Genomic DNA, 56,595 nt, shown 5'->3' with positions numbered 1-56,595 from the left:
GTGGGCTTCATTACGGTCTGGCCGCTATCCTGCTCGCAATCACGGTGGAAAAGGCCTTGCGCGTGCCGCCCGGGGCATCGAATTCGTCATGGCGGGAAAGGCATATGTCCCATCCGGAAAACCACTGCGCAAGTTCGTCCCGTCCGAACAGCGTGTAGCGATCCTCGCTGAACATCTCGAGATAGGTGGTGCCTTCGGTCAATACATTCACGACCGCGCAGCCTTCCGCATTGACGCAGGATTGGACCCTCTCCAGCAGGGACAGGGCCTTGTCGCGAGGGAAGAACATCAGGAGCCCAATGGAAACTACGCTGTCGTAGCACCCCTGTATCTCGTAATCCGCAATATCGCAGGCTACGGCTTGCACCTTGAGCTTTCCGGCTGCGGCATCACGGTTGATGCGCGCAACTGCGGTGGGGCTGGCATCCACGGCGAGGACATCGCAGCCACGCCGGCCCGCCTCAAGCGCGAGATTGCCCAGGCCGCACCCCAGATCAAGCACCCGCCCCTTCAGGTACGGCAAAGCGGCCTGCTCGAAGGGATTGAGGATGAACTCCTCCGATTCGACTTGGCGCCTGAATTGGCAATCGAAAAAGTCTACCGGGTCGGCCATGCGCAACTCAATTAACCGTCAATGCATAGAGGCCGCCGTTACGCGTCTGCATGAGGAAACCCCGCTCGATCCGTTGCGGCTCGGCCGCAATGCCGCTGCTGTCCGTATTGTGACGGGCGGCAAAGGCGCCATTCTCCCGGCGCAGGAGGTGCACCACGCCCTGAAAATCGCCCACGGCGACATGGCTGCCCAGAGCTATGGGGCGACTCACCTGCCGCATGAAAAGCTTGTCCTGCTTCCACACCGTCGCGCCGTTGGCGCGATCCAGCGCATGCACTGCGCCCTTGTCGTCCGTCACGTAGATGTTCCGGGCATCCACGTCGATGCCCGCCGCCGATGACATGTCGCGCGACCAGAGATGGTTTCCGGAAGCCAGATCGAAGCAGGCGACGCGCCCCTGGTAGGCAGCGGCACAGACCTCGCGCCCGGCAACCACGGGGGCACTGGTGACGTCGGAAACTCGTTCCAGTTCGGTGGCCCCCTTCGGCAAGGCTACCGTCGCCTCCCACATCGCGGCACCGTTGTTCAGCGCAATCGCCACCAGCTTGCCTCCCGGGAAGCCGGCCAGCGCCACCTTGCCGGCCACGGTCACGCCGACATTGCTGCGCAGGGAAAGCGCCGGCGTGCTGCGCTGGTACACCCACTTGCGCTTGCCGTCCGCAGCGTCAAGGCCGAAGATGCGGTTGTCGCCACTGCGCACCAGGACCAGGCCTTCCGCGACCTGCGGCGCCGCCAGAACTTCGGAGGTCACGCGCGCCTTCCATAAAACCTTGCCCGTGTTGTCAAAAGCCAGCACCTCACCCTTCGCCGTGGCAACCACCACCAGACGACCATCTGCACCAACGCCACCGGATACCGTTTGTCCCGCATTGATGCGCCAGACCTGGCTTCCGCTGTCGTAGCGGGCAACTGTCCCGTCCTGCGCGGCTGCATAGACGCTCGAGCCGACCACGGCAGGTGTCAGCACGTAGCCGCCGGCGCTGCCCACTCCCGACTGCCAGAGGACCGCCAGCGTAGCGCTCGGGCTGATCGGCTCCAACTCGGCGGGCCTCACCTTCGGCGCACTGGAAAACCAGTTCACCGGATTGATTTTCTCCATGGTCGAGCATGCGGACAACACGACGGCAAGCGGCAACGCGAGAATAAGGCGCATCATTATTCCCCAAGCGAATCGAGCTTCATCTGCAACAGGCCGCGATACTGGGTTTCCCGCCCGCTCTGGCTGCCCGCGGCTTTGTCGATGGCATCCTGCTTCGTCAGGGCGGCCTGATAGGCGGACTTGGCCTCTGCCTTCTTGTTTTGCGCCACCAGGATGTCCCCCTTCAACTCGTCGTAACGCGCCGCAAAGGCCGGCACCGGCTCCCCGGCCAGCAGTTTGAGCGCCTCGTCCAACGCCTTGTCGTCAAACAGGACATGCGCCAGTCGCAGCCGGCCAAGATCTCGCAAATCCTTGTCGCGTGCCTTCTCGGCGACCCACTGCAGTTGTGCCCGGGCTGTCTTCAGATCGCCGGCATCGAATTGCATCCGCGCAGAAGTCAGCGCCGCCATCGCGGCGTAGGCTGTACCGGGATACTTCTCGGTAAGCTCCCCGGCAGCTTCGCGCACCCGCTTGGCATCCCTTTCCATGGCGCCTTTCTGGACGGCGGCATAGATCACCGAGGCCTCAGCCGTCTGTTTGCCCTGGTACCAGTTCCAAGCCTGCCAGCCAACCACCGCCGCGGAAACCGCCAACAGCGCGGCCGTGACCAGGTTGCCATACATTCTCCACCAGGTTTTCAGCTCGGATATCTGCTCCTGCTCTTCCAGGTCATAGACTGCCATCGTTGTCATCCCCAAAAAGATAATTGCCGATCTCGTCGGCGAGTTGGTCCAGCGGGATGCGCCTTTGCGGCACATCCTCGCGCAAGGGTTTCAGGCTGGCGCTGCCTTCGCGCGCCTCATCATCGCCAATGATTACGGCCAATTGCGCGCCGGAGGCATCGGCCCGCTTCATCTGCGACTTGAAGCTGCCGCCACCGCAATGGAACAGCACATCGTAGCCTGCCGCGCGCAGGGCCTCGGCAGCGCGGAAAGCCGGGCGCTGGGCAACTTCCCCCTGGTGCACGACATAGACGTCTGGCGTTGTGCGCGCCGCCTGTTCCGCTTCCGCGCCATGCTCTTCTTTCAACAAGGCGACGATGCGTTCGACACCCATTGCGAAACCGCAGGCCGGCGCCGGCTTGCCGCCGAGTTGCTCAATTAGTCCGTCATAGCGGCCGCCGGCACAGACGGTGCCCTGGGCGCCCAGCTTGTCGGTGATCCACTCGAAAACGGTCAGATTGTAGTAATCCAGTCCGCGAACCAGTCGCGGATTGATGCGATAGGGAATGCCGGCCTCCTTGAGCAGTGCCTGCACGCCGCCGAAATGCTCAAGGGAGGCCTCGCCGAGAAAGTCCATCAGCTTCGGCGCGCCCAGGATGATTTCCTGCATGTGCGGATTCTTGCTGTCGAGGATGCGCAGCGGGTTCGAATGCAGCCGGCGCTGGGCATCGGCATCGAGGGCATCGCGATGGCGTTCCAGGTAGGCGATCAGCTCTGCGCGATGCCGGCTCCGCTCCTCTGCGCTGCCGAGCGAGTTGATCTCCAGACGAATGCCGGTTAGGGCCAGTTCGTCCCACAGCCTCGCACACATGACGACCTGCTCGGCATCGATGTCCGGCCCGGAGTAGCCGAAGGCTTCAATGCCGAACTGGTGGAACTGGCGGTAGCGTCCCTTCTGCGGCCTTTCGTGGCGGAACATCGGGCCGGCATACCACAGGCGCTGCGGCCCGGCATGGAGCAGGCTGTGCTGCAGCACCGCGCGCACGCACGAGGCAGTGCCTTCGGGACGCAGTGTGAGGGCCTCGCCGTTGAGGGAGTCGACGAAGGAGTACATTTCCTTCTCGACGATGTCCGTCACCTCGCCGATGGCACGAGAGAAAAGCGGCGTCGGCTCTACCACCGGCATGCGGATCGGCCGGTATCCGTAGGCACGCAACCAACCGCGCACCGCGTCATCGAAGCGCTCCCACAACTCCGCTTCATCGGGCAGGATGTCGTTCATCCCGCGGATCGCTTGAATCGTCTGGTTCATTGCAAAATCAGCTTGTCGCCCTGCGCGGATACTTTCGCGCAACATAATCGTCGACAATCGCCTTGAACTCCTCGGCGATGCCGTCCCCTTTCAACGTGACGGTCTTCTCGCCGTCGACGTACACCGGCGCCACTGGCGTTTCGCCGGTGCCCGGCAGGCTGATGCCGATGTTGGCATGCTTGCTCTCGCCGGGACCGTTCACCACGCAGCCCATCACGGCCAGGGTCATGTTCTCGACCCCCTCGAACTGCAGCCTCCATTCCGGCATGCGCGCCCGCACATGCGACTGGATTTCCTGCGCCAGCTCCTGGAACACCGTGCTGGTGGTGCGGCCGCAGCCGGGGCAGGCCGCCACCAGCGGCGTAAAGGCGCGCAACCCCATGGTCTGCAGGATTTCCTGGGCAACGACGACTTCCTGCGTGCGGTCGCCGTTGGGTTCCGGCGTCAGCGACACGCGGATGGTGTCGCCGATGCCCTCCTGCAACAGGACAGACAGGGCGGCCGTCGAGGCGACGATGCCCTTCGACCCCATGCCGGCTTCGGTCAGGCCGAGGTGCAGCGGATAGTCGCAGCGGGCGGCGAGATCGCGATAGATGGCAATCAGGTCCTGCACCCCGCTCACCTTGCAGGAGAGCACGATGGCATCGCCGGGCAGGCCGAGTTCCTCCGCCTTGGCGGCGCTCTCCAGCGCCGAGGCGACCATCGCCTCGCGCATGATCTGCGTCGCATCCTTCGGCTGGGGTCGCCGCGCGTTCTCGTCCATGATGCGCGCCAGCAGCGCCTGGTCGAGGCTGCCCCAGTTGACCCCGATGCGCACCGGTTTCCCGTAGCGGCAGGCCAGCTCGATCAACTGCGCGAATTGGTCGTCGCGCTTGGCGCCGCGGCCGACGTTGCCGGGATTGATGCGCAGCTTGTCGAGCACCTCGGCGCAGGCCGGATTCTCGGCCAGCAGCTTGTGGCCATTGAAATGGAAGTCGCCGACCAGCGGCACGTCGAGATTCATGGCGAGCAAGCGCTCGCGGATCCCCGGGACGGCGCGCGCAGCTTCCTGCGTGTTCACCGTGATGCGCACGATCTCCGATCCCGCACGCGCGAGCTGCGCCACCTGGATGGCAGTGGCCACCTCATCCGCGGTGTCGGTATTGGTCATCGACTGCACGACGACAGGAAAAGTGCCGCCGATTGCCACGCCGCCGATCCTGACGATGCGCGTCTGGCGGCGGGCAAGCGGTCCGCCTGTCTGTTCCACGGCCATGTCCATCCGGTTCAGTCGAGTGTGAGCCGCGCCACTTCGACGCGCGTGTGCGGCCTGAGGTCAACCGGCTGGTCCTTGTAATGCAGCCGGACATGGGAGGCATTGCCCACCACCAGCTGGAATGGCGGGCGCCCCTCGACCACTTGCGTCGTACCTTTTGCGTTCATTTGGGAAAAGACCGTGTGACCACCCGCGTCCTTCACCTCGACCCAGGAACTGCCGTCGAAGCTGAAAATCAGCTGTTGCACTCCCGGTGTCAGGGCCGGCTGCACGGGGGCATCGTCAGGCTGCGTGACGGCGACAGTGCCCTCCGTCTGTGCCGTTGGCTGGCCGGCAGCGGCCGGTTGGGGCAGCGGCTGGACAATCTGCGGCGCCCCCCCCGCCATGGAGGTTGCCGGACCAGCCTTGGGTCCCAGGAAATAATCGATGTCGATGGCGTCAAAATAGAGCGCGAGGGCGATACCGAGCACTCCCAGTGCCAGCACGGTGGACCCAACCAGTCCTTTGCCTTGCCGGCTGCCGGACATCGGCATTTTCACTCCTGCATCCGCTGGCGCATTCAATTCTGCCTGAGGCAGTGCCGCCTGCTCCGCAAGCGCAGCCAGCACCGGCGCAGCATCGATCTTGAGCAATCGGGCGTAATTGCGGACAAAGCCTCGGATAAACGTTGCACCGGACAATCGCGAGAAGTCCTCATTCTCGATCGCTTCAATTTGCCGGGGGCTCATCTTGAGTGCGGCCGCCACCTCAGCGACCGACGTATCGCGTGCCTCTCGCGCCATGCGCAGCATGGCGCCCGGTCCGGGGACCGCCTGCGTTTCCATCACCGGGACATCCGTATCGCTCACTCGTAATTGCCCTGCAGGAGCGCCTGGTGTTCAGGCGTGCCGGCGAACTTGCGCCGCAACTGGGAAGAGTAGCTCGCCTCGGCCTGACGGTCGCCAATCTTTCGCTCGATACGGACCCCCAACCACAACGATTCGGCATTCGGCTCCATCAGGCGGTGCAGTTCGCCAAGGAGTTTCTTGGCATTGAAATAATCCCCACGCTTGTAGGCGAGATTGGAAAGATGATAAATCGCCTGCGCGTTCGATCCATCGGCCATCGCGGCACGCTGGAAATTCGCCTCGGCAGACTTCTCATCCTTGACCCTCAGGTAACACAATCCGGCGTTTGTATAGGGGCGGGTCGGCGTCTTGTACAGGGGATTTCTCGCCGCCGCCTCAAAATACTTGAACGCCTCCTGCTCCCGCCCGCTCAGGCAAAGAAACCAGCCATAATCATTGGCGATCTGCGGGTCGCCGGGAGCCAACTGCGAGGCGCGCTCGAAGGCCGTTCCGGCCTGGGGCATTTCGTTCAACGCCAGATGCACCAGCCCCATCAGGTCGAACGCCGGAGCATAACCAGGGTCGATTGCGGCAGCGAGACGCGCTTCCTCGAGCGCAACGGCCAGATTTCCTGCCTGCAAGTACAAGGTGCCAAGTTCGGTATGCGTCTTGGCGCTTCTTTCGGCCTGCCCGGCAGGGGCCTGTTCCGAGACCGGCGCGGCGGAAGGGCCAGGACCGGTATTGGTGCCGGCACAACCAGCGAAGAGTGCTGCAGAGAGAATCAGTATGGCTCGTTTCACGGTGCGGCCTCCGCAATGGTGGTAATGCGTTTCTCCCGGCGCTGGGTTCGATCGCGGACCTGTCCGGCCAACTGGCCGCAGGCGGCGTCGATGTCTTCTCCACGGGTCTTGCGCGTCGTCGTGATGATGTGAGCCTGCATCAGAATCTCGGCGAAGCGGCGCACCCGCTGGGCGGGAGAACGCTTGAACCCGGAAGCCGGAAAGGGGTTGAAGGGAATCAGGTTGAGCTTGCACGGCACGTCCTGCACGAGCCGGATCAGCTCGCGGGCCTGCTCTTCTGAATCGTTTACGCCCTCCAGCATGACGTATTCGAACGTAATGAAATCGCGCGGTGATCTTTCCAGATAGCGCCGGCAGGCCGCCATCAGTTCGGCCAGGGGATATTTCCTGTTGATCGGCACCAGCCGGTCGCGCAGCGCGTCGTTCGGTGCATGCAGCGACACCGCCAGCGCCACCGGACATTCATCACGCAGCCGGTCCATGGCCGGCAGGATGCCGGAAGTCGATACCGTCACCCGCCGTCGCGACAGGCCGTAGGCATTGTCGTCCAGCATCAGATGCAGCGCGGCGACGACATTCTCAAAATTGGCCAGCGGCTCGCCCATGCCCATCAGCACGACGTTGCTGATGATGCGATCGGCAGAAAAGTCAGTCCCTGCGGTACGGCAGTTTGTGTCGCTGCTTCCGTGGGCACGAAAATCGCACAGTGCCTTTTTCGCCCACCAGAGCTGGCCGATGATCTCGCCCGTCGTCAGGTTGCGGTTGAAGCCCTGCTTGCCCGTCGAGCAGAAGGCGCAGTCGAGGGCGCAGCCCGCCTGGGTGGAGATGCACAGCGTGCCGCGGTTCTCCTCCGGGATAAAGACGCACTCGACGGCATTGCCGTTGCCGACATCCAGCAGCCATTTGCGCGTGCCGTCCGCTGCGGTCGAGTCGCGCAGCACCTGTGGCAGGCGTACCTCGGCGTGTTCGGCCAAGCGGGTGCGCAGGCTCTTGGCAACGTCCGTCATGCGCTCGAAATCTTCCACCCCAAACTGATGCAGCCAGCGCAGCACCTGCTTGGCACGAAAGGGCTTCTCGCCCATTCCGGCGAACCAGGCCGTCAGGCCGGCGGCATCGAATTCGAGCAGGTTCTGCTTCATTTAGCGCGGATAGACGTCCATCGTCGGGAAGAAGTAGGCGATCTCAACGGCTGCCGTTTCCGGTGCATCCGAGCCATGCACCGCATTGGCATCGATGCTTTGGGCGAAATCGGCACGGATGGTTCCCGCTGCAGCCTTTTTCGGATCGGTGGCACCCATCAGATCGCGATTCTTGGCGATGGCGCCCTCGCCCTGCAGCACTTGGATCATCACCGGGCCGGAGATCATGAATTCGACCAGATCCTTGAAGAAGGGCCGCTCGCGATGCACGGCATAGAATCCTTCCGCTTCCTGACGTGAAAGATGCTTCATCTTGGCCGCCACGATGGTCAGACCGTTGGTTTCGAAGCGGGAGTAGATCTTGCCGATCACGTTCTTGGCCACGGCATCGGGTTTGATGATCGACAGGGTGCGTTCAACAGCCATCTAAGTACTCCAAAATCAAAGAGTTGAAAAAAGGTACAGTCAATCGCATTTAACGTATTATTTTAACAGCAAAAAACAGCATTGTCCTGCGGATGCAGGACGTGATGTAAGCTCAAGGACGGATCATATCCCGCGGGGACGTGGCTTCGAAAAGGCTCAGGGATCCGGTAACAGGGAGCAGAAGGGTCTGAAATAACCTCTTAAGTATCATCCCCCGAGGGTGCAGAGCCGGAATTATTTGACAAGCGTAACCGGGACACCCGCGGAACGGGACACATCGCTGGCTACCGAGCCGAGCAGCAGATGCGTCAGCGCCGAGCGGCCGTGCGTACCCATGACGATACGGTCGATTGCATGCTCGCGCGCAAATTGAACGATGGTATCGGCGATATGGCCGACCGCAACATGCCAGTTGTACTTGACGCCCGCGGCATCAAGCTTTTCCCGTGCCGATTTCAGGGCCTGAAGCCCCTCTTCACGGTGGTAGGCCTCGACGTCCTCGGTTGAGACGAACATGCGTGCGTGCCCAGAATCGACCGGGATCTGCACATTGAGCAAATGCAGTTCCATTGGCCCTTGCGTCACCAACTGCTGCAGCAACTGGTCGATGACCCGATCCGTGTAGGCCGAACCGTCGACCGGCACCAGTACTTTCGGCATGACTGACTTCCTGTCGTTACCTGACATCGCCCCTCTCCTCTCCTGGCCCGCTCGACGCCACTTCGACGACTGCCTTCGGCCGCTCTGCCCGCTTCGCCAGCCAGGTACCGACCGCCACCACCAGCAAGGCGCCCGCCGTGGAGGCCAGGTACTTCAGCCAGCCCGGCTGGCCTTCAAGGTACGGCTTCACCGCGGCATCGCCCAGCAGCATGTCGCCGGCGATCCAGCCGAGCAGCGCCCCGCCGAAGGTAATCACGACTGGCAGGCGGTCCATCAGCTTGAGCACGAACCTGCTGCCCCAGACGACGATGGGAATGCTGACGAGAATGCCGAAAATCACCAGTGACAGATCGCCCTTTGCGGCTGCCGCAACGGCAATCACGTTGTCCAGGCTCATGACCGCATCGGCAATGATGATGGTGCGGATCGCGCCCCAGAGATGGGTGCTGCCCTCTATCTTGCCGTGCTCACCGTCGTCCTCGGGCTGCAGGAGCTTGATGCCGATCCACAAGAGCAATGCGCCGCCGACAATTTTCAGGAATGGAATGGCTAGCAGCTGCAAGGCAAAGAAGATCAGGATGACGCGCAGGCCGATGGCCCCGACCACGCCCCAGAAGATGCCCTGTTTCCGCTGCTCCTCGGGCAGGCGCCGGCAGGCCAGCGCAATCACGATGGCATTATCCCCGCCGAGCAGGATGTCGATGGCAATGATTTGCAGGACGGATATCCAGAACCCGGCGGTCAGTGCGGCTTCAAACATGTATTTGCTACGGCAATGTTGGGGGCGCCGAGATTATCCCAGCAAACCTGGGGAGCAGCAAAAAGCCCGGCCTGGGCCGGGCTGTTGCGTAAGTCACGAATTCAACCACCGGCAATCATGCCGAGCTGGCGCGGCAGCCACAGCGAGAGCGGCGGCCAATAGGTCACCAGCGCAAGGAATGTCAGCATGGTCAGCAGCCACGGCCACACCGCCACGGTCATCTCGGTAAGCCCCAATTTGCTGATGCCGCTGGCGACGTACAGGTTCAAGCCGACCGGCGGCGTGATCATGCCGATTTCCATGTTCACCGTAATCATGACGCCGAAATGCACCGGGTCGATGCCCAGCTTCATGGCGATCGGGAACAGGATCGGGGCCGTGATCAGAATGATCGACGAGGGCTCCATGAAATTGCCCATCAGTAGCAGCAGGATATTCACCGCCAGCAGGAAGCCGATCACGCCCAGGCCGCTGGCGAGCAGCCAGTCGGAAATGGCCTGCGGAATGTTCTCGTGCGTCAGCAGGAAGGAGAACAGCACCGCGTTGGTGATGATGTAGAGCAGCATCGCGCTCATGTTTGCAGAAGCCAGCAGCGTCTTCGGCACATCCTTCAGGGACATGTCCTTGTAGACGAAGACGGCGACGAAGAAGGCGTAGACCGCGCTCATGGCCGCCGCTTCCGTCGGCGTGAACATGCCGGAATAGATGCCGCCCATCACCACCAGAATCAGCATCAGCCCCCAGACCGAGTCGCGGAAGGCTTTGAGGCGCTCGCCCCAGCTGGCCCGCCGTTCCTTCGGGTAGTTGTGACGCCATGCGCGATACCAGGTGGTAAGAAGCAACATGCCAGCCAGCACCAGCCCCGGCATGACCCCGGCCATGAACAATGCGCCAATGGAACTGTTGGTGGACACCGCGTACATGACCATGACGATCGACGGCGGAATCAGGATGCCCAATCCGCCTGCCGAGGCAACCACGCCGGCGCCGAATCTGACCGGATAGCCGGCCTTGACCATTGCCGGGATCAGGATCGAACCGATGGCCACCACTGTCGCCGGGCTGGAGCCGGACACTGCAGCGAACAGGGCGCAGGCCACCACCGCACCGAGACCCAGCCCGCCGGGCCAATGCCCGACCAGCGAGGTGGCGAAATGGATCATCCGGCGCGCCACGCCGCCATGGGTGAGGAAATTGCCGGCGAGAATGAAGAATGGGATCGCCATGATCTCGAACTTCTCGATGCCGGTGAAAAGCTTCAGTGCCACGGACTCGACCGGCACCTGGGTCATGAAGAACAGGAAGGAGAGCACCGTCAGGCCGAGCGATATCGAGATCGGCATGCCGGTCAGCATCAATGCGGCCAGAAGGCCGAAGATGATCGCGATGTTCATTTGCGCTCCCCCTCGGATTGGCCGCCGTTGCCCCGCGACTGACTTTTGTCGATCAGGTCCCGGGCGTGCAACTCATCCTCCATGCGAAATACCTTGTCTTCCTCGCCCGGGGCGGGCAGCGGTTCCTCCTCGACGCCTTCCACATGGCCATGGTCGTGATGCGGCAGCGACCCCGTACGCACGAAGCTGACCATCACTTGCAGGAATCTGAAGCACATCAGGTAGGACCCGAATGGCACTGCGGAATAGACGATCCAGGTCGGCCATTCCAGATCCGGCGTGGTCGGCCCCTCCGGCACATCACCGGTGGCGAGTCCGAAAAACTTGAAGATGGCGTAATGCGCGCCGTTCTCCCAGACAAAGGCTGCGCCAAGCGTGCCGACGATGCCGGTGAAGGTGGCTCCCGCCAGCAGCCCGAAAACGATGAACTTCCCGCGCATGCCTTCCTGCAGGCGGTTGATCAGCACGTCCACGCCGACGTGGATACCTGTGCGCACGCCGTAGGCCGCCCCGAACTTGGCCATCCAGACGAACATGATGATGCACAGCTCCTGGGCCCAGCCGAGGTTGAGTCCCAGCAGCCAGTCCTGCACGCCAGGTATCGCAAAGCCGGTGGCGTAACGATGCATGACAGCCACGAAAATGATCACCGTCGCCGTTCCCATGAGGAACGTAATCAGCCATTCCTCAAGGTGGTCGAGGACTCTCATCATGCCGGCCATTCTCCAAAAAACTAGCGGCGCCGATGCGCCGCTAGCGTGTCGTCGTTACAGCTTGGATGGATCGAAGCCGGTTTCCTTGTAAACCGACTCGATGATCTCTTTGCCGATGCGCGACTCCATTTCCTTGTGGGTCTTCATCATGGCCTTCTTGATGGCCATGCGCTCGGCTGCCGTCGGCGTGTAGATCTGGGTCTTGCCGGAGGCCTTCACTTTTTCCAGCGCCTGATCGTTTTCCTCCTTGGCAATCTTGTTGGCGTAGTCGGTCGACTCCTTCATCGCCTGCTCGAGCTGACCGCGCACATCGGCGGGCAGCCCTTCCCAGAACTTCTTGTTGGTGATCACGGCGTAACCGAGATAGCCGTGCTCGGTCAGGGTCATGTGCTTCTGCACCTCATGCATTTTCTGCGTGTAGAGGTTCGAATGCGGGTTCTCTGTGCCGTCCACCACGCCGGTCTGCAGCGCCTGGTAGACCTCCGAGAAGGCCATCACCTGCGGCAGCGCCCCGACCGAGCGCATCTGCGACTCCAGCACCTTGGAAGACTGGATGCGCATCTTCAGGCCCTTGAAGTCGTCGGGCGCCTTGAGTTGCTTGTTGGCGGACATCGACTTGAAGCCGTTATCCCAATAGGCGAGCCCCTTGATGCCTTTCGGCTCCAGCTTGGCCATCAGCTGCTTGCCGACCGGGCCCTGGGTAATCTTGTGCAGTTCGGCGTAGTTGTCGAAGATGAACGGCAGATCGAAAACCTCGAACTCCTTCACCCCGAGCGGACCGAACTTCGCCAGGGAAGGTGCCAGCATCTGTACGGCGCCAAGCTGCAACGCCTCCATCTCTTCCTTGTCCTTGTAGAGGGTGCTGTTGGCATACACCTCGACCTTCACCTTGCCCTTGGTCAGTTCCTCCGCACGCTTGGCAAAGAAATCCGACGCCTTCCCCTTCGGGGTTTCCTTGGCAACGACGTGGCTGAACTTGATCACAATCGGCTGTTGCGCCGCAACAGCCGCGGAAAATGCCAAGACGGTCATGCCCATCAAAAGATTACGCAGTTTCATCGTCTCCTCCAGGAAATGTTGCCCTTTGCGTGGGGCGGTTTTGAATTGATAGCGTGGCGCATTTTCAAGGGAAGCGCAACCGGCAGCCATTGTGGATATCCGCAACCCGGCAGAAGCAACGGCTTGGTGTACCATGTTTTTGGAGAATTCTCGTACCAATGAGCCCGCCGCTCCCCACCAGCCAGCGTCCGCAGCACCTTCGTCCCTGGGACTGGACCGTACCCCGTGTCGCGGTCTTCCTGTTCCTGTTCGCCCTGGGCACCCTGCTCTGGTTGCTGCATCGGCAGGAAATCGAGGAGCAGAAGGCGACATTGATCAACGACATGCTCTGGGTCGAACAGAACCTCGACTTTCAGCTGTCCCGCCACCAGGAGCAATTGCAGCAACTTGCCCAGGATTACTTTGCGGGCGAACTGGCTGGGCCCCGATTCGACCCGCATGCCCGCAGCCTGATGCTGAACAGCCCGGGCATGGTCAAGCTGCTCATTCTGGACGAAGGCGGCGCACTGCTGCGGGGAGCCCCCGGCACGGTCGCGGACGACATCGGCGGTATCGCACTCAGACCGGAGCCCTCAAGACAGGCATACATCCTGTCGAACTCGACCGGCAAGGCCGCGTTCAGCCCGCCGTACCCGGACGAAGGGGAGTTTTTTTTCGACTTGGTCGTTCCCTATTTTCGTGACAGCCAGCTCCTTGGCACGATCATGGCCACCTTCTCGATTCGGAAACTGATCGCCGAGCAGGTGCCCTGGTGGTTTGCCGAGCGCTACCGCTTGAGCGTGACGGATGCGGAAGGGGCAGTCCTCGGCTCGAAATCCAATCTCAAGGCAGGCAAGGAAACCCTCGACTACCAGATCTCTTTCGAGCCGCCGGGACATGGGCTGTTGCTCGTGGCCAATGCCTATCGCACGGAAACCGGCCTGTGGCGCAACGCTCTGGCAGTCATCATTGTCGGCCTGGCCATTGCTGTGCTCGGCAGCCTCTGGTCCCTCCGCAGGCACGTGCAAAGACGACTGGAGGCGGAACAAGCCTTGTCGCGCGAGCATGCCTTCCGCAAGGCGATGGAAGATTCCCTGTTCACCGGACTGCGCGCCCGCGACCTGGATGGGCGCATCATCTATGTCAACCCGGCCTTCTGCCGCATGACAGGTTTCTCCGCCAGCGAACTTGTTGGGCTCAGCCCCCCCATGCCCTACTGGGTTCCCGAGGAATACGATGCAACGCTCACCGCACACCAGAAGGTACTGGCCGGACTGGCACCCAGCGAAGGCGTGGAATTGCCTCTTCAGCGCAAGAACGGTGAGCGCTTCGACGCGCTTATATACGAAGCACCACTCATCGACGCCGAAGGGCGTCATACAGGCTGGATGGGGTCGGTACTGGATGTAACAGAGCGCAAGCGGGCCGAAGAGCTCGCGCGGCAGCAGCAGGAGAAGCTTCAGCTCACTGCTCGCCTTGTGACTATGGGCGAGATGGCGTCGACCCTCGCCCATGAACTGAACCAGCCGTTGTCTGCCATCTCCAGCTATACGACCGGCTGCATCAATCGCCTCGACGCAGGCGACCTGCCGCGAAGCGAGCTGCGTGAAGCGCTCGGCAAACTGGCTGCCCAAGCCCAACGCGCTGGACGCGTAATCCGACGCATCTACGATTTCGTTCGTCGCAGCGAGCCGCAGCGCGCACCCTGCAATGTCAACGAAATTATCGAGGACGCAACCGGGCTTATCGAAGCAGATGCCCGGAAAGGTGGCGTGAGGATCGTTCAAGACCTATTCAGCCCTCTGCCGGAAATCCTGGCTGACCGCGTCATGATCGAGCAGGTGCTTCTCAATCTGATGCGTAATGGCATGGATGCCATGCAAGCCACGCCATCCGATCGGAAGCAGCTCATCGTAAGTACGGTCCTGGACGAAAAGGGCATTCTGGTCAGTGTTGCAGATCATGGCAGCGGGATCGCACAAGAGGCTGCGGCGCATCTTTTTGAACCGTTCTTCTCGACGAAGCCGGAAGGCATGGGTATGGGCCTGAACATCTGCCGCTCCATCATAGAATTCCACAAGGGTCGCATGTGGGTTGACGCCAACCCGGAGGGGGGGACCGTTTTCCGCTTCACCCTGCCGCGGGAGGAGGCATGATTGGAACCGCCTATATCGTTGACGACGACGAGGCCATCCGCGATGCGCTGACCTGGTTGTTCAAGTCTCGCATGGTGGCAAGCCGTGCCTGGCATTCGGCAGAAGCTTTCCTTGCCGACTGGCGGCACGACCTGCGGGGCTGCCTGGTGTTGGACGTGCGCATGGAAGGCATGAGCGGGCTGGAATTGTTTGACCTGCTATCCGAACGAGGATCCCACATGCCCGTGATCTTCCTCAGTGGGCATGGCGATATTCCACTCGCCGTCGCCGCAGTCAAAAAGGGTGCCTTCGATTTCGTCGAAAAACCGTTCAACGACAACGAACTGGTGGATCGCGTGATTCAGGCCTTGGCGTTCGATGCATCGCGGCAGGAGCGGCGTGCGGGACAGGCGTCGCTTGATGCACGCATAGGACAGCTCACGCCTCGAGAGCGGGAGGTCATGGTGCGCATTCTTGACGGGAAATACAACAAGGTGATTGCCGACGAATTGAACATCGCCATGCGAACGGTAGAGGTGCACCGGGCCCGCATCTTCGAGAAAATGGGGGTCAAGTCGGCCGTGGAACTAGCCCAATTGCTTTCCGGCCGGAGGTAGGCCCTCGAGCTCCGGCATGATCCCGGGCTCTCCCGGAGCACATTGCCAAGCGCAATCGATGCCAATGCCGGGAACCCAGACAAGATTGTCGCCACACCACAACAATGGCATTTTGCTTCTTTCCCACGGCGGCACGGCATGTTCCTGCAGCAGCTTCTTCAATTCCCTGCGAGGTCTTCGGCCATCCGCCTGAAAGCGCTCCCCTCCCCGCCGGAGGGAAATCCTCACACAATTACTGACAAGCTTTTCACGGCTGATTCCCTCACCCGCCAAGGTTTTGAAGTGCAGCACCGCTGCACCCCATTTCAACCTGGCCTCCCCCCGCCACATCGTGTCAGATCCCGTCTCGGCATGCGGAATCAACCAGACCTCGTCCCGATATCGATACAGCACCCTCTCCCCCAAATCGAAGGACAAATGGCGATCAGGAGCGGCACTGCACACCTGACGCACAATTTCATGCAGCCGTACGCTATCCGGTTGGAGGATACCTTCGCTGCGCAGAACGTACCGCAGCAGATTTCGTGCGCGCGCTCCATCGAGTCTTGCTAGACGCGATGCAATGATCCGGCCTTCGTGCATGACCATTGCGGCATCGTTTCTGGCAAGCTCTTCCAGCAGGTGCTCACACTCGGAAAAATGCGCTGCCGCCCTTGCCATCACGGCATCGCAGCCAGGGAACCGTTCTCTCAGCAATGGGAAAATTCGATGCCGGAGGAAGTTGCGGGCATACCGGGGATCGACATTGCTTTCGTCCTCGACCCACACCAAATCCTCAGCGCGGGCAAAATCCACGATCTCCTCGCGCGAGGTATTAAGGAGCGGGCGCAGAATACCCGTTCCATGGCGGCTGGCAAATGGTCGCACCACCGGCATGGCAGCGGCACCACCGACGCCGGTTCCCCGCAGAAGATTGAAGAGAAGGGTCTCGGCCTGGTCGTCGCGATGGTGCGCCAGAACCAGCCATTCGGCATCCATTTCTGCAAAAGCCTTGTAACGGGCTCGGCGCGCAGCCCCCTCAAGCCCCTCGTCGCCGTCGCGCTCCACGGCTACCTTTTTCACGTCAAGCCGAATTCCCCATGCCTTGCACAACTGCTCGCAGAACGCCTGCCATCGATCCGAATTCGGGCTGATACCGTGGTTGACATGCAGTGCGGACAGATGGAATCCATGCCTTCCGGACAGTCTTAGCAGTACATGCAGAAGAAAGACGGAATCCACCCCTCCGGAGAGTGCTACAACAAGCCGATCGCTCCCCCGGACAAACTGCCTCAGGCAGTCGAATATCCGGGCGGTCAGATCAACGGGCGGCCTGCTGTTCCTTGTACTTGCCATAACCGAGCACACGCTCAAAACGCTGCTCGACAAGCTCGGCGGGAGAAAGATCGGAAACCTGACGCAAGGCATCCTGCAGTGCCTTCTTGAGTGCCTGCGCCATGATTCGGTGATCGCGGTGGGCGCCGCCAAGAGGTTCGTTCACGACGCGATCCACCAGGCCGAGGGTTTTCAGACGCGAGGCGGTAATACCCATCGTTTCTGCCGCCTCGGGCGCTTTCTCAGCACTCTTCCAGAGAATGGAAGCGCAGCCTTCCGGCGAGATAACCGAATAAGTGGCGTATTGCAGCATCATGACGACATCACCAACAGCAATGGCTAGCGCCCCTCCCGATCCACCCTCGCCGATCACCGTACAGATGAGCGGCACTTTCAACTCGGCCATTACATACAAGTTGCGACCAATGGCCTCGGACTGGCCACGCTCTTCCGCATCGATTCCCGGATAGGCGCCCGGCGTATCGACGAAGGTGATCACCGGAATGCCGAATTTTTCGGCTAGCCGCATCAGTCGTAGTGCCTTGCGATACCCCTCTGGGCGGGGCATTCCAAAATTGCGATGGATTTTTTCCTTGGTATCGCGTCCCTTTTGGTGGCCGATCACCATGACCGACAGTCCGTTGAAGCGCGCAAGCCCCCCGACGATGGCGTGATCGTCCGCAAAGGCACGATCACCGTGCAGTTCCTCAAAATCCGTAAAAATATGCTGTATATAGTCGAGCGTATACGGCCGCTGAGGATGTCGTGCCACTTGGGCTATCTGCCAGGGCGTAAGCTTGGCGTAGATATCCTTGGTCAGCGATTGGCTCTTGGTTTCCAGGCGGCTAATCTCCTCGGAAATGTCGACGGCCGAATCATCTTGCACATAACGCAGTTCTTCGATCTTCGCTTCCAATTCGGCGATTGGTTGCTCGAAATCCAGGAAAGTGGTCTTCATCCGTCTAAAAGTGGCTGCTGAAGTTCCGCATTTTACCGGATTGGCTCCCACCCGGCCTTCCATGTTTCCAATGGAAGAATGAATGGCGGCTCCCCATTATCCAGAAACCAGGAGTCGATTGCCCAGAGGCGGCCGCGCCTCTTCTCCCGAAGCGCAGCGGTCTCGCTGATCACCGCAGTCGTATGTGGCCAGCCCCCAAGAAACCAGCCGCGTGTGGCCCGGTCCTCCACCCGATGTTGCCGCATCAGCCCGTATTTCTGTAGCATCGTCAGGTATAAGGTGGTATTGATTGACTCATCGATGCAGTCCATCTGCCCTTCACCACCATTGAAAGTCCCCCCCTTATCCCTGGAGGTGCCGGTGGCTGCGCCGACGAACTTCTCCATCAGGGCAAGCGCACGGCGCAATCTTTCGCGCTCTTCCTCTGGACTGCGTGCCAGCGGATGAAATAAACCGCGAAGTTCCTGCCATTGTTCAAGCGTCAAGCTGACATATTCAAGTCTATTGCAACCATTCTCATGGCAGACGCTCAACTGGTTTGGAGCAGGGTCAGCCATGATATCGTCACGTACAAACACATCCGCCCACGACGAAGTGCACAGCCAAAGCAAGCCCAGCGACAATAGTTTCTTCATGTCAGGCCCCGGGCGCAGAGCTAGCTTGCGCATCGATACTCCCGTGTTCCATGTGCAGACGATGCATGTGGGGGAGTTCGATGATTTCACGATCATGGCAAGCGAGTACTACCGTACTGTTTGCGGCGCACAGATCCCGTATCAATCTCATGGTTTGCTGACGCGCCTCAGTATCCAGATTAGCAGTGGGCTCATCGAGCAGGAAAAGACGCGGTTGAAGTACGCGCGCACGAGCCAGAGCCACCCGTTGCTTTTCACCGCCTGACAGCCTTTGCGGCGGCACCTCGAGCAGATCGGCCACACCAGCCCAGTCAATGGCATCCTTTACCATCTGATCACGTGCGGACCCTGCTATGCCGCGCGCTTTCAGTCCGTAAGCGATGTTGTCAGCGATGCTGCCACGAAACAGATAAGGGTGCTGATGAACATATATAACATCACGTCGCAGCGATTCCGGATAGGCCTGTAGATTTACTAGCTTGCCATCGAACCGGCAGAAACCAGCCTCAGCCGTCTCCAAGCCCGCCATGATCCTCAGGAAGGTCGTCTTGCCGGAACCGTTCTCCCCTGTCAGCACATAACTCTCGCCGGCAGCCAGCTCCAGCTTTCCTACATTTATGATGCGCCGTTCCCCAAACGATTTGCGCACCCCCTCAAGTACGAGAATCGGAGCGCTCACTTCATACCCCCTTCGCCTTGCGCAAAGGCCAGGGCAAAGTTGACGCTGAGCGCAACCAGGAGAAGAACAAAACCTAGGGCAATACCCTGTGCGAACTCCCCTTTACTAGTTTCAAGTGCGATTGCTGTGGGGATGTTGCGGGTTACGCCGGCAATATTGCCGCCGACCATGAGCGAGCAGCCGATTTCGGAGACAATTCTGCCAAATGCATTGAAGACTGCCGCCATGACGCCAAAACGAACCTCCAGCAAGGTAGTCCACGCAGAGCGAAGTCGCGAGGCTCCCAAACTTATTGCGGTTTCCCGGACCCGTGGGTCAGCCCCCTGAACGGCAGATATGGTAAATGCCACCAGCACCGGCAGAGCAATCAGTACTTGTCCGATGATCATTGCTTCTTGGGTGAAGAGCAGCTTGAGCGATCCGAATACCCCCTGGCGTGACAGCAGAAGATAGAGGATCAAGCCGACAACCACAGTTGGAGATGCAAGCAAGCCCTGGGTGATGACAATCAACGTCCGACGGCCTGGAAAGGAAGCTGTAGCCAGGAAATAGCCAAAGGCAATAGCCGGCGGAGCCGCTATCAGCATTGCCAGTATCGAAACTCTAAGTGAAATGAAAATGACCTGCCAGAGTTCAGCATCACCGGTGAATAGCAAGGCAAATGCTTCTCGGGTTGTTGCCAACCAATCCATAACAGCCCTATTCGGTGGGGTTGCGCGATGATACCCGAAGGTTTGCAGTCAATAAAAAGGCCCTGGAGATCATCTCTCCAGGGCCTTTCTCTGTAATTAGTCTGACGATGACCTACTTTCTCACGCGTGGTGCGCAATATCATCGGCGCGGAGTCGTTTCACGGCCCTGTTCGGGATGGGAAGGGGTGGGACCGACTTGCTATGGTCGTCAGACTTGACGGGGTGCTCCGCCGTCGGTGACGTCGGAGCGTATTTGGAAGAAGTCAGGGATTGGGATTGTATTTGTGCGCGGTGTTGTCCTGGACCTTGCTTAAGGTTATAGGATCAAGCCGCACGGGCAATTAGTACCGGTTAGCTTAACGCATTACTGCGCTTCCACACCCGGCCTATCAACGTGGTGGTCTTCCACGACCCTTCAGGGAGGTCAAGCCTCCGGGAGATCTCATCTTCAGGCRAGTTTCCCGCTTAGATGCTTTCAGCGGTTATCTCTTCCGCACATAGCTACCCGGCGATGCGACTGGCGTCACAACCGGTACACCAGAGGTGCGTCCACTCCGGTCCTCTCGTACTAGGAGCAGSYCCYSTCAAAYHTCCARCGCCCACKGCAGATAGGGACCAAACTGTCTCACGACGTTTTAAACCCAGCTCACGTACCACTTTAAATGGCGAACAGCCATACCCTTGGGACCGGCTACAGCCCCAGGATGTGATGAGCCGACATCGAGGTGCCAAACKMCBCCGTCGATRTGAACTCTTGGGMGKMATCAGCCTGTTATCCCCAGMGTACCTTTTATCCGTTGAGCGATGGCCCTTCCATACAGAACCACCGGATCACTTTGTCCTGCTTTCGCACCTGCTCGACATGTACGTCTCGCAGTCAAGCTCGCTTTTGCCAATGCACTATCAGTACGATGTCCGACCGTACCTAGCGAACCTTCGAACTCCTCCGTTACCCTTTGGGAGGAGACCGCCCCAGTCAAACTGCCTGCCATGCACGGTCCCCGATCCAGATCATGGATCCAGGTTAGAACCTCAATGACACCAGGGTGGTATTTCAAGGACGGCTCCACCGGAACTAGCATCCCGGTTTCAAAGCCTCCCACCTATCCTACACAAGTCTCATCAAAGTCCAATGCAAAGCTACAGTAAAGGTGCATGGGGTCTTTCCGTCTAGCAGCGGGGAGATTGCATCTTCACAAACACTTCAACTTCGCTGAGTCTCAGGAGGAGACAGTGTGGCCATCGTTACGCCATTCGTGCAGGTCGGAACTTACCCGACAAGGAATTTCGCTACCTTAGGACCGTTATAGTTACGGCCGCCGTTTACCGGGGCTTCGATCAAGAGCTTGCACCCCATCACTTAACCTTCCGGCACCGGGCAGGCGTCACACCCTATACGTCGGCTTTCGCCTTTGCAGAGTGCTGTGTTTTTATTAAACAGTCGCAGCCACCTATTCACTGCAACCCCATCGGCCTTCGAGAGTGAATCTCTACAACCTACCGGGGCGCACCTTCTCCCGAAGTTACGGTGCTAATTTGCCGAGTTCCTTCTCCTGAGTTCTCTCAAGCGCCTTAGAATCTTCATCCTGCCCACCTGTGTCGGTTTGCGGTACGGTCTTCATGCAACTGAAGCTTAGAGGCTTTTCCTGGAAGCGGGGTCTCAGCAGCTTGGGGTCCCGAAGGACCTTGCGTCATCACGCCTCGRCTAAGCCCAGCGGATTTGCCTACCGGGCACGCCTACACGCTTGAACCGGGACATCCAACACCCGGCCTACCTAACCTTCTCCGTCCCCCCATCGCATTGCATAAAGGTACAGGACTATTAACCTGTTTCCCATCGACTACGCCTTTCGGCCTCGCCTTAGGGGCCGACTCACCCTGCGCCGATGAACGTTGCGCAGGAAACCTTGGGCTTTCGGCGAGCGGGCCTTTCACCCGCTTTATCGCTACTCATGTCAGCATTCGCACTTCCGATACCTCCAGCAGGGTTCACACCCCACCTTCAACGGCCTACGGAACGCTCTCCTACCATATGTGCGTTCCCTTTAATTCACTCCACCCCCGACTCGACTTTGGGGGACGCTTTGTCAGCGCTGCGCGCTGACAGCTTCTCGCTAGGAATGAACTAAAGTGGAACGCACATATCCGCGATTTCGGTGCACAGTTTGAGCCCCGTTACATTTTCCGCGCAGGACGACTCGACCAGTGAGCTATTACGCTTTCTTTAAAGGRTGGCTGCTTCTAAGCCAACCTCCTGGCTGTCTAAGCCTTCCCACCTCGTTTCCCACTTAACTGTGTCTTCGGGACCTTAATCGGCGGTCTGGGTTGTTTCCCTCTCGACAATGGACGTTAGCACCCACTGTCTGTCTGCCGTGCTCGCACTTTCCAGTATTCGGAGTTTGCTATGGCGCGGTAAGTCGCAATGACCCCCACAACCATTACAGTGCTCTACCCCCGGAAGTGATACACGACGCGCTACCTAAATAGCTTTCGGAGAGAACCAGCTATCTCCAGATTTGTTTGGCCTTTCACCCCTACCCACAGCTCATCCCCTACCTTTTCAACGGTAGTGGGTTCGGACCTCCAGCTGGTGTTACCCAACCTTCATCCTGGCCATGGGTAGATCATCTGGTTTCGGGTCTACACCCAGCGACTGAATCGCCCTGTTCGGACTCGCTTTCGCTACGCCTCCCCTATCCGGTTAAGCTCGCCACTGAATGTAAGTCGCTGACCCATTATACAAAAGGTACGCAGTCACCCCTGCTTTAATGGCCCTCCTACTGGAAGGTGGACACTCCGATCCAGATCTATTTCAATCTGGAAGTCTTTTGGCTCGCGCTTGCGCGCTCGCCGAAAGAACCGAAGGCCATTAAAGCAGGGGCTCCCACTGTTTGTATGCATGCGGTTTCAGGATCTATTTCACTCCCCTCCCGGGGTTCTTTTCGCCTTTCCCTCACGGTACTGGTTCACTATCGGTCGATCACGAGTATTTAGCCTTGGAGGATGGTCCCCCCATCTTCAGACAGGATTTCACGTGTCCCGCCCTACTTCTCGCACACCCAGTTCCACCATCAGGCTTTCGCATACGGGGCTATCACCCACTATGGCCGGCCTTTCCAGACCGTTCTGCTAGCGTAATGGCTAAATTGTGCAGGCTAATCCGATTTCGCTCGCCACTACTTTCGGAATCTCGGTTGATTTCTGTTCCTSCGGCTACTTAGATGTTTCAGTTCACCGGGTTCGCTCTGCCTGGCCTATGTATTCAGCCAGGAGTGACCCTTGCGGGCCGGGTTTCCCCATTCGGACATCGGGGGATCAAAGCTCCATTGCCAGCTCCCCCCCGCTTTTCGCAGGCTTGCACGTCCTTCATCGCCTGTGATCGCCAAGGCATCCACCACATGCACTTATTCGCTTGACCCTATAACCTTAAGCTCTGCCTCGCGGCAGAACCCAAGCATAGGCAACTCGCGCTTGTGCCCCCATCCGGCTCGCTGGTCAGCAGCCAAATGGGAGTAGATACAATCACAACCCATGCGTCAGCTCTTGCGAGCCAACACACTTTACTTCTTCCAAATTTTTAAAGAACCCTACAGCCTCCGGCTAAAAAGCCCAGAAGCCAGCAAACCGCAGCTCGCTCGCTTCGAAACTCTCTTGCCCTTCCAGGATTGGTGGAGGTGAACGGGATCGAACCGATGACCTCCTGCTTGCAAAGCAGGCGCTCTCCCAACTGAGCTACACCCCCGATCACGATTTCCACCACCACCGCAAATCGCTGGTGGGTCTGGTAGGACTTGAACCTACGACCCCACGCTTATCAAGCGTGTGCTCTAACCAGCTGAGCTACAGACCCCCGCTACCCTTCGAGGACTGCTAAAACAACCGATAGGCTGTGAGTACTTGATCAGTCAGATGATCTCTAGAAAGGAGGTGATCCAGCCGCACCTTCCGATACGGCTACCTTGTTACGACTTCACCCCAGTCACGAATCCTACCGTGGCAAKCGCCCTCCTTGCGGTTAGGCTAMCTGCTTCTGGTAGAACCCGCTCCCATGGTGTGACGGGCGGTGTGTACAAGACCCGGGAACGTATTCACCGCAGCATGCTGATCTGCGATTACTAGCGATTCCGACTTCAYGSWSTCGAGTTGCAGASWMCRATCCGGACTACGATCGGCTTTAAGGGATTAGCTCCACCTCGCGGTTTGGCAACCCTCTGTACCGACCATTGTATGACGTGTGAAGCCCTACCCATAAGGGCCATGAGGACTTGACGTCATCCCCACCTTCCTCCGGTTTGTCACCGGCAGTCTCGCTAAAGTGCCCAACTCAATGATGGCAATTAGCGACAAGGGTTGCGCTCGTTGCGGGACTTAACCCAACATCTCACGACACGAGCTGACGACAGCCATGCAGCACCTGTGTCCCGATTCCCTTTCGGGCACCCCCACCTCTCAGCAGGGTTCCGGGCATGTCAAGGGTAGGTAAGGTTTTTCGCGTTGCATCGAATTAATCCACATCATCCACCGCTTGTGCGGGTCCCCGTCAATTCCTTTGAGTTTTAATCTTGCGACCGTACTCCCCAGGCGGCGAACTTCACGCGTTAGCTACGGTACTAAAGAAGTCTCCTTCCCCAACACCTAGTTCGCATCGTTTAGGGCGTGGACTACCAGGGTATCTAATCCTGTTTGCTCCCCACGCTTTCGTGCATGAGCGTCAGTATCGGCCCAGGGGGCTGCCTTCGCCATCGGTGTTCCTCCACATCTCTACGCATTTCACTGCTACACGTGGAATTCCACCCCCCTCTGCCGYACTCWAGYYBYRCAGTCACAARCGCAGTTCCCAGGTTAAGCCCGGGGATTTCACAYCTGTCTTAYRVARCCGCCTGCGCACGCTTTACGCCCAGTAATTCCGATTAACGCTCGCACCCTACGTATTACCGCGGCTGCTGGCACGTAGTTAGCCGGTGCTTCTTCTTCCGGTACCGTCATCCATACAGGGTATTAGCCCGCACGATTTCTTCCCGGCCGAAAGAGCTTTACAACCCGAAGGCCTTCTTCACTCACGCGGCATGGCTGGATCAGGGTTGCCCCCATTGTCCAAAATTCCCCACTGCTGCCTCCCGTAGGAGTCTGGGCCGTGTCTCAGTCCCAGTGTGGCGGGCCGTCCTCTCAGACCCGCTACGGATCGTCGCCTTGGTAGGCCTTTACCCCACCAACTAGCTAATCCGACATCGGCCGCTCCTATAACACGAGGTCTTRCGAKCCCCCGCTTTCTCCCTCAGGACGTATGCGGTATTAGCCTAACTTTCGCTAGGTTATCCCCCATTACAGGACRCGTTCCGATGCATTACTCACCCGTTCGCCACTCGCCACCAGGGTTGCCCCCGTGCTGCCGTTCGACTTGCATGTGTAAAGCATGCCGCCAGCGTTCAATCTGAGCCAGGATCAAACTCTTCAGTTCAATCTCTGCTTAATTACTACAACTCATAAAGAATCACAGAGTCCCAACCTGCTTCCAAGCTGGAACTACTATTAACTTCAGTATGAGCACTCAATCAATCCGATCCGCCAAGACACAAAAGCCCCAGCGCCCAACCAACCAAGCACCCACACCTATCGGCTGTTTAGATTGTTAAAGAACGTCCAGCCCAATCGCCGGCTCCGCATCAGCAGAGAAGCGGAATTATATGGGGTTCTTCAATTGAAGTAAACCCCTACCCACCCGCAATGGCACTGCAAAATGCAAAATTTCCAGCAAAAGCCAACCGACTGGAAAGCGAGCAAATTTCGCAAGATTAGGCAGGAATGGTTGCGGGGATAGGATTTGAACCTATGACCTTCGGGTTATGAGCCCGACGAGCTGCCAGACTGCTCCACCCCGCGTCCGAGTGAAACCAGAAGGTGAATTTTATGGAAATCCTGCCGGCAGGTCAAGAAGAATCCGACCGAAACAGGTTGCGATTCATCTGTTACCAATAAAAAAAGGAACTGGTATCATTATGTCGTCGGCACACCACACAACATAGACCAGTCAGGACCGCTCTGGTGAGCCGGCAATAACGACAATAACGGATGCCCCCAAGCAATCACGTCATGAAAAGTCGATTCGTCAGCCAATGGGTCGAAGATTTTTTACGCGAGAGGCCCGTCCGCGCCAACTCACTGATCATCACCATCTATGGCGACTCGATCGCCCCACATGGTGGCTCCGTATGGCTGGGCAGCTTCATTAATCTCGTCAAGCCTCTCGGTATTAATGATCGGCTGGTACGAACCAGCGTATTCCGCCTATCGAAGGACAGCTGGCTGGCATCCGAGCATATCGGACGTTGCAGCTACTATGGTCTGACTGCTACTGGCAGGCGCCGCTTCGAGCATGCCTATCGCCGCATCTATTCCCAACCCAAAGTACATTGGGAAGGCGATTGGCAAATCGTCCTGACAGCAGGTAGCGATCTCACGCCAACGCAACGCGACGATGTTCGCAAGGAACTGCAGTGGGAAGGATTCGGGGTCATTGCCCCCGGCGTACTGGCACACCCCTCAGCCAACCTGGATCCGTTGCTGGACATCCTCCAAAGCAATGGTGTCCAGGAGAGCGTGGTGGTATTGCGGGCCAAGAGTTTGGGCGCACTCGTCAGCAAGCCAACGCGGGAGCTGGTACGCGAGTGCTGGAATCTTGGATTGATCTCGCAGGATTACAAACGCTTCCTGGATCGCTTTCGCCCCGTGCTGAAAGCCTTGAAAAGCGCGCGCGAACTGGACCCCGAACAATGTTTCGTTGTGCGCACACTGCTCATGCATGAGTTCCGCCGAACCTTGCTGCGCGATCCCCAACTACCAGACCAGTTGTTGCCCCACGATTGGCCAGGAAACGCTGCACGCCAGCTCTGCCATGAACTGTATATCCTCACCCAGCGAGAAGCCGAAAACCATCTGATGTCGGTTCTCGAAACCGCCAACGGCCGGTTGCCGGAGGCAGCTCCGTACTTCTATGAACGATTTGGCGGGCTCGGTCCCGCCTAGCCGTAAAAGGACAAAAGGAAAGGTGCTACCAGCTGCACTTGCAGGACACTGATATTGGCTGTTCCCGGCTTCCATCCAGCGAGAAGCTCTCACAGACGAAATCGTTCGCCAAGGGCACTTCGAAAAACACACACCTGTCGCCAAAGACTCTGGCTTCAAGGCGGCTAGCCAATTTGTGGGCTGCAATCTGGGAACGCGTCTCTATAAAGCAGGTCATTTCCAACCTGGCGGCTCGCTTCCCGCAAAGAAAATCGATCCTCCGGACTCCCTCTTCGGGAGAACAGTACTGAAAGAGCGCCTCTGACAGCTTATGGGGAGTCTTCGCCTTCGACATCAGGGCATGCAACTCGGCCTTCATTCAGCCCCTGGAGCTACCAGTCAAGTTGCTTGACCACGCGGCTCACCTGCTTGAGTTGCTTTATCGCAACATCCGACAGACACAGGGTGACTGATCTGCCGTCGTTATTGCTGATTGCCTTCCTGATGATTTTCTTTGCGACCAGTCGCCGCAATCTTCGTCTGACTGTTGCGGCGGGTGCGATTCCGCAGAGACAAAGTTGCTTCTGGGTCATCAACGTTCCCGCCTCCTGCCTACGCCCCACTTCCAAGACGAGGGCAAGATCCTTGCCGGAATCGATAGCAGGAAAACTCCCCCGCAACAGCGTGCAGATTTTGTTGAGGTTGGAAATGGTCATTTTCGGACTCTCTGTTTTCCTCTCTAAGCCGAAAGCAATATTCCTTAATCATGTTGGGGATAGCAAGATCAAATTGTGCTCAATGTTGTGTTGATTATTGTCATAATTCCGGGCAGTCAGTGCGACGGAATAACTTAGTCTTTGCAGAAGGAAGCGCCCAGCAGGGGGCGCCGAGGGAATTCAGTTGGATGGTGCCGGCAGCAGGAATCGAACCCGCGACCTTCTGATTACAAATCAGCTGCTCTACCAACTGAGCTATGCCGGCACGGCCAAAATTATAGCCGAATGCACTGCACCCCCCGTGCGCTTGTGACGAGAGCCGGTTAGAGTAGACTCCAATTTCAGGAAGACATCATTCAGCACCGTATGGCAATGGTTCAAGTGCAGCCGCACAAAAAAACATCGCTAAATATCCTGATCATCGAGGACTCGGAGGACGACGCCCTCCTGCTGGCCGGATGCTTCAAGCGCGCCGGCTACACGCTCCAGTTCAAGCGCGTGGATAACGCCAGTACCACTCGCCAAGCCATGCTTGCCAGGCAGTGGGATGCCATTCTTTCCGACCACAGCATGCCCGGCTTCAATGCGCTGGCAGCACTGGCGCTGATGCAGGAGCTGCATCTCGACCTGCCATTCATAATCGTCTCCGGCGTCATTGAAGAAGAAACCGCGATCGCCGCCATGCGTGCCGGGGCGCATGATTATTTGTCCAAGGACCGTCTTGACCGTCTCGTGCCCGCAGTCGAACGCGAGATGCGCGAGGCGAACAACCGCTCCGAGCGCCGCACCGCCCTGGAGACTGTCAAGGACAATGAGGCGCGCTTTCGGGCGCTGGTCTCCAATATCCCCGGAATGGCCTTCCAACTCTTGCGCCAGATGGATGGCGGATTCCGCTTTTTATATGTCAGCGAAGGCGCAGAAGCTCTGCTTGGCCGCACCCCGGGCGAGTTGGTTGCCGCACCCGAACCTTTCTTCGATGCCATCCATGCCGAGGATCGCCCTGCGTTCGAGGCGGCCCTGTCCTGCTCGGCGGAAGATCTTTCCCAGATGAACTGGGACGGCCGTATCCGCGGGGCTGACGGAACGGAAAAATGGATCAATTTGCGTGCCGCGCCACGACGCATCGCCAGCAGCGAAGTCCAATGGGAAGGCATCGCTTCCAACATTACCCAGAGCAAGCTGGCCGAAAACGAACTGCGGGAATCGCGAGCCCAACTGGCCGAACTTTCATCGCATCTGGAAGCCGCCAAGGAGGAGGAGCGCGAAAGGATCGCCCGGGACATCCACGACGAACTCGGCGGCACCCTGGTGGCAATCAAAATCGAGACCTCGCTGCTCTCGAGCAAACTGCCGACCGACCCCCTGCAACTGCGCAAGCGCGTGCGTGCCGTTGAAGGCCTCATCGACGAGGCCATCAGTACCGCGGGGCGCGTCGCACGCGAACTGCGACCCGGCATCCTCAAGGACTTTGGCTTGGCTGCGGCAATCGAATGCCAGGCAGACGACTTCTCGCAGCGGGTCGGACTCAATTGCGACACGACGGGAATCACCCATGAAGTCGACCCCGACGAAACGACCTCGCTGGCCCTGTTCCGCGTCTTTCAGGAAGCCCTCACCAATGTCGCGAAACACGCCCAGGCCACCTGGGTCGGGATCAGGCTTGGTACCGAAGGCGATGACCTGATGCTTGAAATCGCCGACAACGGTCGCGGCATCTCGGCCGAAGACATGAACAAGCCAAAATCGTTTGGCCTGCGAGGGATACGCGAGCGGATGCGGGGCCTGGGAGGATCGCTGGAACTGGCCAGGAATTCGCCCTCGGGCACCCGTGTCATACTGCGTGCGCCTTTCAGGCCAAGCGAAGCCATCCGCCCGGACGCAAACCAATGAACGAGAGCTCAAGTCCATGACAACGCAAATACGCATTCTCATTGCCGATGATCACGCCATCGTCCGCCATGGCTTGCGCCAGATCCTGTCCGACTCGGAAGACATGGTTGTTGCCGGCGAAGCCAAAAACGGTGTGCAGGCCTTGCAAATGGCCCGCCAGGGAAAATGGGACGTCGTCCTGATGGATGTTTCAATGCCCGACAAGAACGGCATCGATACCCTGAAACAACTCAAGAAGGAATACCCCAAGCTGCCGGTCCTCATGCTCAGCATGCATCCGGAGGAACAATACGCCATCCGCGCACTCAAGGCCGGCGCCTCCGGCTACCTCACCAAGCAAAGTGCCCCTGAACTATTGGTGACAGCCATCCGCCAGGTCGCTTGCGGCAAGAAGTACGTGAGCCCCTCGCTCGCCGAGGAACTTGCCAACGCCATCACGGAAGACACTGAACGTCCGCCACATGAAAAGCTCTCGGACCGGGAATACCAGACTCTGGTCATGATCGCTTCCGGCAAGACCCTCACCCAGATTGCGGAAGAACTCAAGCTCAGCGTCAAGACGGTCAGCGTCTATCGGGCACGTCTGCTCGAGAAAATGAAGTTGAAGAACAATGCCGAGTTGACCCATTACGGCCTCAAGCACGGCCTGGTCGAATAAGGTCCTTCCGGCCAGCCTTCAAGTCCGGCCTTCTTCTGCCGTTAGTTCACGGCGAAGGACATCCATTCATGGCCGACATTACCCAACCTTCTGAAATCGCACGTGAAGCCCTGAGGAGACTGGCGACTCGCCGGATTCCGCCGACGCCGGACAATTACCGCACTCTGTATCACGAGATAGCGGGAACAACGGAAGGCGAGGAGTTCCCGGAACGCGCCCTGAAAAACCTGTCCGGGCGGCTGCCCCGGGCGACGCCCGAACAGGTCCGCTTCGGGCAGCAGCTCGATAACGCCATAGCAGCCAAAGACTGGGCAACCCTGCATGCCGCCATGCTGGCCGTACTCAGGGAACTCGAGGCGGATCCGCTCGACTGGGCCGGTCTGATCGGGGAATTGCTCGCGCAAATAGAACGGCGCCATTCCGGCCTCACGCCGGCCAAGAAGCGGGAGGCCGTCAGCCATATCCTGGAATCCGCGGGCGCCGACCCAGGCAATCTGCACGAGCGCATGCACTCGTTGTTGCGATCCTGGTCGAGGTCGGGGCCCGGAACCGAGCCCTCCGCACTCACCGGAGAGATAGCGCCCACCCCTGATGCGGCGACGTCCGGGCGCGAACCAGGCGCCGTACTCCAGCCTGCCACCCCCGCCGAGTCGCGCCTGCCCAGCGCCGAACTGCGCGAGTTGATCGCCCAATTGGTGGAAAGCTCGACCAGCATGCTGCTGATCGACACGCCGGAACTGGCCGATGAAGCGACGGCCCTGGCGGCCAGCGTGCGGCAGGCCCGCGATGCCGCGACATTCGCCTTATTGGCCAAGCGGCTCAAGCAATTCAACTACCGCCTGCACTTCGTCGCCGAAGACCAGGCCGAACTCAAGGCTGCCCTCCAGAAGCTGCTCCAGCTCGTCATCGAGAACATCAGCGAACTGGTAGAGGACGACAAGTGGGTGCAGGGGCAAATCGGCATGGTGCTCGACCTCTTCGGCGAGCCGCTCAACATCCGCAGGCTGGACGATGTCGGCCAGCGCCTGAAGGAAGTCATCTACCGCCAGAGCGCCCTGAAGAAAAATCTCAACGAAGCCAAGGAGCGGCTGAAGGCCATGCTGGCCGGGTTCGTCGACCATCTGGCCACCTTCTCCGAATCGACCAGCGACTACCACGACAAGATCGAAAAGTGCGCCGAGAAAATCAGCGCCGCCAACGATCTGGCCGAACTGAACGACGTCATCGAGGAAGTGGTGCGCGAAACGCGCATCATTCAACTCAATGCGCAGCGTTCGCGCGACGAACTGAACGCCATGAAGGCGCGCGTCGACGAGGCCGAGCAGGAAGTCGCCCGGCTGCAGAACGAGCTTGCCGAGACCAGCGAAATGGTGCGCCACGACCAGCTTACCGGGGCCCTCAACCGCAAGGGGCTCGAGGAAACCCTGGACCGCGAGCTGGCCCGCGCCAAACGCCGGCAAATGCCGATATGCATATCCCTGCTGGATGTCGACAACTTCAAGCGGCTCAACGACACCTACGGCCACCAGACCGGCGACGATGCCCTGGTCCATCTTGCCCGCGTCATCCGCGAGACCATGCGGCCGCACGACACTCTGGCGCGCTACGGCGGCGAGGAGTTCCTCATCATCCTGCCGGATACCTCGCTTCCCGATGCCGTCTCCGCCCTGACGCGCCTGCAGCGCGAGCTGACCAAGCGCTTTTTCCTGCACAAGAACGAAAAGCTCCTCATCACCTTCAGCGCTGGCGTCACGGCCTTCCATGCCGACGAGCAACGCAACGATGCGATTGCCCGTGCCGACGCGGCGATGTACCAGGCCAAGAAGGCCGGCAAAAACCGCGTGGTTTCGGCCGACTGAAATCCGGAAACTGCAAAGAAAAACCGCCGGGGTTGCCGGCGGTTTTCCTGGGAGTCAGGGGACTTCTAAACCCTGCACGCATTTCAGCGTGTACAGGCATTATCGGCGCGGATTTAGAAAACCTGAAGAACTTTTTGCGGCCGGGGACAAATCCCCATCCAATCAATGCAATAGGCCGCGGCATTGGGAAATTCCCCTAAAGTTTTCCCGTCTCGAACCGATAAAGCTCTTGACGGCAACATCATCGCCATCCGGATCGGGAGTCAGGGGGCGTGAGGCTGTCAGAACCCTCTCATCACATAGGAGACAGATCATGCCTCAGATTATCAACACCAACATTGCGTCTCTGAATTCGCAGCGCAACCTCAATACCTCGCAAACCCAACTCGCCACCTCCCTCCAGCGCCTTTCCTCCGGCCTGCGCATCAACAGCGCCAAGGACGATGCCGCGGGCCTCGGAATTTCCGAGCGGATGACGACACAGATTCGCGGTCTCAACCAGGCTGCCCGCAATTCCAGCGACGGCATTTCCCTGGCGCAAACCGGTGAAGGCGCGCTGGCCGAAATCGCCAGCAACCTGCAGCGCGTTCGCGAACTGGCTGTGCAAGCAGCCAACGCCACCAACAGCGCCTCGGACCGGGCCGCTCTGGACCTGGAAGTGCAACAGCGCCTGGCAGAGGTCGACCGCGTTGCGGCTCAAACCTCGTTCAACGGCCAGAAGCTTCTCGACGGCAGTTTCGGAACGGCGACTTTCCAGGTTGGCGCCAACGTCGGCGAGACCATTTCCATCGGTCTTTCGACCAGCATGCGCACCACCGCCATCGGCAAAACCGCCGACTATGTGAACGGCTCAACGGCCTATAGCACAAGCCTGGCCCTTGGCCAGCAAGGCACGGGGGTCGATATTACCAACGCGCTGGCCTCCGGCGATCTTTCGATCACGGTCGGCTCGAACTCTGCCGTCGCCGTTGGCGCATCGGCCGACAACAGCTCGGGCGCAGGCAATGCGGGCCGGACGGCCAGCAGCGCCTACTCGAAGGTCAAGGCCATCAACGAGTCGAGCGTGCCCAACCTCACGGCGTCTGCCGACACCACGGTGGTGTTCGATTACACGACGCTGGTCAGCGGGGCGGCGGCGGACACCTACACCCTCAGCATCAACGGTACGAACATCTATAACGCGGCTGCGTCAACCACTATCGCCGGCGCCGACATGGCCATCGCGATCAACGCGAACTCCGCCGCCACTGGCGTGACGGCCACGTTCAGCAGCGGCAAGCTGACCTTGAACGCGGCGGATGGCCGCAATATCGTCGTATCCCAGACGGCCACCGATGCCGATACCAGCAGCACCCTGATTGGCGCCGGCCTCACCACGACATCCGCCGGCCTGAACAACTCTAGCAACGATGCCAAAACCGCCGCAACCGTGGCCAGCGGCACGGCAGTATCCAACACGTTTGGCGGCACGATCCGGCTGACCTCCACCGAATCGATTACCCTGTCCGGGAACAACGAGGCTTACATCGGCTATGCCGACGGCAGCTCGATGGCGCTCGGCGCCTCGGCGCTCAACTCGGTTTCCGTAACCTCGGTCGCCAACGCCAACGTCGCCATCACGCGCGCCGATGCCGCGCTGACCTCGATCACCAACCTGCGTTCGACCTTCGGCTCGATCCAGAACCGTTTCGAGTCCGTCATCTCCAGCCTGCAGGCCACGGCCGAGAACCTGACGGCGTCGCGCTCGCGGATTCAGGATGCCGATTTCGCGCAGGAAACAGCCAACCTCACCCGCGCCCAGATCCTGCAGCAGGCCGGCGTGGCGATGCTGGCGCAGGCCAATGCCCTGCCCCAGCAGGTGCTGACGCTGATCCGCGGTTAAGGCAGGCAGCAGCATGACGATACGCGGGCCGGCCCACAAGGCCGCCCGCGTCGTCGCAATGTTCAAGGAGTAGGAACATGGCGATACCCCAGATTTCAGGGATGGGCAACGTGCCCCAGTCCACCCAGCCCAAGCGCTCCGACCCTCCGGCCAAACCGGCGGCGGAAACCGCCTCAAGCCCGGCACGCGAACAGGTCCAGGAGGTTGCCAAACAGTTGCAGCGTGTCACCGAGCCGGTGGCACAGAATTTGCAGTTCATGGTCGACGGAGAAACGGGCAAGACCGTGATCCGCGTAGTCGATGGCGCCACGAAGGAAGTGATCCGGCAGATTCCCAACGAGGAAGTGCTGGCGATCGCCCGGGCGATGGATCGACTGCAGGGCCTGCTGCTCAAGGGCAAGGCCTGACGGAGATCAACTGACAGGGGACGGGAATGGCAATTTCATCACCAGGAATCGGCTCGGGGCTGGACGTCAATGGCCTCGTCAGCCAGCTCATGGCGCTGGAGCAACGTCCCTTCACCCTTCTCGCCACCAAGGAAGCGAAGTACCAGGCGCAGCTGTCCGCCTACGGCAGCCTGAAGGGGGCCCTTTCCTCCTTCCAGAGCGCCGTGGCGGCACTCGCCACGCCGGCAAAATTTACCGCCGTCAAGGCAAGCGTTGCCGACAGCACCGTGCTGACGGCAAGCGCTGCCAGCACGACCTCGCCCGGCAGCTATTCAATTCAAGTGCAGACGCTGGCCCAGGCGCAGAAGCTCAAGTCGGCCACTTTCGACGCCACCAGCGACACGGTCGGCACCGGCAGCCTGACCATCCAGTTCGGTACCTACAGCGGCGGCAGCTTCACGCTGAATCCGGAGAAATCCGCCAAGACCATCACCATCGGCAGCGAGAATGCCTCGCTGGCCGGTGTGCGCGACGCGATCAACGCCGCCGATGCCGGCGTGTCGGCAAGCATCATCAATGACGGCAGCGGCTACCGCCTCGTCATCGCCTCAGAAGATGCCGGCGTCGCCAATGCGCTGAAGGTCACCGTAGCGGACGATGACCTAAACAACACCGACGCGGCCGGATTGTCGCAACTGGTGTATGACGCAACCACCGGCGGCACGACGAACCTCTCGCAGACCGTGGCTGCGCAAAATGCCGCGGCGATCATCGACGGCATCGCCATCAGCAAGCCGACGAACACCTGGACCGACGCCATTGAGGGCGTCACCCTGAACCTGCTGAAGGAAGGGGGAACGACGACACTGAATGTGGCCAGGGACACCGCCGGCACGAAGGCTGCCGTCGAGTCCTTCGTGAAAGCCTTCAATGACCTGAACGCGACCCTGACCAACCTGTCGAAGTACGACGCCGCCAGCAAGCAGGCTTCCATCCTGACCGGCGACGCCACCGTCCGCTCGGTACAGAGCCAGTTGCGCGGTCTGTTCAACACCGCGCTGTCTAGCGCCGGCGGCGGCCTGACAACGCTTAGCGACATCGGCGTGACCTTCCAGACCGACGGCACGCTGAAGCTGGACTCGAGCAAGCTGACGGCCGCGCTGAACGACGGCACCAAGGACGTTGCCACGCTGTTCGCCGCCGTGGGCAAGCCGACTGACAGCCTGGTTTCCTTCGTGTCCTCGACAGCGGACACGAAGAACGGCAACTATGCCGTCAACGTCACGCAGCTGGCCACCCAGGGCAAGACCGTCGGACAGGGCAACGCCGCGCTGACCATCAACGCCGGCAGCAACGACGCCCTCAGCCTGACGGTGGATGGGGTTGCGGTCAGCGTGACCCTGAATGCCGGCACCTACCTGACGACCGCGGCGCTGGCGGCGGAAATCCAGTCGAAGATCAACGGCGCGAGCGCGCTCTCGTCGGCGGGCAGCAGCGTGGTCGTCACGGAGTCGGGCGGCAAGCTCACCGTGACGTCCAGCCGCTACGGCTCGGCTTCCACGGTCGCCGTCACCGGAGGCAATGCGGCCACCGACCTCTTCGGCAGCACGGTCGACACGGCCGGCGTGGATGTCGCCGGCAGCATCGGCGGCATTGCCGCCAGCGGATCGGGCCAGGCACTGACCGGCGCCGGCGACGCCACGGGCCTGAAGATCAGCATCACCGGCGGCGCCACCGGCGACCGCGGCACCATCGGTTTCGCCCGCGGCTATGCCGACCTGCTCGACAAGCTGGTCGGCCGCATGCTGGAAAACGACGGCCTGGTCGACGGCCGCATGGACGGCATCAACGCCTCGATCAAGGAACTCGGCACGCGGCGCGAGGCGCTGGCGGCCCGGTTGACCGTGATCGAAAAGCGCTACCGCGCCCAATTCACGGCACTCGACACCATGCTTGCCAGCATGACGCAGACCAGCAACTACCTGCAGCAGCAGTTGGCAAACCTGCCCAAGGCAGGCGGCTCAAGCGAATAACACGAGGAGACCCAGAAGATGTTTGCAGCGATGCATAACCCGAAGGCGGCTTACGCCAAGGCGGGGATCGAAACCGGCGTCGAGACCGCCGACCCGCACAAGCTCATCCTCATGCTCTTCGAGGGCGCCATGCTGGCCGTGTCCTCCGCCTCCCTCCACATGAAGCGCAAGGGCGGCGCCGACGACGTGGCGCGCAAGGGCGAGGCCATCTCCAAGGCCATCAACATCATCACCAACGGACTGAAGGCGAGCCTCGACCAGGACGCCGGCGGCGAACTGGCCGGAAAACTTGGCGCGCTCTATGATTACATGAGCGCCCGGCTGCTCTACGCCAATATGCACGACCAGCCGGCCATCCTCGACGAGATCAGCCACCTGCTCGCCGAGCTGAAGGGCGCCTGGGAACAGATCGGAAACAAGCCATGAACACGCTTGCCCTGTACGAATCGATGAGCGCGATTTCCGCGCAAATGGTCGAGGCGGCCGCCGCCTGCGACTGGGACCGGCTGACGGCGCTGGAAAAGGATTGCGCCGGCCTGGCCCGCCACCTCGAGGCGGATGGCGAACCGATCCGGCTCTCCGCGTCGGAGAGAACGCGCAAGCTGGCGCTCATCCACCGCATCCTGGCCGACGACGCCGAGGTGCGGCGCCATACGGAACCCTGGATGGAGCAGGTCAAGCAGTTCCTCGGCGGCGGCGCGCGCGAACGCTCCATTCGTCGGGCTTACGGCGCCCACGCCGGCCAATAGCCGCCTTGCCCCGGGATGACCCTGGCGGAGGGGAAACGTCATGATTCCCACCGATCTTGCCGCACGCCTGCGAATCCTGACGGAATCCCTCGTCAACCCGGTCTCGCCGGTACGCGAGATTTCCGCCGACCTGCCGGAGCTGCCGGTAGGGCAGCGCTTCACCGCCCGCATTGAAAGCGCCCTCCCCGACGGCACCTTCCGCGCCCTCGTCGCCGGGCACAACCTGACGCTGGCGCTGCCGCAATCGGCCAAGCCGGGCGACACGCTGGAACTGGTCGTCACGGCCCGCACGCCGCAGCTGATTCTCGCCGAGGGGGCGGAGGCCGCTTCCGCTGAACACGCTGCCTCTCCCACGCTATCGCGCGCCGGACAACTCATCAGCGCGCTCCTCGCCGGAGAGGATCGCGCTCCCCAGCCGGCAACCATCGCCCGTGCCGCGCCCCTGCTGTCCGAGCCGCCCCTGCAGGCCGCCCAGCTCGTGCCGGCATTGCAGCAGGCCATCGTCGAAAGCGGGCTCTTCTACGAAGCCCACCAGGCGCAATGGATCGCCGGACGCTATCCGGCCGCAGCGCTGGCGCGCGAGCCGCAGGCACGCCATGCCGTCACGCCGCGCGCCTCGAATGCCGCGCCACCCCCGGCAGCGGCGGAAGCGGCCACGGCCGCCGAGACCCTGCCGGATGCCACGCCCGCAAGCGGACGCGGGCCCGCCTCAAGTGCGCCGGTCCTGCCTGCCGAATTGCAGGCGCTCGTCCAGCAGCAACTCGATGCCGCCGCCACGCAGCACATCATCTGGCGCGGCGATATCTGGCCGGGGCAGGGCCTGCGGTGGGAAATAGCGGCGGAGGAGCGGCAGCACGACGAGTCCGGCGAAGCCCCCGCCGAGCAATGGGCGACGAAGCTCGGCCTCACCCTCCCCCGGCTGGGCGAAGTCAATGTCGCACTCACCCTGACGCAGGGAAAAGTCAGTCTCGCCATGACGGCGAATGCGGATAGCGCCGACGCGCTGCGGCGCGGCCTGGGGGATCTGGCCGCCGCTTTCGCGGCCGCCGGATTGCCGCCGCTCGCCGCGGGGGTAAATACGCATGAACCCGCGTGAACCCCGGCAGGAGGCAGTGGCCCTGGCCTACTCCGCGGCGGACAGCGCGCCGCGGGTCGTCGCCAAGGGACGCGGCCTGATTGCCGAGGAAATCATCGCGCGGGCGCGCGAGCACGGCATCTTCGTGCATGAATCGCCCGAGATGGTGGCGCTGCTCATGCAGGTCGACCTCGATGCCCGCATCCCGCCGCAGCTCTACGTTGCCGTGGCGGAACTGCTGGCCTGGCTCTACCGACTGGAGCACGGCCTCGAGCCGTCCCTGGCCGCACAATAATGTAAACTCGCGGCATGAGCGATACGAAACAGAACGAGAACGATCTGCAGGACAGCCCGCCGCTCCGCTTCGAGCTGATGCAGGCCGACGACTACAGCAAGTACCTGCTGCGATCGAAGAAGGAAATCGTCTTCATCCTGCGCGCCATGCGCGACAAGGGCGCCCTCATCACCGTCTATTTCAACCAAGGCAACGACTTCCTGCTCACCACCCTGCTCTCCGTCTCGGCGGAGGGCGGCACGATGCTGCTCGACCCGGGCAGCAACGCCGAGATGAACCGCAAGGCGCTGGCCAGCGACAAGCTGATCTTCATCGCCACGCACGACAAGGTGAAGATCCAGTTCAACGTCAAGCACCTCGCCAAGGCGGAATACGAGGGCCGGGAGGCCTTCCGCGCCGCGATTCCGGAGGAACTGCTGCGCCTGCAGCGCCGCGAGTTCTACCGCCTGACCGCGCCGATCGCCCACCCCATCCGCTGCGTCATCCCCGTCAAGATGGCCGACGGCAGCAAGACGACCGTCGAGACGACGGTGATCGACATCAGCGGCGGCGGCCTGGGCGTCATGGCGCCGCCGGAGGGGCTGGAATTCGAAACGGACCACCTGTTCGAAAACTGCCGCATCGAGCTGCCCGACGTCGGCACGGTGCTGGCCACCCTGCGCGTGCGCAACGTCTTCGAGTTCACCCTGCGCAGCGGCGTGAAGACCAAGCGGGCCGGCTGCCAGTTCGTCGACCTGCCCGGCCAGATGCTGACGCTGATCCAGCGCTACATCATCCGCGTCGAGCGCGAACGCAAGGCCAGGGAAACCGGCATGATGTGACCGCCCGGCGGAGGGAAGGCAAAAGCGGCGCCCAGGCGCCGCTTTGCGTTTGTGGCGCGCAGGCCGCTTACACCTGCATGTTCATGATGTCGTGGTAGGCGGAGACCAGGCGGTTGCGCACCTGCACCATCTGCTGGAAAGACAGATTGGCCTTTTGCAGGGACATCATGACGTCCTGCAGGCTGGCATTGCCGGTGCCGGCCGAAAAGTCCTGCGCCAGCTTCTGCGCATCCATCTGGGCCTGGCTCACCTGGTCCAGCGTGCTCTTCAGGATCTGGCCGAAATCCGCTGCGCCGGCCTCGCCGGCCTGTTTCGGCTGCAGGGCCTTGCCGGAGGCGAGCTGCGCCGTCGCGCGCAGCTCGGAGAGCATCTGGTCTATGCCGCGTGTGTCCATTTCAAAACTCCTTAGGCTTCCGGCCTTTCTACAGCAATCCGCATGCCAGCATGGAGACCGTCAGATGGCGCCAGCGGTGCGGTACTGCTGCAGCTTGTAGCGCAGGGTGCGCTCGGAAATGCCGAGCAGTTCGACCGCCCGCTTGCGCGAGCCATTCACTGCGGCCAGGGTCTCCAGGATGTGCTGGCGCTCCAGGTCGCGCATGTTGGAAGGCGCCGCCTGGGGACGCTCGACCGGGCGGATTTCCTCTATTGCGGCAGGCCATTGCGGCTGCTCCGCGGGCGCCGCGAACTGCAGGGAAAGCTGCAGATGTTCCGCCGCGACCGTGTCGCCGCCAGCCAGGATCAGAGCCCGCTGCACGGCGTTTTCCAGCTCGCGCACGTTGCCCGGCCAGGCATGGGCCGCCAGCAGCGCCTCGGCGTCGGCGGCAAACCTTGCCGCCGGATTGCCGTGCAGGCCGGCAAAGTGCCGCGCCAGCGGCACGATGTCCGCCGGCCGCTCGCGCAGCGCGGGAATCTGCAGGGGGAAGACGTTGAGGCGGTAGTAGAGGTCCTCGCGGAAGCGGCCGGCGGCCACTTCCTTGGCCATGTCGCGGTTGCTGGTGGCGAGCACGCGGATGTCGAGGGGGATCGGCTTCTTGCCGCCGACGCGCTCCACTTCGCGCTCCTGCAGCACGCGCAGCAGCTTGGCCTGCAGCGCCAGCGGCATTTCCGAAATCTCGTCGAGCAGCAGCGTGCCGCCCTGGGCCTGCTCGAACTTGCCGGCCTGCGCCGCCTGGGCGCCGGTGAACGAGCCCTTCTCGTGGCCGAACAGCGTGGCCTCCAGCAGGTTCTCCGGAATCGCCGCGCAGTTGATGGCGACGAAAGGCGCGCCGTGCCGCGGGGACTGACTATGGATGTGGCGGGCAAAGACTTCCTTGCCGGTGCCGGACTCGCCGGTGAGCAGCACGGTGGCCTCGGTCTTCGCCACGCGCGCGGCGAGCGCCAGCAGGTTGCGCGTGCGCGGATCGGCGGCGATGACGCCCTCCGCCTGCGCGGGCTGCGCCGCATGGCGGGCGACATGCTCGAGCAGCACCTTCGGCTCGAAGGGCTTGAGCAGGAAGTCGCAGGCGCCGGCGCGCATCGCCGAGACCGCCTTGTCCACGTCGCCGAAGGCCGTCATCAGCAGCACCGGCAGGTGGGGTTCGCGTCCGCGGATGGCCTTCAGCAACTCGATGCCGTCCATCGGCTGCATGCGCAGATCGCTCACCACCAGGTTGAACGCCTCGCGCTCGAGCAGGCGCAAGGCCGCCGGACCGTCGGCCGCACCCATCACATGGTGGCCGGCGCATTCCAGCGTCAGGCACAGGGCGTCGCGCAGTTGCAGGTCGTCCTCGACGACCAGGATGTTCAGTGGCTCAGGCATGATGCTCTCCGTTCCATCGGTTGCAGTTGTTCGGTGGCGCCGGCCGGGTTTGCAACCACCGCCGGCAAAGTCAGTCTGAACAGGGCGCCGGCGCCCGGGGCGGACTCGACCTCGATGCCGCCGCCGTGGGCGCGCGCGACGCCGCGGGCGATCGCGAGACCGAGACCGGTGCCTTCGGCGCGCGTCGTGAAGAAGGGTTCGAACAGGCGCGCCTGGGTCGCCGCATCCATGCCGCGGCCGTTGTCGCGCACGCGGATGCATACCGTCCCGTCGGCCAGCCCGGCGGCCAGCTCGATGCGACCGCCTGAAGCGCAGGCATCGAGGGCGTTTTCCATCAGGTTCACCAGCGCGCCGGACAGCGCCTTGCGGTTGCCGCTGACGGCGGCATCGGCGCTGTCGTCGGCGACGACGAAGGCCACCTCGCGGCGGCGCGCCAGCGGCTCGAACACCTGCACCGCCTCGGCCATCAGCTCGGACACCGGGATCGATTCGCCGCCGCTCGCCTCGCCGCGGGCGAAGGTCAGCATGTCGCGGATCAGGCGCTCCAGGTACTGCAGGCGCTCGACCACGCGGCTGCCGCAGCGCGTGCGTTCCGTCTCGGGCAGTCGCGGGTTCTCCAGCGCGCCGGCGTAGAGCAGCGCCGCCGCCAGCGGCGTGCGCAGCTGGTGGGCGAGTCCGGCCGCCATCTCGCCCATCGCCGCCAGCCGCTCGTTGCGCGCCGCCAGCGTCTTCATGCGATGCGCCTCGGTGACGTCGTGGATCAGCACGATGCGTCCGCCGCTCGCCGCCAGCCGGGTTTCGGTGACGGCAATGCGGCGATCCCGCAGGCGCGGCATTTCCCATTCGCCCGGCGTCGTCGTCGACACCAGGCAGGAAGAGGCGAACTCCTCCCAGATGCGGCCCTCGATGTCGGCGCCGAGGATGCCGGCGGCGGCGGGATTCACCTGCTCGACGCGGCCGAAGGCATCCAGCACGGCCACGCCGGCCGGCAGGGCGTCGAGCAGCAGGGCCAGGCGCTCGTTGAGCGCCGTCTTTTCCGCGTATTCGCGCTTCAGGCGGCCATTGGCCAGCGCCAGTTCCGCCGTCAGGCCGGCCACCTGTTCCTGCAGGCTGGTATACGCGCCGGCAAGATCTTCCGAGGCCTGGCTGAACAGGCGAAAGGCTTCCGCCAGGCGGCCGGCCTCGATCCGCTGCGGGTTTTCCTGCTGCTTTTCCGTCTGGCTGTCCATGCGCTCGCCCCTATTGGGATGGCCGCAGATTACGCCCGCTTCAAACCGGCCAAGCCGGCAAATAGGAGGCAAAAATTGCCGCTTATCTCCAGAACGCTTCTTGCATGGCATGGGCAGAATGCCGCCAGATGCCCGGGACCCGATCCGGGAAAACCGAACGAACGGTGGGTATATATGGCCGATACGCAATTCTCGCTTGCCGCCTTCATGCGGCTGCCCATGCAGCAGAAGCTGCTGACCATCATCGCCCTGTCGATGGTGACGGCGATCGTGGTCGCCGGGTGGACCTGGACGCGCACCCCGACCTTCGCCGTGCTGTTCACGAACATTTCGGAGCGCGACGGCGGCAACATCATTGCCGCGCTGCAGCAGATGAACGTGCCCTTCAGGTTCTCCGAATCCGGCGGCGCCATCCTGGTGCCGCAGCAGCAGGTGCACGAGCTGCGCATGCGGCTCGCCTCGCAGGGCCTGCCCAAGGGCGGCCTGGTCGGCTTCGAACTGATGGAGAACCAGAAGCTCGGCATGTCGCAGTTCATCGAGCAGATCAACTTCCAGCGCGCCCTCGAAGGCGAGCTGTCGCGCTCCATCCAGTCGCTCGCCGCGGTGGCGGGCGCACGCGTGCACCTCGCCATCCCCAAGCAGACCGGCTTCATGCGCGACGACCAGAAGCCCTCCGCCTCCGTCGTGCTCAACATCCATCCCGGCCGCAACCTCGATCCGAACCAGGTGGCCGGCATCGCCCACATGGTCGCCTCCAGCGTGCCGCACCTGCCTGCCGCCAACGTCAGCGTGATCGACCAGAACGGCAACCTGCTCTCTTCCGAAAAGGCCAACGGGCGCAGCGCCGGCCTCGATGCGACGCAGCTGAAATACGTGCAGGAAATCGAGTCGAGCTACGTCCGCCGCATCGAGACCATCCTCGCGCCACTGGTCGGGCCCGGCAACTTCCGCGCCCAGGTCACCGCCGACGTCGACTTCTCGCAATCGGAACAGGTCGCCGAGATCTACAAGCCCAACCCGCCCGCCGAGGCCTCGATCCGCAGCCAGCAGGTGAGCGAGGATGCCAGCGGCAGGCCGGCGGCCGCCGGCGTGCCCGGCGCCCTTTCCAACCAGCCGCCGGTGCCGGCCACGGCCCCGCTCACCGCGCCGCCCGCCCCCGGCACGCCGGGTGCGACTGCCGGCGCAACCGCCCCGGCAGGCGCCGCCGCGACGACGAGTTCGGCCGCCGTCCTCGCCGCGCAGGGACGCCGCGACGCCACCACCAACTACGAGCTCGACAAGACCATCCGCCACGTGCGCCAGCCGGTCGGCGCCATCAAGCGCCTGTCCGTGGCCGTCGTGGTGAATCATCGCAAGGAAACCGACAAGGACGGCAAGGCCAGTTTCAAGCCGCTCGCCGCCAAGGAAATGGCGCAGATCAACGACCTCGTCAAGGAGGCCATGGGCTACAGCAAGGACCGGGGCGACACGCTGAACGTGCAGAACAGCCCCTTCGCCGCCGGCGAAAAGGCGGATGCGCCGGAAACGCCGATCTGGAAGAACCCGACCGTCATCGGCTGGGCGCTGGAAGGGCTGAAATACCTGGTCTTCGCCGGGCTGGCCGGTTACCTGTTCTTCGGCGTGGTGATGCCCTTCCTGCGCAGGCTGATGGCCCGCGCCGCGCAGATCCCGACCATCCAGGAAGAGGCCGCCTACGCCACGCCCGGCGTCATCGGCTACGACCAGAAGGTTCAGGCCGCGCGCGACCTGGCCCGCCAGGAACCGAAGGCGGTGGCGACGGTGATCAAGGACTGGGTCGGCGGCAACCAGCCCGCCGGCAAGGTCCAGTAAGAGGGACTCGACGTCATGGCCAACGAAGACGGCATCACCAAGAGCGCCATGCTGCTGCTCACCCTCGGCGAGGACGAGGCGGCGGAAGTGCTCAAGCATCTCGGTCCGCGCGAAGTGCAGAAGCTGGGCGCGGCCATGGCGGCCCTCAAGTCCGTGCCGCGCGACAAGGTCGAAGAGGTGGTCGACTCGTTCTACGAGGAGACCCAGCGCGGCGCCCCGGTCACGGCCGACGAGGAATACATCCGCGGCATGCTGACCAAGGCACTGGGCGACGACCGCGCCGCCAACCTGATCTCGCGCATCCTGCAGGGCGGCGACACGGCCGGCATCGAGAGCCTGAAATGGATGGACGCCCCCACGGTCGCCGAGCTGATCAAGAACGAACATCCGCAGATCATCGCCACCATCATGGTGCACCTCGAGTTCGACCATGCCGGCGATATCCTCAAGCATTTCACCGACCGGCTGAGGAACGACGTCCTGCTGCGCATCGCCACGCTCGACGGCGTGCAGCCGACCGCGCTGCAGGAACTCAACGACGCCCTCACCCGCATCCTGTCGGGGTCGGCCAACATCAAGAAGACGGCGATGGGCGGCGTGCGCACCGCGGCGGAAATCCTCAACTTCGTCGGCACGGCGCACGAGACGGCGATCATCGACAATGTGCGCGAATACGATCCGGACCTGGCGCAGAAGATCATCGACGAGATGTTCGTCTTCGAGAACCTGATCGACGTCGAGGACCGCGGCATCCAGCTCCTGCTGCGCGAAGTCCAGTCGGAGTCGCTGATCCTCGCCCTCAAGGGCGCCAACGACGCCATGCGCGAGAAGGTCTTCAAGAACATGTCGCAGCGCGCCGCCGAGATGCTGCGCGAGGACCTCGAGTCGAAGGGCCCGGTGCGCCTGTCCGAAGTCGAGCGCGAACAGAAGGAAATCCTCAAGATCGCCCGCCGCCTCGCCGACGAAGGCCAGATCCAGCTCGGCGGCAAGGGCGAGGACGAATATGTTTAAGTTCCAAGTTGGCAGTGGGCAGTGGGCAGCTGTCAGGAATCCAGTCTGACAACTGCCAACTGCAAACTGCCCACTGAATACTCACATGAGCGCCATCATCCACAAGGAAAACCTCACGGCCTGGCAACGCTGGGAGCTTGGCAGCTTCGACCAGAAGAAGGCCGCCCCCGCCGCCCCGCAGAAAAGGGGGGGCGCGGCAAGCCAGCTGCCCACCGCCGAGGACATCGAGCGCATCCACCGCGATGCCCACAAGCAGGGCTACGACGCCGGCTACGAAGAGGGCACGGCGCGCGCACGCATGGAAGCCCTGCGCCTGCACACGCTGGTCGAGCAGCTGGAGGCCGCGCTCGGCGAATTCGACCAGCAGGTCGCCGAGGAACTGCTCGGCCTCTCGCTCGAGGTCGCGCGCCAGGTGCTGCGCCAGGCGGTTGCCGTCCGTCCGACCGTGATCCTCGACGTCGTGCGCGATGCGCTGGCGCAACTGCCTCACCAGCATGCCGCCCTCTACTTGCATCCGGAGGATGCCTCGCTGGTGCGTTCCTATCTCGGCGACCAGCTCGCCCATCTCGGCCACCGCATCCTCGAGGAGCCCGGCATCGCCCGCGGCGGACTGCGCATGGAAGCGGGCGGCAGCCACCTCGATGCCGGCGTGGAGACGCGCTGGCGGCGGGTGATCGAAGGCATCGGCGCCACGGGCGAGTGGGTGGAGCCCGCGCCCGAATGAACCCCCATCGGGAAAAGTGGGGCGGCTTCCTCAGGAATTGCCGCAACCTGGCCGGCAACGCCAGCCCCTTCCAGATCAGCGGCCGGCTCACCCGCATCAACGGCCTCGTCATGGAGGCGGCCGGCCTCAAGCTCCCGCTCGGCTCCGGCTGCCACATCTCGCTGCCGGGCGGCGCGGCGGTGGAAGCCGAGGTGGTCGGCTTCTCCGGCGAGAAACTGTTCATGATGCCGACCGACGACGTCTACGGCCTGGCGCCGGGCGCCCACGTGGTGCCGCTGGAGAGCCGCCAGGAACTGCCGGCGGTCGCCGACGGGGCGCGGCCGAACCGGCGCCTGTCCGACCGCGCCAAGCACCTGCCGGTGGGCGACGAACTGCTGGGACGCGTGCTCGACGGCGCCGGACGGCCGCTCGACGGCCTCGGGCCGCTCAATACCCGGCACACGCGCTCGCTGCAAAGCCGCCCCTTCAATCCGCTGCAGCGCGCCCCCATCGAAAGCTCGCTCGACGTCGGCATCCGCGCCATCAACTCGATGCTCACCGTCGGCCGCGGCCAGCGCCTCGGCCTGTTCGCCGGCTCCGGCGTCGGCAAGAGCGTGCTGCTCGGCATGATGGCGCGCTTCACCGCCGCCGAGGTGATCGTCGTCGGCCTGATCGGCGAGCGCGGTCGCGAAGTGAAGGAATTCATCGAGAACATCCTCGGCCCCGACGGCCGCAAGCGCTCCGTGGTGGTCGCCGCCCCGGCCGACACCAGCCCGCTGATGCGCCTGCAGGGGGCCGCCTACGCCACCACCATCGCCGAACATTTCCGCGACCAGGGCCGCCACGTCCTGCTCATCATGGATTCGCTGACGCGCTACGCCATGGCGCAGCGCGAGATCGCGCTGGCCATCGGCGAGCCGCCGGTGACGCGCGGCTATCCGCCCTCCGTCTTCGCGCGCCTGCCGCAGCTCGTCGAGCGCGCCGGCAACGGCCCGGAAGGCGGCGGCTCGATCACCGCCTTCTACACCGTGCTCGCCGAGGGCGACGACCAGCAGGACCCGATCGCCGATTCCGCGCGCGCCATCCTCGACGGCCATTTCGTCCTCTCGCGCCACCTCGCCGAGCAGGGCCACTACCCGGCCATCGACATCGAGGCCTCGATCTCCCGCGCCATGACCGGCCTGATCAAGCCGCTGCACCTGGACGTGGTGCGGCGCTTCAAGCATCTCTACTCGCGCTACCAGCGCTCGCGCGACCTCATCTCCGTCGGCGCCTATGCCGCCGGCTCCGATCCCGCCCTGGACCAGGCCATCGCCATGCAGCCGGCCTTCGAGGCCTTCCTGCAGCAGGGGATGAACGAGCGGGAGAACTACCAGGACGCCGTCCTCAAGCTGCATCGCCTGTTCGGCCTTGAGCCGTGAATTCCTGCCTTGCCTGCGCCGCTAAAGTAATAGTAGATTCTTGCCGTTACCCCTGTCCGGAGCAGAAGGATGAAGGCTTTTCCCCTGCAGTCGCTGCTTGACCTGTCGCAGACCCGCATGGACGACGCGGCGCGCAAGCTCGGCCAGTTGCTGGCCAGCGAGCAGGAAGTGGAAAAGACCCTCTCCCTGCTGGAGCAGTACCGCGAGGAATACGAGGCGCGCTTCCGCCAGGCGGCCCAGACCGGGCTGACCCGCGAAGAGTGGGGCAATTACCAGTCCTTCCTGGGCCGGCTCGACGAAGCCGTCTCCCAGCAGCGCGCCCTCGTCGAAGCCTCGAAACAGCGAACGGTGGACGGACAAAAGGAATGGCTGGACAAACGCAACCGGGTAAAGGCCTTCGACGCCCTGTCGCAAAGGCACAAGGCCAACGAGGCGCACAGCGAGGCGAAGACCGAGCAGCGCGCCCAGGACGAGCACGCGGCAAAATCCTACCGCAACGACGGGCGCTGACCCCCCGTATCGCATTGCCTTTGGCTCCTTGGCACGCCCCTTGCTGTAAGGGTTGCATGCAATCCGTACAGCCCAGGAGCCAGCCATGACGCAAGTATCCGCCGCCCCCCAGCCGCTGCCCGGCATCGCCCCTGCCCAGGCCGGCGCCGCCACTGGTGCCGCCGAGGCGGCCGCCGGCACCGAGGGCACGGCCGATTTCGCCGCGGTCCTCAGGGCGCAATTCGGCCAGCCGGCAAAAGACGCCCCCGAGGCAGAAATTCTTGCCGCCCTGCTGCCGGTCCAGGCGGCGGATGCCGCCGAGGAAGCGGTGCCGGCCGATGCCTTGCCGATCGCGCCCGACCTTGCCGCCCTGCTGCCCGTCCTGGCCTCGCTGATGCCGCAAACGACCGCCGCACCTGCCATCGCGCCGGAGCAACCGGCGGCCGGGCCGGCCGGCAACCAGGCGACCCTGTCCGCTTCGCTGGACAGCGCCCCGCTCGTAGCTTCTCCCGCCCTGTCGGCGGAGGCAAGCGCCGATGCGTCCGATGCGGGGGAAGCCGCAGCGGCCCTTCTGCAGCCCGGTCGGCAGGCCGGCGAGCCTTCCGCACCGCCCCTCCAGGCCGACATGGCGCAGGCGGCAGCCGCCGCTCCGCAGATGCCGGCCGCAGCCGCCGAACACGCCAACCCGACCGCAATGGCGCATGCCGCGGCCCCGTCCGCCCATGCGGCCGCGGCCGACAACACCCCCGCTGCCGTCCGCGTCGACACCCCCGTCGGCAGCCGCGGCTGGGATGCCGAGGTCGGACAGAAAGTCGTCCTGCTGGTCAACCGCCTGGAGAGCCGCGCCGAACTGACCCTCACGCCGCCGCAAATGGGCCGGGTGGAAGTCTCCATCTCGGTCAGCGGCGACCAGACCAGCGCCGCCTTCGTCTCCGCCAGCCCCGCCGCGCGCGAAGCGCTGGAGCAGGCCCTGCCGCGCCTGCGCGAGATCCTGGCCGAAGCCGGCATCACGCTCGGCCAGGCCAGCGTCAATGCCGAATCGCCGCGCCAGGACCGGGAAGGGACGCCGGCAGAGCATCGCGGCGGCAACCGCAACGTCGAATCCGCCGGCACCGCCGCCCCCGCGCAGTGGCTGCGGCGCAGCGAGGGGCTGGTGGATACGTTCGCATGACGCCAAATGAGGGTGGAGTCGCCCTCATTTCGACGTTTGGACCGCGATTGCACGCGAAGATAATGAAAGCCATCGTTCAGGAGTGATTCATGGCGAAAGCGCCGCCGAAAAAAGAGGAAAAAAAACCCGACGCGCCAGCCGAGGATGGCGAGCTGCCGCCCAAGAAGAAGGGCAAGCTGCCGCTGATCCTGGGCCTGGTCGTCCTGCTGGCCGCGGGCGGCGGCGGCGCCTGGTTCTTCCTGTTCAAGGACCCGGGCGCCGACGCCGCGCAGCAAAGCACCCAGGCGCAGGCGCCGAAGCCGCCGGTTTTCGTGCCGCTCGACATGTTCACCGTCAACCTCGCTGCCGACGAGGGCGGCCAGTTCCTGCAGGTCGGCGCCACGCTGCGGGTAATCGACCCGGCGGCCGCCGACGCCGTCAAGCAGTACATGCCGGAAGTCCGCCACCGCACGCTGGGCCTGCTGGCCTCGAAGAAGCCCTCGCAGATCACCACCGCCGAAGGCCGCGAGCGGCTCGCCGAGGAACTCCGCCAGCACGTGAACAACATCCTGCTGGCGGCCGCCGGCCGGCCGGTCAAGCCGATCGCGCTCGACGTGCCGCTGCCGGCGGACGAAGCGGCACCCGCAGCCGACGCCAAGCCGGCGGAGGCGGCGGCCGAAGCCCCCAAACCCGCCGAGGGCGGCACCCCGCAGGAAGGCGCACCGGCCGAAGCCGCTGCCCCGGCCGATGCCGCTGCGCCGGCCGCAGTCGCCCCGGCGCCCGCGCCGAAGCCGGCCACCCTGCTCTCCAAGGCGGCGGCCGACGATCCGGTGCAGAGCGTGTTCTTCACCTCCTTCATCATCCAGTAGAAGAACCTATCTCGAGAACCCCCATGGACCGCGTTTTCACGAAAAGTGCTCAGCTGCTAGGCGCGCGACGCAGCCAAGGGTCATTCCCTTGGCAAGGAGCGCAACGCCGCAGATGGGCACTTTTCGTGAAAACCCTCCGGGGCGTGGCTTTCCGGGCGGTCTGCAGCGTTGCTGCGGCTCGCCGTGGAATAACCACTGTCTTCGCCGCAGCGCCTTGCAGCCCATCCCGGAAAGCCGCGCCGCGGCCATGCGGGTTCTCGAGATAGGTTCTAAGCCATGGCACAGGATTTTCTCTCCCAGGAAGAAGTCGACGCCCTGCTGAAGGGCGTCTCGGGCGAGGCCGAGGAGCCCGAGAAGGCCGAGGAAGGCGGCGGCATCCGCAAGTACGACGTCGGCCGCCAGGAGCGCATCGTGCGCGGCCGCATGCCGACGATGGAGCTCATCAACGAGCGCTTCGCCCGCTACCTGCGCATCGGCCTCTTCAACTACATGCACCGCACGACGGAAATCTCGCTCGGGCCGATCCGCGTGCAGAAGTACAGCGAGTTCATCCGCAACCTGGTGGTGCCGACCAACCTCAACCTGGTGCACTTCAAGCCGCTGCGCGGCACCGGCATGATCGTGCTCGACCCGAACCTGGTGTTCCTGGTCGTGGACAACATGTTCGGCGGCGACGGCCGCTTCCACACACGGGTCGAGGGGCGCGACTTCACGGCGACGGAGCAGCGCATCATCCAGGGCCTGCTCAACGTGATCTTCACCGAGTTCGAGAAGGCCTGGAAGCCGGTCTTCGAGCTGAAGCTGGAATACATCCGCTCCGAGATGAACTCGCAGTTCGCCAACATCGCCACGCCGAGCGAGATCGTCGTCGCCTACACCATCTCCCTCGAGTTTTCCGGCTCGACGGCGGAAATGCACGTCTGCCTGCCCTACTCGATGGTCGAGCCGATCCGCGATGTGCTCTACAGCGCGATGCAGAGCGACCACCTCGTCTCCGACAAGCGCTGGATCGGCACCCTGACCCGGCAGCTGCAGTCGGCCAACGTGGAGCTGGTGGCCAATCTCGGCACGACCGAGATCACGCTGGGCCAGATCCGCAACATGAAGGCCGGCGACGTCATCCCGTTCGATATCGACGAGACCATCACCGTCGAGGTCGACCACGTGCCGGTGATGGAATGCCGCTATGGGCTGCAGCACGGCCAATACGCCCTGAAGGTCGAGCGCTTCATCGCGCCCGACAAGTTCGAAAAGCACTAGGAGAACGCCATGTCCGATACCGATACCGCAGAACAGGTCAGCGCAGACGACTGGGCCGCCGCCATGGGCGAGCAGGCCCTGGCCGACGCCAAGGCGCAGCCGGCCGACATCTTCCAGCCGCTCGGCGAGGGCGCCAAGGCCGCCGCGATGCAGGATTTCGACATGATCCTCGACATCCCCGTGCAGATGACCGTCGAGCTCGGCCGCACCAAGATCTCGATCCGCAACCTGCTCCAACTGGCGCACGGCTCGATCGTCGAACTGGATGCCCTGGCCGGCGAGCCGATGGACGTGCTGGTCAACGGCACCCTCATCGCGCAGGGCGAGGTGGTGGTGGTCAACGACAAGTTCGGCATCCGCCTCACCGACATCATCACGCCGAGCGAGCGCATGCGGAAATTGAACAGGTAGCAGTTTTCAGTTTTCAGTTGGCAGTGGGCAGTTAACATCAGAAGAACCCACTGCCCACTGCAAACTGTCCACTGCAAACTGTCCACTGCCCACTGCAAACCGTCCACTGAAACCCGAATAGCGGCAATTTTCGCCGCCTAATCCCCGTCTCGCCCGGGCTTCGGCGGCAGTAATCTGCCGCCATGCGCAGATTGCTTCCCTCCGTCCTTGCCGCCCTGCCGGGCCTCGCCCTGGCGCAGGCTGCCCCCGCCGCCTTGCCGGATGCCGGCGCCAGCCTGTTCCAGGTGTTCCTCGGCCTGGGGGTCGTCATTGCCGCCCTCATCGGCAGCCTCTGGCTGCTCAAGCGCCTGTCGTCCCCGCAGGGCGCCGCCGCCGGCGCCCTGCGCATCGTCGCCGGCACCTCCGTCGGGCCGCGCGAGCGGGTGCTGCTGCTCGAGGTGGAGGACACCTGGCTGGTGGTCGGCGTCGCCCCGGGGCAGGTGAATGCCCTGCACCAGATGCCCAAGGGCACGCTCGCGGCGGCACCGCCCGCCCGGCCCGGCAAGGACTTCGGCGCCCGGCTGAAGCAGGTTCTGGAGCGCAGGAATGCAAGCTAGGAATCGCCTCGCGCTCGGGCTGCTGCTGATCGTCCCCTTCGCCGCCCAGGCCCAGGGCCTGCCGGCGCTGACCAGCACGCCGTCCGCCGGCGGCGGCCAGACCTACACGCTGTCGATCCAGACGCTGCTGTTCCTCACGTCGCTCTCCTTCCTGCCGGCGATCGTGCTCATGATGACGTCGTTCACGCGCATCATCATCGTGCTCTCGCTGTTGCGCCACGCCCTGGGCACGCAGACCTCGCCGCCCAACCAGGTGATGGTCGGGCTGGCCCTGTTCCTCACCTTCTTCGTCATGGCGCCGGTGACCGAAAAGATCTACGCCGACGCCTACCAGCCGATGGCGGAGAACAGGATCGGCTTCAACGAGGCGCTGGAGCGCGGCGCGGTGCCGCTGAAGGCCTTCATGCTCAAGCAGACGCGGACGGCCGACCTCGGCCTGTTCTCGCGCATCGGCAACGCGCCGAAGGTGGACCGCGCCGAAGACCTGCCGATGCGCATCCTCATCCCGGCCTTCGTCACCTCGGAGCTGAAAACCGCCTTCCAGATCGGCTTCATCGTCTTCATTCCCTTCCTCATCATCGACATGGTGGTGGCGAGCGTGCTGATGTCGATGGGCATGATGATGATGTCGCCGGTGATCGTCTCGCTGCCGTTCAAGATCATGCTGTTCGTGCTGGTGGACGGCTGGAACCTGGTGATCGGCTCCATCGTGCAGAGCTTCGGATAAGGACCCGCCATGACCCCCTCCACCGTCGTCGAACTCGGCCGCGTCGCCATCGAGGTCACCCTGCTGGTGGCCATGCCGATGTTCCTCGCCGCCCTCGTCACCGGCCTGGTGGTCAGCATCTTCCAGGCCGCCACGCAGATCAACGAGATGACCCTCTCCTTCGTGCCGAAGCTGGTCGCCATGTTCGTCACCCTGGTGGTCGCCGGTCCGTGGATGCTGACTTTGCTCACCGACTACATGCGCCGTCTGTTCGAGAGCATCCCCGCCCTCATCGGATGATCCCGTGCTGAGCATCACCGACGCCCAGCTCGACGCCTGGATCGCCGCCTTCATGTTCCCGCTGGCGCGGGTGCTCGGCCTCGTCGCCACCGCGCCGGTGTTCAACAACGCCTCGCTGCCGATGCGCGTCAAGCTGCTCCTCGGCGTGGCCGTGACGCTCGCCGTGGCGCCCATGCTGCCGCCCCTGCCGCCGGTCGCGCCGGCGTCGTGGGCCGGGCTGGCCGTCTTCCTCCAGCAGGGCCTCATCGGCATCGCGCTGGGCTTCACCATGCGCATCGTCTTCGCCGGCGTCGACCTCGCCGGCGAGCTGATCGGCCTGCAGATGGGCCTCGGCTTCGCCGTCTTCTACGATCCGCAGAACGCCGGCCAGTCGCCGATCGTGGCGGAACTCGTCGGCCTGCTCGCGCTGCTGTTCTTCCTCGCCCTGAACGGGCACCTGATGATGCTGGCGCTGCTGGCGGAGAGCTTCACCGCGCTGCCGATCGGAGTCTCGCCGTTTCCCGCCGGCTGGGAAACCCTGCTGCGCTGGGCGGCCGCCATCTTCTCGATCGGCGTGCTGCTGGCGCTGCCGCTCATCAGCGCCCTGCTCGTCGCCAACATCGGGCTGGGCGTCCTCACCAAGGTGGCGCCGACGCTCAACCTCTTCGCCGTCGGCTTTCCCGTCACCCTGATGGCCGGCTTCGCCATGCTGGCGCTGTCGATGCCCTACTTCGCGCCGACGCTGGAAAACCTCTTCGAACAGGGCTACGACGCGGTCAGCGCGGTGATGCGCGCCGGCATCGCGGCACGCTAAGCCGGCCGCGCACCAAAGCCCGGCCTGCGCCATAGCGGGATCGCGCCGCACTCGCCGTATTGGGCGGACTGACTTTTGTCGGGCTGCCATCGGCCGAAGCGGAAGTTCAAACGGCCAGGCGGCAACTGCCTCAACCGGCCAAGGGCGGACTGACGATTCCGGTTCCGTCCGTCCGGGATATTGGAGTTGTTATACGGACCCCGCCAAAGAAGATGCCTTGCGCATCAAGGCATTACAAGCGCATACTTTTGACCGGATATCAATTCATATCCGGACCCACGGGTCCGTCTAATAACTGTTGGGCCTCACACACCATGCGCATCCCTACTCTCGCTTGTCTGCTAACGGCCTCGCTACTCTCCGCGTGCGCCACTCCCTACAAACCATATGGCAGCCTCGGCGGCTACCTCGACAAAGAGGTCAGTCCGGGCACTTATATCGTGGAGTACCACGGGAACGGTTACACCACACACGAAAAGATTGAAGTGTTTCTTCGGCAGCGCGCGGAAGAACTTTGCCGTGGCCGCTATGAACTCGGGCCTGTCGAACGAACATCAAAGTTGGAGCGCAATCCCAATGCCGCATGGATTGTTCATCGCTTTCCAGTTGTTTCTGCTGAGGTCAAATGCAAAACATGAGGCCCAACCCGGCGGTTGACCTCGCTCCCTTCGGTCGCTGGACGCTGCGCGATAAAGCCGCGCAGCGCCGGTCACCTCTACGTTGATGGCCCACTCAGGGCCGCAAGCTCTCGTTCCAATAGACTTACGCCGCATTCCAGCGACTGACTTTTCCTGAAGACGGGATTTCCTTGCCGGTACCCGAACCAGTGCCCGGAGCCGGCGTGCCGGTACGGGATCAGGGAGACTTCCGGCTGACGCGGATGGTGCCCTCGGCGTAGCGCAGGGCGCCGATCACTTCCGACTCGATCCCCTCGGAATAGGCCAGCACGTCATAGCCGGCGTAGCCGCCCTCCCGGACGATCTGGTCGGCATTGCGCTTGAAGACGCGGCCGGCCTCGCCGTCGCCGCCGGTGCTGCGGAAGCGCTTCGAGCGCATGGTGATGCTGTAGGTGTCGTCGGACAGCCGCTTCATCTGGCCCTCCCAGTTGGGCGACAGTGGGTCGACGAAATAGAACACCGCGGCGCCGATCAGCATGGTCTCCAGCGAGATGCTGACGTTCGGCGTCAGCTTCAGCTCGGCGTTCGGCACGATGGGGTTGGCCGGCACGTTGTAGCGGGTGTTGCCCTTGCTGTCGGTGCCGCGCGAAATCAGCCCGGCGTCGAGCGAATCGCTCAGGCTCTGCGCCTGGTGATAGCAGCCGCCGACCAGGAAGGCGGCGGCAAGAGTCAGTCCCCGCAGGACGGCGAGAGTACGGCGCTCAGACATAGTTGAACAGCGACAGGTCCGTCACCTTGAGGAAGGACTTTTGCGCCGCTTCCAGGTAGCCCTGCTCCTGCGTCAGCTGGCTGATCGCCGCGGCGTAGTCCAGGTCCTGCAGGCGGGACAGGGTCTGCCGGTAATTCAGGTCGAGGTCCTCGCTGCCGCTGGCGAGCGAGTCGACTTCGTTCATGCGCGCGCCGATGCCGGCGCGCACGCGCAGGAGGTTCTCCTCCGCCTGGTCCAGGTTGGCCAGGGCAAAGCCGATGCGGTTGGCCAGCAGCGTGTTGCCGTTGCCGGCGGCGGTGGTCGCTTCCAGCGCATTGATCAGGTTGCCGAGGGTGGCGAACAGGCTCTGGCTGGAACTGGCGTCGATGTCGAAGGTGTCGCCGTCGGCGGGGTTGCCGGCGATGACGAGCTGGGCGCCGTAGTCGAAGGCCGGCTCGGCGCCCTGGCTCTTCAGGACGATGGCCTGGCCCGGGACGAACACCCTGGGATACGGTGCCGCGCCCGGGGCGGCGCCGGTCAGCAGGGAGTTGCCGCTGCCGTTGTCCACGATGTCGTAGGTCGTCACCGGCGGCGTGACGCTGCCGTCGACGGCGAAGCGGAGGGTGAAGTCCATGCTGTTGCCGGCCGCGTTCCACTTGGCCGGGTCCGTCACCGTGCCGGCGTCGATGACGCCGCTGCCGCCGTTCGATGCGGTCACGGCGGTGACGAAGCTGCCGTTGCCGTTGCGGATGCGCATGAAGATGTCGTTGCCCGAATCGCTCACGGCGATCTGGCGCGAGGCGGACACCTGCAGCCGGCGCTGGCCCTCGTCGCCGGCGTAGACGACGCCCGTGGCCACCGTTCCGGAAAACGGCGTGGTGTCGCCCATGTAGCCGGAGAACAGGTGCTGCCCGCTGCCGTCGGTGGCATTGGCCAGGCCCAGCAGTTCGTCGAAGCGCTGGCGCAGCTCGGTGGCGATGCTGCGCCGGTCGGTGTCGGTCAGCGCGCCGCCGCCGCCCTGCACGGCGAGGGTGCGCACGTTGCGGAGCAGGTCGCCGACGGAGACCAGGCGGCCTTCCTCCAGGCCGAGGTTCTCGCCGGCCGCCTTCTGGTTGGTCTGGTACAGGGCATTGGTGCCCCTGGCCTGCTCCACTTCCAGCGCGCGCGCGGCGGCGACCGGATCGTCCGCCGGCGTCAGGATGCGCCGGCCGCTGGCCACCTGCTGCTGGGTGTGCAGCAGGGACGACGTCTGCTTCTGGATCGACGCCACGCCGGCGTTGAAGATCATGCTGCTGGATACGCGCATCGCTATCTCCCTATCGGCCCATGCTGAGCAGGGTGTCGAACAGCTTGCCGGCGATCTCGATCATCTTTCCGGAGGCCTGGTAGGCCTGCTGGTAGCGCAGCAGGTTGGCGGCCTCCTCGTCGAGGTTCACGCCGGACATCGACTGCTGCGCGTCCTCGGCCTGCTTGAGGACGCTCTCCTGGGCGGTGGCCGTCACCTGGACCTCGCGCGTCTTGTTGCCGACGT

The 56,595-nt window shown here is 62.7% G+C and carries 55 protein-coding genes, 4 tRNA genes and 3 rRNA genes (2 of these 62 running past the window's edge); 28 read left to right on the top strand and 34 right to left on the bottom strand.

Translation table 11 applies throughout. From position 1 onward, the window contains the following. The 15 genes from der to ROZ00_02455 all read right to left on the bottom strand — a co-directional run. A protein-coding gene (gene der, locus ROZ00_02525) for a ribosome biogenesis GTPase Der (protein MDT3735082.1) crosses the window boundary here: on the bottom strand, window positions 1-11 show its start. Its footprint begins 1,318 nt before the window's first position; only the first 11 of its 1,329 coding nucleotides appear in the window; it begins with the start codon at window positions 9-11; its stop codon lies beyond the left edge, outside the window. Further along, the gene (locus ROZ00_02520) at window positions 11-613 is read right to left on the bottom strand and encodes a methyltransferase domain-containing protein (protein MDT3735081.1); all 603 of its coding nucleotides are present in this window, start codon (window positions 611-613) and stop codon (window positions 11-13) included. Before ROZ00_02520 ends, der begins: the two co-directional genes overlap by 1 nt. A 7-nt stretch (window positions 614-620) precedes the next feature. Continuing rightward, window positions 621-1,769, bottom strand: a complete 1,149-nt coding sequence (gene bamB, locus ROZ00_02515) for an outer membrane protein assembly factor BamB (protein ID MDT3735080.1) — start codon at window positions 1,767-1,769, stop codon at window positions 621-623. Then, window positions 1,769-2,434 carry a tetratricopeptide repeat protein gene (locus ROZ00_02510; protein MDT3735079.1) on the bottom strand — a complete coding sequence of 222 codons (666 nt, stop codon included), beginning with the start codon at window positions 2,432-2,434 and terminating at the stop codon, window positions 1,769-1,771. Before ROZ00_02510 ends, bamB begins: the two co-directional genes overlap by 1 nt. Beyond that, complete coding sequence (gene hisS / locus ROZ00_02505) at window positions 2,421-3,725, bottom strand: histidine--tRNA ligase (GenBank protein ID MDT3735078.1); 1,305 nt, start codon at window positions 3,723-3,725, stop codon at window positions 2,421-2,423. The genes ROZ00_02510 and hisS overlap by 14 nt, the downstream gene beginning before the upstream one ends. Window positions 3,726-3,732: 7 nt before the next feature. After that, window positions 3,733-4,974, bottom strand: a complete 1,242-nt coding sequence (gene ispG / locus ROZ00_02500) for a flavodoxin-dependent (E)-4-hydroxy-3-methylbut-2-enyl-diphosphate synthase (GenBank protein ID MDT3735077.1) — start codon at window positions 4,972-4,974, stop codon at window positions 3,733-3,735. A 17-nt stretch (window positions 4,975-4,991) separates the two neighbouring features. Continuing rightward, window positions 4,992-5,828, bottom strand: coding sequence for a DUF4115 domain-containing protein (locus ROZ00_02495; protein MDT3735076.1), 837 nt, complete (start codon window positions 5,826-5,828; stop codon window positions 4,992-4,994). Beyond that, window positions 5,825-6,607, bottom strand: coding sequence for a type IV pilus biogenesis/stability protein PilW (gene pilW / locus ROZ00_02490; protein MDT3735075.1), 783 nt, complete (start codon window positions 6,605-6,607; stop codon window positions 5,825-5,827). The genes ROZ00_02495 and pilW overlap by 4 nt, the downstream gene beginning before the upstream one ends. Further along, complete coding sequence (gene rlmN, locus ROZ00_02485) at window positions 6,604-7,746, bottom strand: 23S rRNA (adenine(2503)-C(2))-methyltransferase RlmN (GenBank protein ID MDT3735074.1); 1,143 nt, start codon at window positions 7,744-7,746, stop codon at window positions 6,604-6,606. The genes pilW and rlmN overlap by 4 nt, the downstream gene beginning before the upstream one ends. Further along, window positions 7,747-8,172 carry a nucleoside-diphosphate kinase gene (gene ndk / locus ROZ00_02480; GenBank protein MDT3735073.1) on the bottom strand — a complete coding sequence of 142 codons (426 nt, stop codon included), beginning with the start codon at window positions 8,170-8,172 and terminating at the stop codon, window positions 7,747-7,749. A 234-nt stretch (window positions 8,173-8,406) separates the two neighbouring features. After that, on the bottom strand, window positions 8,407-8,832 hold the full coding sequence (locus ROZ00_02475; protein MDT3735072.1) for a universal stress protein: 426 nt from the start codon (window positions 8,830-8,832) through the stop codon (window positions 8,407-8,409). Window positions 8,833-8,848: 16 nt separating this feature from the next. Then, a complete protein-coding gene (locus ROZ00_02470; GenBank protein MDT3735071.1) occupies window positions 8,849-9,592 on the bottom strand; it encodes a TerC family protein in 744 nt (247 codons plus the stop codon). A gap of 101 nt (window positions 9,593-9,693) precedes the next feature. Beyond that, a complete protein-coding gene (locus tag ROZ00_02465) occupies window positions 9,694-10,986 on the bottom strand; it encodes a TRAP transporter large permease subunit (protein MDT3735070.1) in 1,293 nt (430 codons plus the stop codon). Next, window positions 10,983-11,699: a TRAP transporter small permease gene (locus ROZ00_02460; protein ID MDT3735069.1), complete on the bottom strand. Its 717-nt coding sequence runs from the start codon at window positions 11,697-11,699 to the stop codon at window positions 10,983-10,985. Before ROZ00_02460 ends, ROZ00_02465 begins: the two co-directional genes overlap by 4 nt. Before the next feature lie 54 nt (window positions 11,700-11,753). Further along, the gene (locus tag ROZ00_02455; protein MDT3735068.1) at window positions 11,754-12,758 is read right to left on the bottom strand and encodes a TRAP transporter substrate-binding protein; all 1,005 of its coding nucleotides are present in this window, start codon (window positions 12,756-12,758) and stop codon (window positions 11,754-11,756) included. Between the two features lie 158 nt (window positions 12,759-12,916). On the opposite strand from ROZ00_02455, the gene ROZ00_02450 reads away from it, so the two are divergent. Both ROZ00_02450 and ROZ00_02445 read left to right on the top strand, forming a co-directional pair. Then, window positions 12,917-14,893 carry a PAS domain S-box protein gene (locus ROZ00_02450; protein ID MDT3735067.1) on the top strand — a complete coding sequence of 659 codons (1,977 nt, stop codon included), beginning with the start codon at window positions 12,917-12,919 and terminating at the stop codon, window positions 14,891-14,893. After that, a complete protein-coding gene (locus ROZ00_02445; GenBank protein ID MDT3735066.1) occupies window positions 14,890-15,489 on the top strand; it encodes a response regulator in 600 nt (199 codons plus the stop codon). The genes ROZ00_02450 and ROZ00_02445 overlap by 4 nt, the downstream gene beginning before the upstream one ends. On the opposite strand, the gene tilS is transcribed toward ROZ00_02445, so the two are convergent. The 11 genes from tilS to ROZ00_02390 all read right to left on the bottom strand — a co-directional run bounded on the left by tilS (window position 15,460) and on the right by ROZ00_02390 (window position 25,647). Then, window positions 15,460-16,824, bottom strand: a complete 1,365-nt coding sequence (gene tilS, locus ROZ00_02440) for a tRNA lysidine(34) synthetase TilS (GenBank protein ID MDT3735065.1) — start codon at window positions 16,822-16,824, stop codon at window positions 15,460-15,462. The genes ROZ00_02445 and tilS overlap by 30 nt on opposite strands. Next, window positions 16,790-17,761: an acetyl-CoA carboxylase carboxyltransferase subunit alpha gene (locus ROZ00_02435; protein ID MDT3735064.1), complete on the bottom strand. Its 972-nt coding sequence runs from the start codon at window positions 17,759-17,761 to the stop codon at window positions 16,790-16,792. Before ROZ00_02435 ends, tilS begins: the two co-directional genes overlap by 35 nt. A 32-nt stretch (window positions 17,762-17,793) precedes the next feature. Continuing rightward, entirely contained in the window at window positions 17,794-18,396 is a 603-nt protein-coding gene (locus ROZ00_02430; protein ID MDT3735063.1) for a hypothetical protein, read from the bottom strand. A 1-nt stretch (window position 18,397) separates the two neighbouring features. Then, window positions 18,398-19,075, bottom strand: a complete 678-nt coding sequence (locus tag ROZ00_02425; protein MDT3735062.1) for an energy-coupling factor ABC transporter ATP-binding protein — start codon at window positions 19,073-19,075, stop codon at window positions 18,398-18,400. Next, the gene (locus tag ROZ00_02420) at window positions 19,072-19,767 is read right to left on the bottom strand and encodes an ABC transporter permease (protein MDT3735061.1); all 696 of its coding nucleotides are present in this window, start codon (window positions 19,765-19,767) and stop codon (window positions 19,072-19,074) included. Before ROZ00_02420 ends, ROZ00_02425 begins: the two co-directional genes overlap by 4 nt. 99 nt (window positions 19,768-19,866) lie before the next feature. Beyond that, window positions 19,867-19,980: ribosomal RNA gene (gene rrf / locus ROZ00_02415) — 5S ribosomal RNA — on the bottom strand. A gap of 107 nt (window positions 19,981-20,087) precedes the next feature. Next, window positions 20,088-23,185 (bottom strand): 23S ribosomal RNA (locus ROZ00_02410). A gap of 248 nt (window positions 23,186-23,433) precedes the next feature. Then, window positions 23,434-23,509, bottom strand: a tRNA-Ala gene (locus ROZ00_02405). 31 nt (window positions 23,510-23,540) lie between these two features. Next, window positions 23,541-23,617, bottom strand: a tRNA-Ile gene (locus ROZ00_02400). Window positions 23,618-23,687: 70 nt separating this feature from the next. Then, window positions 23,688-25,225 (bottom strand): 16S ribosomal RNA (locus ROZ00_02395). The 16S, 23S and 5S rRNA genes sit together here with 3 tRNA genes alongside, the layout of an rRNA operon. Window positions 25,226-25,570: 345 nt before the next feature. Next, a tRNA-Met gene (locus ROZ00_02390) sits at window positions 25,571-25,647 on the bottom strand. A gap of 210 nt (window positions 25,648-25,857) precedes the next feature. Between ROZ00_02390 and paaX the strand changes: the two genes are divergently transcribed. After that, window positions 25,858-26,790, top strand: a complete 933-nt coding sequence (paaX, locus tag ROZ00_02385) for a phenylacetic acid degradation operon negative regulatory protein PaaX (GenBank protein MDT3735060.1) — start codon at window positions 25,858-25,860, stop codon at window positions 26,788-26,790. A 371-nt stretch (window positions 26,791-27,161) separates the two neighbouring features. Here the strand turns inward: paaX and ROZ00_02380 are convergent, their stop codons facing one another. Beyond that, the gene (locus ROZ00_02380; protein MDT3735059.1) at window positions 27,162-27,485 is read right to left on the bottom strand and encodes a hypothetical protein; all 324 of its coding nucleotides are present in this window, start codon (window positions 27,483-27,485) and stop codon (window positions 27,162-27,164) included. Window positions 27,486-27,674: 189 nt separating this feature from the next. Next, window positions 27,675-27,750 (bottom strand) — tRNA-Thr (locus ROZ00_02375). Between the two features lie 107 nt (window positions 27,751-27,857). Between ROZ00_02375 and ROZ00_02370 the strand changes: the two genes are divergently transcribed. The 11 genes from ROZ00_02370 to ROZ00_02320 all read left to right on the top strand — a co-directional run bounded on the left by ROZ00_02370 (window position 27,858) and on the right by ROZ00_02320 (window position 39,133). Beyond that, window positions 27,858-29,375: a histidine kinase gene (locus ROZ00_02370; protein MDT3735058.1), complete on the top strand. Its 1,518-nt coding sequence runs from the start codon at window positions 27,858-27,860 to the stop codon at window positions 29,373-29,375. Window positions 29,376-29,391: 16 nt separating this feature from the next. After that, the gene (locus tag ROZ00_02365) at window positions 29,392-30,033 is read left to right on the top strand and encodes a response regulator transcription factor (GenBank protein MDT3735057.1); all 642 of its coding nucleotides are present in this window, start codon (window positions 29,392-29,394) and stop codon (window positions 30,031-30,033) included. Between the two features lie 68 nt (window positions 30,034-30,101). Next, window positions 30,102-31,892: a diguanylate cyclase gene (locus ROZ00_02360; protein ID MDT3735056.1), complete on the top strand. Its 1,791-nt coding sequence runs from the start codon at window positions 30,102-30,104 to the stop codon at window positions 31,890-31,892. A gap of 313 nt (window positions 31,893-32,205) precedes the next feature. Beyond that, entirely contained in the window at window positions 32,206-33,774 is a 1,569-nt protein-coding gene (locus ROZ00_02355; GenBank protein ID MDT3735055.1) for a flagellin, read from the top strand. A gap of 77 nt (window positions 33,775-33,851) precedes the next feature. Next, window positions 33,852-34,181, top strand: coding sequence for a flagellar protein FlaG (locus ROZ00_02350; GenBank protein MDT3735054.1), 330 nt, complete (start codon window positions 33,852-33,854; stop codon window positions 34,179-34,181). Window positions 34,182-34,207: 26 nt separating this feature from the next. Next, window positions 34,208-36,193, top strand: coding sequence for a flagellar filament capping protein FliD (gene fliD, locus ROZ00_02345; protein ID MDT3735053.1), 1,986 nt, complete (start codon window positions 34,208-34,210; stop codon window positions 36,191-36,193). A gap of 18 nt (window positions 36,194-36,211) precedes the next feature. Further along, a complete protein-coding gene (gene fliS / locus ROZ00_02340; protein ID MDT3735052.1) occupies window positions 36,212-36,619 on the top strand; it encodes a flagellar export chaperone FliS in 408 nt (135 codons plus the stop codon). Continuing rightward, window positions 36,616-36,942: a flagellar protein FliT gene (locus ROZ00_02335; protein MDT3735051.1), complete on the top strand. Its 327-nt coding sequence runs from the start codon at window positions 36,616-36,618 to the stop codon at window positions 36,940-36,942. Before fliS ends, ROZ00_02335 begins: the two co-directional genes overlap by 4 nt. Window positions 36,943-36,982: 40 nt before the next feature. Next, window positions 36,983-38,038 (top strand): flagellar hook-length control protein FliK, encoded by a 1,056-nt coding sequence (locus ROZ00_02330; protein ID MDT3735050.1) that lies wholly within the window; start codon window positions 36,983-36,985, stop codon window positions 38,036-38,038. Then, window positions 38,025-38,312: an EscU/YscU/HrcU family type III secretion system export apparatus switch protein gene (locus ROZ00_02325; protein ID MDT3735049.1), complete on the top strand. Its 288-nt coding sequence runs from the start codon at window positions 38,025-38,027 to the stop codon at window positions 38,310-38,312. Before ROZ00_02330 ends, ROZ00_02325 begins: the two co-directional genes overlap by 14 nt. A gap of 14 nt (window positions 38,313-38,326) precedes the next feature. Continuing rightward, window positions 38,327-39,133: a flagellar brake protein gene (locus ROZ00_02320; GenBank protein ID MDT3735048.1), complete on the top strand. Its 807-nt coding sequence runs from the start codon at window positions 38,327-38,329 to the stop codon at window positions 39,131-39,133. Between the two features lie 67 nt (window positions 39,134-39,200). Here the strand turns inward: ROZ00_02320 and fliE are convergent, their stop codons facing one another. From fliE to ROZ00_02305, 3 genes are read right to left on the bottom strand one after another with little or no spacing between them, the layout of a single operon-like run. Further along, complete coding sequence (gene fliE / locus ROZ00_02315) at window positions 39,201-39,527, bottom strand: flagellar hook-basal body complex protein FliE (protein ID MDT3735047.1); 327 nt, start codon at window positions 39,525-39,527, stop codon at window positions 39,201-39,203. 60 nt (window positions 39,528-39,587) lie between these two features. Further along, on the bottom strand, window positions 39,588-40,931 hold the full coding sequence (locus tag ROZ00_02310) for a sigma-54 dependent transcriptional regulator (protein MDT3735046.1): 1,344 nt from the start codon (window positions 40,929-40,931) through the stop codon (window positions 39,588-39,590). After that, window positions 40,916-42,160: an ATP-binding protein gene (locus ROZ00_02305; GenBank protein MDT3735045.1), complete on the bottom strand. Its 1,245-nt coding sequence runs from the start codon at window positions 42,158-42,160 to the stop codon at window positions 40,916-40,918. Before ROZ00_02305 ends, ROZ00_02310 begins: the two co-directional genes overlap by 16 nt. Before the next feature lie 174 nt (window positions 42,161-42,334). On the opposite strand from ROZ00_02305, the gene fliF reads away from it, so the two are divergent. From fliF to ROZ00_02235, 14 genes are all read left to right on the top strand, one after another. Further along, entirely contained in the window at window positions 42,335-43,990 is a 1,656-nt protein-coding gene (gene fliF, locus ROZ00_02300; protein ID MDT3735044.1) for a flagellar basal-body MS-ring/collar protein FliF, read from the top strand. 15 nt (window positions 43,991-44,005) lie between these two features. Next, complete coding sequence (gene fliG / locus ROZ00_02295) at window positions 44,006-45,001, top strand: flagellar motor switch protein FliG (GenBank protein ID MDT3735043.1); 996 nt, start codon at window positions 44,006-44,008, stop codon at window positions 44,999-45,001. 85 nt (window positions 45,002-45,086) lie between these two features. Continuing rightward, on the top strand, window positions 45,087-45,725 hold the full coding sequence (locus ROZ00_02290) for a flagellar assembly protein FliH (GenBank protein MDT3735042.1): 639 nt from the start codon (window positions 45,087-45,089) through the stop codon (window positions 45,723-45,725). Next, window positions 45,722-47,125 carry a flagellar protein export ATPase FliI gene (fliI, locus tag ROZ00_02285; protein MDT3735041.1) on the top strand — a complete coding sequence of 468 codons (1,404 nt, stop codon included), beginning with the start codon at window positions 45,722-45,724 and terminating at the stop codon, window positions 47,123-47,125. The genes ROZ00_02290 and fliI overlap by 4 nt, the downstream gene beginning before the upstream one ends. 69 nt (window positions 47,126-47,194) lie before the next feature. Continuing rightward, window positions 47,195-47,635 (top strand): flagellar export protein FliJ, encoded by a 441-nt coding sequence (gene fliJ, locus ROZ00_02280; GenBank protein MDT3735040.1) that lies wholly within the window; start codon window positions 47,195-47,197, stop codon window positions 47,633-47,635. Window positions 47,636-47,720: 85 nt separating this feature from the next. After that, complete coding sequence (locus ROZ00_02275) at window positions 47,721-48,785, top strand: flagellar hook-length control protein FliK (GenBank protein ID MDT3735039.1); 1,065 nt, start codon at window positions 47,721-47,723, stop codon at window positions 48,783-48,785. A gap of 89 nt (window positions 48,786-48,874) precedes the next feature. Next, window positions 48,875-49,633: a flagellar basal body-associated FliL family protein gene (locus ROZ00_02270; GenBank protein MDT3735038.1), complete on the top strand. Its 759-nt coding sequence runs from the start codon at window positions 48,875-48,877 to the stop codon at window positions 49,631-49,633. Window positions 49,634-49,909: 276 nt separating this feature from the next. Further along, complete coding sequence (gene fliM, locus ROZ00_02265; GenBank protein ID MDT3735037.1) at window positions 49,910-50,893, top strand: flagellar motor switch protein FliM; 984 nt, start codon at window positions 49,910-49,912, stop codon at window positions 50,891-50,893. Window positions 50,894-50,902: 9 nt separating this feature from the next. Then, window positions 50,903-51,304, top strand: a complete 402-nt coding sequence (fliN, locus tag ROZ00_02260) for a flagellar motor switch protein FliN (protein ID MDT3735036.1) — start codon at window positions 50,903-50,905, stop codon at window positions 51,302-51,304. Between the two features lie 182 nt (window positions 51,305-51,486). Further along, a complete protein-coding gene (fliO, locus tag ROZ00_02255; GenBank protein MDT3735035.1) occupies window positions 51,487-51,900 on the top strand; it encodes a flagellar biosynthetic protein FliO in 414 nt (137 codons plus the stop codon). Continuing rightward, a complete protein-coding gene (gene fliP, locus ROZ00_02250) occupies window positions 51,890-52,627 on the top strand; it encodes a flagellar type III secretion system pore protein FliP (GenBank protein MDT3735034.1) in 738 nt (245 codons plus the stop codon). Before fliO ends, fliP begins: the two co-directional genes overlap by 11 nt. 9 nt (window positions 52,628-52,636) lie before the next feature. Next, window positions 52,637-52,906: a flagellar biosynthesis protein FliQ gene (gene fliQ, locus ROZ00_02245; protein ID MDT3735033.1), complete on the top strand. Its 270-nt coding sequence runs from the start codon at window positions 52,637-52,639 to the stop codon at window positions 52,904-52,906. A 4-nt stretch (window positions 52,907-52,910) separates the two neighbouring features. Then, window positions 52,911-53,699, top strand: coding sequence for a flagellar biosynthetic protein FliR (gene fliR, locus ROZ00_02240; GenBank protein ID MDT3735032.1), 789 nt, complete (start codon window positions 52,911-52,913; stop codon window positions 53,697-53,699). Between the two features lie 314 nt (window positions 53,700-54,013). Then, window positions 54,014-54,337 (top strand): hypothetical protein, encoded by a 324-nt coding sequence (locus ROZ00_02235; protein ID MDT3735031.1) that lies wholly within the window; start codon window positions 54,014-54,016, stop codon window positions 54,335-54,337. Window positions 54,338-54,554: 217 nt separating this feature from the next. Here the strand turns inward: ROZ00_02235 and ROZ00_02230 are convergent, their stop codons facing one another. The 3 genes in view from ROZ00_02230 to flgK are tightly spaced (at most 10 nt apart) and all read right to left on the bottom strand, a layout consistent with a single transcriptional unit that may run on beyond the window. After that, a complete protein-coding gene (locus ROZ00_02230) occupies window positions 54,555-55,085 on the bottom strand; it encodes a hypothetical protein (GenBank protein MDT3735030.1) in 531 nt (176 codons plus the stop codon). Continuing rightward, window positions 55,078-56,370, bottom strand: coding sequence for a flagellar hook-associated protein FlgL (gene flgL, locus ROZ00_02225; protein MDT3735029.1), 1,293 nt, complete (start codon window positions 56,368-56,370; stop codon window positions 55,078-55,080). Before flgL ends, ROZ00_02230 begins: the two co-directional genes overlap by 8 nt. Before the next feature lie 10 nt (window positions 56,371-56,380). Next, on the bottom strand, window positions 56,381-56,595 hold the 3' portion of the coding sequence (gene flgK, locus ROZ00_02220; protein MDT3735028.1) for a flagellar hook-associated protein FlgK. The gene runs 1,708 nt beyond the window's last position; the window shows 215 of its 1,923 coding nt (coding positions 1,709-1,923); its start codon lies off the right edge, out of view; it ends in the stop codon at window positions 56,381-56,383.

The organism is Denitratisoma sp. (assembly GCA_032027165.1).
Taxonomy (GTDB): Bacteria; Pseudomonadota; Gammaproteobacteria; order Burkholderiales; family Rhodocyclaceae; genus Desulfobacillus.
The sequence above is the reverse complement of the archived record's forward strand: the minus strand, read 5'-3'. Positions and strand labels throughout refer to the sequence as shown.

Coding starts and splice junctions, on each gene's coding strand:
- ROZ00_02445 (MDT3735066.1), top strand. CDS start 14,890: ATGATTGGAACCGCCTATATCGTTGACGACGACGAGGCCATCCGCGAT.
- ROZ00_02320 (MDT3735048.1), top strand. CDS start 38,327: ATGAGCGATACGAAACAGAACGAGAACGATCTGCAGGACAGCCCGCCG.
- fliQ (MDT3735033.1), top strand. CDS start 52,637: ATGACCCCCTCCACCGTCGTCGAACTCGGCCGCGTCGCCATCGAGGTC.
- fliD (MDT3735053.1), top strand. CDS start 34,208: ATGGCAATTTCATCACCAGGAATCGGCTCGGGGCTGGACGTCAATGGC.
- ROZ00_02305 (MDT3735045.1), bottom strand. CDS start 42,160: ATGGACAGCCAGACGGAAAAGCAGCAGGAAAACCCGCAGCGGATCGAG.
- ndk (MDT3735073.1), bottom strand. CDS start 8,172: ATGGCTGTTGAACGCACCCTGTCGATCATCAAACCCGATGCCGTGGCC.
- ROZ00_02460 (MDT3735069.1), bottom strand. CDS start 11,699: ATGATGAGAGTCCTCGACCACCTTGAGGAATGGCTGATTACGTTCCTC.
- ROZ00_02465 (MDT3735070.1), bottom strand. CDS start 10,986: ATGAACATCGCGATCATCTTCGGCCTTCTGGCCGCATTGATGCTGACC.
- ROZ00_02325 (MDT3735049.1), top strand. CDS start 38,025: ATGAACCCGCGTGAACCCCGGCAGGAGGCAGTGGCCCTGGCCTACTCC.
- fliI (MDT3735041.1), top strand. CDS start 45,722: ATGAACCCCCATCGGGAAAAGTGGGGCGGCTTCCTCAGGAATTGCCGC.
- ROZ00_02355 (MDT3735055.1), top strand. CDS start 32,206: ATGCCTCAGATTATCAACACCAACATTGCGTCTCTGAATTCGCAGCGC.
- ROZ00_02435 (MDT3735064.1), bottom strand. CDS start 17,761: ATGAAGACCACTTTCCTGGATTTCGAGCAACCAATCGCCGAATTGGAA.
- ROZ00_02230 (MDT3735030.1), bottom strand. CDS start 55,085: ATGTCTGAGCGCCGTACTCTCGCCGTCCTGCGGGGACTGACTCTTGCC.
- fliN (MDT3735036.1), top strand. CDS start 50,903: ATGTCCGATACCGATACCGCAGAACAGGTCAGCGCAGACGACTGGGCC.
- flgL (MDT3735029.1), bottom strand. CDS start 56,370: ATGCGCGTATCCAGCAGCATGATCTTCAACGCCGGCGTGGCGTCGATC.
- fliM (MDT3735037.1), top strand. CDS start 49,910: ATGGCACAGGATTTTCTCTCCCAGGAAGAAGTCGACGCCCTGCTGAAG.
- ROZ00_02330 (MDT3735050.1), top strand. CDS start 36,983: ATGATTCCCACCGATCTTGCCGCACGCCTGCGAATCCTGACGGAATCC.
- ROZ00_02450 (MDT3735067.1), top strand. CDS start 12,917: ATGAGCCCGCCGCTCCCCACCAGCCAGCGTCCGCAGCACCTTCGTCCC.
- ROZ00_02420 (MDT3735061.1), bottom strand. CDS start 19,767: ATGGATTGGTTGGCAACAACCCGAGAAGCATTTGCCTTGCTATTCACC.
- ROZ00_02350 (MDT3735054.1), top strand. CDS start 33,852: ATGGCGATACCCCAGATTTCAGGGATGGGCAACGTGCCCCAGTCCACC.
- ROZ00_02430 (MDT3735063.1), bottom strand. CDS start 18,396: ATGAAGAAACTATTGTCGCTGGGCTTGCTTTGGCTGTGCACTTCGTCG.
- fliJ (MDT3735040.1), top strand. CDS start 47,195: ATGAAGGCTTTTCCCCTGCAGTCGCTGCTTGACCTGTCGCAGACCCGC.
- ROZ00_02310 (MDT3735046.1), bottom strand. CDS start 40,931: ATGCCTGAGCCACTGAACATCCTGGTCGTCGAGGACGACCTGCAACTG.
- fliP (MDT3735034.1), top strand. CDS start 51,890: ATGCAAGCTAGGAATCGCCTCGCGCTCGGGCTGCTGCTGATCGTCCCC.
- fliG (MDT3735043.1), top strand. CDS start 44,006: ATGGCCAACGAAGACGGCATCACCAAGAGCGCCATGCTGCTGCTCACC.
- ROZ00_02510 (MDT3735079.1), bottom strand. CDS start 2,434: ATGGCAGTCTATGACCTGGAAGAGCAGGAGCAGATATCCGAGCTGAAA.
- ROZ00_02360 (MDT3735056.1), top strand. CDS start 30,102: ATGGCCGACATTACCCAACCTTCTGAAATCGCACGTGAAGCCCTGAGG.
- fliO (MDT3735035.1), top strand. CDS start 51,487: ATGCGCAGATTGCTTCCCTCCGTCCTTGCCGCCCTGCCGGGCCTCGCC.
- ROZ00_02290 (MDT3735042.1), top strand. CDS start 45,087: ATGAGCGCCATCATCCACAAGGAAAACCTCACGGCCTGGCAACGCTGG.
- fliS (MDT3735052.1), top strand. CDS start 36,212: ATGTTTGCAGCGATGCATAACCCGAAGGCGGCTTACGCCAAGGCGGGG.
- bamB (MDT3735080.1), bottom strand. CDS start 1,769: ATGATGCGCCTTATTCTCGCGTTGCCGCTTGCCGTCGTGTTGTCCGCA.
- ROZ00_02370 (MDT3735058.1), top strand. CDS start 27,858: ATGGTTCAAGTGCAGCCGCACAAAAAAACATCGCTAAATATCCTGATC.
- ROZ00_02475 (MDT3735072.1), bottom strand. CDS start 8,832: ATGCCGAAAGTACTGGTGCCGGTCGACGGTTCGGCCTACACGGATCGG.
- ROZ00_02455 (MDT3735068.1), bottom strand. CDS start 12,758: ATGAAACTGCGTAATCTTTTGATGGGCATGACCGTCTTGGCATTTTCC.
- fliE (MDT3735047.1), bottom strand. CDS start 39,527: ATGGACACACGCGGCATAGACCAGATGCTCTCCGAGCTGCGCGCGACG.
- ROZ00_02235 (MDT3735031.1), top strand. CDS start 54,014: ATGCGCATCCCTACTCTCGCTTGTCTGCTAACGGCCTCGCTACTCTCC.
- ROZ00_02275 (MDT3735039.1), top strand. CDS start 47,721: ATGACGCAAGTATCCGCCGCCCCCCAGCCGCTGCCCGGCATCGCCCCT.
- hisS (MDT3735078.1), bottom strand. CDS start 3,725: ATGAACCAGACGATTCAAGCGATCCGCGGGATGAACGACATCCTGCCC.
- paaX (MDT3735060.1), top strand. CDS start 25,858: ATGAAAAGTCGATTCGTCAGCCAATGGGTCGAAGATTTTTTACGCGAG.
- ROZ00_02335 (MDT3735051.1), top strand. CDS start 36,616: ATGAACACGCTTGCCCTGTACGAATCGATGAGCGCGATTTCCGCGCAA.
- rlmN (MDT3735074.1), bottom strand. CDS start 7,746: ATGAAGCAGAACCTGCTCGAATTCGATGCCGCCGGCCTGACGGCCTGG.
- ROZ00_02270 (MDT3735038.1), top strand. CDS start 48,875: ATGGCGAAAGCGCCGCCGAAAAAAGAGGAAAAAAAACCCGACGCGCCA.
- ROZ00_02520 (MDT3735081.1), bottom strand. CDS start 613: ATGGCCGACCCGGTAGACTTTTTCGATTGCCAATTCAGGCGCCAAGTC.
- fliF (MDT3735044.1), top strand. CDS start 42,335: ATGGCCGATACGCAATTCTCGCTTGCCGCCTTCATGCGGCTGCCCATG.
- ROZ00_02380 (MDT3735059.1), bottom strand. CDS start 27,485: ATGACCATTTCCAACCTCAACAAAATCTGCACGCTGTTGCGGGGGAGT.
- ROZ00_02365 (MDT3735057.1), top strand. CDS start 29,392: ATGACAACGCAAATACGCATTCTCATTGCCGATGATCACGCCATCGTC.
- ROZ00_02470 (MDT3735071.1), bottom strand. CDS start 9,592: ATGTTTGAAGCCGCACTGACCGCCGGGTTCTGGATATCCGTCCTGCAA.
- tilS (MDT3735065.1), bottom strand. CDS start 16,824: ATGGCAAGTACAAGGAACAGCAGGCCGCCCGTTGATCTGACCGCCCGG.